Annotated in this window: 54 protein-coding genes and 1 pseudogene; 9 read left to right on the forward strand and 46 right to left on the reverse strand. The window is 51.9% G+C overall.

Features of this window, described 5'->3' with window-relative positions:
* Positions 1-226 precede the first annotated feature (226 nt).
* The 3 genes from B5E84_RS16150 to B5E84_RS16160 form a co-directional block, all read right to left on the reverse strand.
* Positions 227-1,645 (reverse strand): SNIPE associated domain-containing protein, encoded by a 1,419-nt coding sequence (locus B5E84_RS16150; protein ID WP_087224635.1) that lies wholly within the window; start codon positions 1,643-1,645, stop codon positions 227-229.
* 123 nt (positions 1,646-1,768) lie between these two features.
* Complete coding sequence (locus tag B5E84_RS16155; protein WP_087224724.1) at positions 1,769-2,227, reverse strand: hypothetical protein; 459 nt, start codon at positions 2,225-2,227, stop codon at positions 1,769-1,771.
* Positions 2,228-2,231: 4 nt separating this feature from the next.
* Positions 2,232-3,032, reverse strand: coding sequence for a helix-turn-helix domain-containing protein (locus B5E84_RS16160; RefSeq protein ID WP_087224638.1), 801 nt, complete (start codon positions 3,030-3,032; stop codon positions 2,232-2,234).
* Between the two features lie 182 nt (positions 3,033-3,214).
* Here B5E84_RS16160 and B5E84_RS16165 point away from each other — a divergent pair, with 182 nt between their 5' ends.
* From B5E84_RS16165 to B5E84_RS20660, 4 genes are all read left to right on the forward strand, one after another.
* Entirely contained in the window at positions 3,215-3,436 is a 222-nt protein-coding gene (locus B5E84_RS16165; RefSeq protein ID WP_087224641.1) for a helix-turn-helix domain-containing protein, read from the forward strand.
* Positions 3,433-4,197, forward strand: coding sequence for a phage antirepressor (locus tag B5E84_RS21125; protein WP_087224644.1), 765 nt, complete (start codon positions 3,433-3,435; stop codon positions 4,195-4,197). The genes B5E84_RS16165 and B5E84_RS21125 overlap by 4 nt, the downstream gene beginning before the upstream one ends.
* 70 nt (positions 4,198-4,267) lie before the next feature.
* Entirely contained in the window at positions 4,268-4,420 is a 153-nt protein-coding gene (locus tag B5E84_RS20895) for a hypothetical protein (RefSeq protein WP_204248605.1), read from the forward strand.
* 36 nt (positions 4,421-4,456) lie between these two features.
* Positions 4,457-4,630, forward strand: coding sequence for a hypothetical protein (locus tag B5E84_RS20660; protein WP_162612881.1), 174 nt, complete (start codon positions 4,457-4,459; stop codon positions 4,628-4,630).
* 232 nt (positions 4,631-4,862) lie between these two features.
* Here the strand turns inward: B5E84_RS20660 and B5E84_RS16180 are convergent, their stop codons facing one another.
* The 9 genes from B5E84_RS16180 to B5E84_RS16215 all read right to left on the reverse strand — a co-directional run bounded on the left by B5E84_RS16180 (position 4,863) and on the right by B5E84_RS16215 (position 11,472).
* Complete coding sequence (locus B5E84_RS16180; RefSeq protein WP_087224650.1) at positions 4,863-6,545, reverse strand: recombinase family protein; 1,683 nt, start codon at positions 6,543-6,545, stop codon at positions 4,863-4,865.
* Positions 6,546-6,660: 115 nt separating this feature from the next.
* Positions 6,661-6,927 carry a DUF6870 family protein gene (locus tag B5E84_RS16185; RefSeq protein WP_087224653.1) on the reverse strand — a complete coding sequence of 89 codons (267 nt, stop codon included), beginning with the start codon at positions 6,925-6,927 and terminating at the stop codon, positions 6,661-6,663.
* A 126-nt stretch (positions 6,928-7,053) separates the two neighbouring features.
* Positions 7,054-7,254: a hypothetical protein gene (locus B5E84_RS21130; RefSeq protein WP_242963414.1), complete on the reverse strand. Its 201-nt coding sequence runs from the start codon at positions 7,252-7,254 to the stop codon at positions 7,054-7,056.
* Entirely contained in the window at positions 7,244-7,588 is a 345-nt protein-coding gene (locus B5E84_RS21135; RefSeq protein WP_242963415.1) for a recombinase family protein, read from the reverse strand. Before B5E84_RS21135 ends, B5E84_RS21130 begins: the two co-directional genes overlap by 11 nt.
* Before the next feature lie 343 nt (positions 7,589-7,931).
* Positions 7,932-8,342: a sigma-70 family RNA polymerase sigma factor gene (locus tag B5E84_RS16195; protein WP_087224656.1), complete on the reverse strand. Its 411-nt coding sequence runs from the start codon at positions 8,340-8,342 to the stop codon at positions 7,932-7,934.
* A gap of 513 nt (positions 8,343-8,855) precedes the next feature.
* Positions 8,856-9,044, reverse strand: coding sequence for a cysteine-rich KTR domain-containing protein (locus tag B5E84_RS16200; protein ID WP_087224659.1), 189 nt, complete (start codon positions 9,042-9,044; stop codon positions 8,856-8,858).
* Between the two features lie 4 nt (positions 9,045-9,048).
* Positions 9,049-10,305: an MFS transporter gene (locus tag B5E84_RS16205; RefSeq protein WP_087224662.1), complete on the reverse strand. Its 1,257-nt coding sequence runs from the start codon at positions 10,303-10,305 to the stop codon at positions 9,049-9,051.
* A gap of 128 nt (positions 10,306-10,433) precedes the next feature.
* Positions 10,434-10,724, reverse strand: coding sequence for a hypothetical protein (locus B5E84_RS16210; RefSeq protein WP_087224665.1), 291 nt, complete (start codon positions 10,722-10,724; stop codon positions 10,434-10,436).
* 106 nt (positions 10,725-10,830) lie between these two features.
* Positions 10,831-11,472 (reverse strand): TetR/AcrR family transcriptional regulator, encoded by a 642-nt coding sequence (locus B5E84_RS16215; protein ID WP_087224668.1) that lies wholly within the window; start codon positions 11,470-11,472, stop codon positions 10,831-10,833.
* Between the two features lie 174 nt (positions 11,473-11,646).
* Between B5E84_RS16215 and B5E84_RS16220 the strand changes: the two genes are divergently transcribed.
* Positions 11,647-12,006 carry a helix-turn-helix transcriptional regulator gene (locus tag B5E84_RS16220; protein ID WP_087224671.1) on the forward strand — a complete coding sequence of 120 codons (360 nt, stop codon included), beginning with the start codon at positions 11,647-11,649 and terminating at the stop codon, positions 12,004-12,006.
* Positions 12,007-12,207: 201 nt separating this feature from the next.
* Here B5E84_RS16220 and B5E84_RS16225 read toward each other — a convergent pair whose 3' ends face one another.
* The 18 genes and pseudogenes from B5E84_RS16225 to B5E84_RS16300 form a co-directional block, all read right to left on the reverse strand.
* The gene (locus B5E84_RS16225; protein ID WP_087224675.1) at positions 12,208-13,554 is read right to left on the reverse strand and encodes a relaxase/mobilization nuclease domain-containing protein; all 1,347 of its coding nucleotides are present in this window, start codon (positions 13,552-13,554) and stop codon (positions 12,208-12,210) included.
* 140 nt (positions 13,555-13,694) lie between these two features.
* Complete coding sequence (locus B5E84_RS16230) at positions 13,695-13,988, reverse strand: CD1845 family protein (RefSeq protein WP_087224678.1); 294 nt, start codon at positions 13,986-13,988, stop codon at positions 13,695-13,697.
* Between the two features lie 161 nt (positions 13,989-14,149).
* Entirely contained in the window at positions 14,150-14,497 is a 348-nt protein-coding gene (locus B5E84_RS16235; RefSeq protein WP_087224681.1) for a plasmid mobilization protein, read from the reverse strand.
* Entirely contained in the window at positions 14,494-14,658 is a 165-nt protein-coding gene (locus B5E84_RS20900) for a hypothetical protein (protein ID WP_002595070.1), read from the reverse strand. The genes B5E84_RS16235 and B5E84_RS20900 overlap by 4 nt, the downstream gene beginning before the upstream one ends.
* 12 nt (positions 14,659-14,670) lie before the next feature.
* Positions 14,671-15,279 carry a defense against restriction DarA-related protein gene (locus tag B5E84_RS16240; protein WP_087224684.1) on the reverse strand — a complete coding sequence of 203 codons (609 nt, stop codon included), beginning with the start codon at positions 15,277-15,279 and terminating at the stop codon, positions 14,671-14,673.
* A gap of 163 nt (positions 15,280-15,442) precedes the next feature.
* The gene (locus tag B5E84_RS16245) at positions 15,443-15,811 is read right to left on the reverse strand and encodes a cysteine-rich VLP protein (RefSeq protein ID WP_087224687.1); all 369 of its coding nucleotides are present in this window, start codon (positions 15,809-15,811) and stop codon (positions 15,443-15,445) included.
* Positions 15,812-15,815: 4 nt separating this feature from the next.
* The gene (locus B5E84_RS20905; RefSeq protein ID WP_204248606.1) at positions 15,816-15,992 is read right to left on the reverse strand and encodes a hypothetical protein; all 177 of its coding nucleotides are present in this window, start codon (positions 15,990-15,992) and stop codon (positions 15,816-15,818) included.
* Positions 15,989-16,777 (reverse strand): DUF4366 domain-containing protein, encoded by a 789-nt coding sequence (locus B5E84_RS16250; protein WP_087224690.1) that lies wholly within the window; start codon positions 16,775-16,777, stop codon positions 15,989-15,991. The genes B5E84_RS20905 and B5E84_RS16250 overlap by 4 nt, the downstream gene beginning before the upstream one ends.
* A gap of 2 nt (positions 16,778-16,779) precedes the next feature.
* On the reverse strand, positions 16,780-17,034 hold the full coding sequence (locus tag B5E84_RS16255; protein WP_087224693.1) for a DUF4315 family protein: 255 nt from the start codon (positions 17,032-17,034) through the stop codon (positions 16,780-16,782).
* 13 nt (positions 17,035-17,047) lie between these two features.
* Positions 17,048-18,709: a C40 family peptidase gene (locus B5E84_RS16260; RefSeq protein ID WP_087224696.1), complete on the reverse strand. Its 1,662-nt coding sequence runs from the start codon at positions 18,707-18,709 to the stop codon at positions 17,048-17,050.
* Complete coding sequence (locus tag B5E84_RS16265; protein WP_204248607.1) at positions 18,690-21,056, reverse strand: VirB4-like conjugal transfer ATPase, CD1110 family; 2,367 nt, start codon at positions 21,054-21,056, stop codon at positions 18,690-18,692. The genes B5E84_RS16260 and B5E84_RS16265 overlap by 20 nt, the downstream gene beginning before the upstream one ends.
* Positions 21,010-21,399 carry a PrgI family protein gene (locus B5E84_RS16270; RefSeq protein ID WP_087224699.1) on the reverse strand — a complete coding sequence of 130 codons (390 nt, stop codon included), beginning with the start codon at positions 21,397-21,399 and terminating at the stop codon, positions 21,010-21,012. The genes B5E84_RS16265 and B5E84_RS16270 overlap by 47 nt, the downstream gene beginning before the upstream one ends.
* Positions 21,387-21,983, reverse strand: a complete 597-nt coding sequence (locus tag B5E84_RS16275) for an MT-A70 family methyltransferase (RefSeq protein WP_087224702.1) — start codon at positions 21,981-21,983, stop codon at positions 21,387-21,389. The genes B5E84_RS16270 and B5E84_RS16275 overlap by 13 nt, the downstream gene beginning before the upstream one ends.
* A complete protein-coding gene (locus B5E84_RS16280) occupies positions 21,980-22,774 on the reverse strand; it encodes a DNA-methyltransferase (protein WP_087224705.1) in 795 nt (264 codons plus the stop codon). The genes B5E84_RS16275 and B5E84_RS16280 overlap by 4 nt, the downstream gene beginning before the upstream one ends.
* On the reverse strand, positions 22,764-23,327 hold the full coding sequence (locus B5E84_RS16285) for a septation protein SpoVG family protein (protein WP_204248608.1): 564 nt from the start codon (positions 23,325-23,327) through the stop codon (positions 22,764-22,766). The genes B5E84_RS16280 and B5E84_RS16285 overlap by 11 nt, the downstream gene beginning before the upstream one ends.
* Before the next feature lie 17 nt (positions 23,328-23,344).
* Entirely contained in the window at positions 23,345-24,211 is an 867-nt protein-coding gene (locus B5E84_RS16290; RefSeq protein WP_002595082.1) for a VirB6/TrbL-like conjugal transfer protein, CD1112 family, read from the reverse strand.
* Positions 24,212-24,222: 11 nt separating this feature from the next.
* Positions 24,223-24,315, reverse strand: a pseudogene (locus tag B5E84_RS21330) (Maff2 family mobile element protein); the annotation flags it as partial.
* 87 nt (positions 24,316-24,402) lie between these two features.
* The gene (locus tag B5E84_RS16300) at positions 24,403-26,019 is read right to left on the reverse strand and encodes a recombinase family protein (RefSeq protein WP_002596236.1); all 1,617 of its coding nucleotides are present in this window, start codon (positions 26,017-26,019) and stop codon (positions 24,403-24,405) included.
* A 225-nt stretch (positions 26,020-26,244) separates the two neighbouring features.
* Between B5E84_RS16300 and B5E84_RS16305 the strand changes: the two genes are divergently transcribed.
* Positions 26,245-26,445 carry a hypothetical protein gene (locus B5E84_RS16305; protein WP_002596235.1) on the forward strand — a complete coding sequence of 67 codons (201 nt, stop codon included), beginning with the start codon at positions 26,245-26,247 and terminating at the stop codon, positions 26,443-26,445.
* Positions 26,446-26,509: 64 nt separating this feature from the next.
* Here the strand turns inward: B5E84_RS16305 and B5E84_RS16310 are convergent, their stop codons facing one another.
* The 16 genes from B5E84_RS16310 to B5E84_RS16400 all read right to left on the reverse strand — a co-directional run bounded on the left by B5E84_RS16310 (position 26,510) and on the right by B5E84_RS16400 (position 40,882).
* Positions 26,510-26,704, reverse strand: a complete 195-nt coding sequence (locus B5E84_RS16310; protein ID WP_002596234.1) for a transposon-encoded TnpW family protein — start codon at positions 26,702-26,704, stop codon at positions 26,510-26,512.
* Between the two features lie 14 nt (positions 26,705-26,718).
* Positions 26,719-27,561, reverse strand: a complete 843-nt coding sequence (locus B5E84_RS16315) for an ATP-binding protein (RefSeq protein ID WP_002596233.1) — start codon at positions 27,559-27,561, stop codon at positions 26,719-26,721.
* A complete protein-coding gene (locus tag B5E84_RS16320) occupies positions 27,558-28,292 on the reverse strand; it encodes a replication initiator protein A (RefSeq protein WP_087325174.1) in 735 nt (244 codons plus the stop codon). The genes B5E84_RS16315 and B5E84_RS16320 overlap by 4 nt, the downstream gene beginning before the upstream one ends.
* A 132-nt stretch (positions 28,293-28,424) precedes the next feature.
* Positions 28,425-28,811, reverse strand: coding sequence for a cysteine-rich VLP domain-containing protein (locus B5E84_RS16325; protein WP_002596231.1), 387 nt, complete (start codon positions 28,809-28,811; stop codon positions 28,425-28,427).
* The gene (locus B5E84_RS16330; protein ID WP_002596230.1) at positions 28,801-30,426 is read right to left on the reverse strand and encodes a relaxase/mobilization nuclease domain-containing protein; all 1,626 of its coding nucleotides are present in this window, start codon (positions 30,424-30,426) and stop codon (positions 28,801-28,803) included. The genes B5E84_RS16325 and B5E84_RS16330 overlap by 11 nt, the downstream gene beginning before the upstream one ends.
* A complete protein-coding gene (locus B5E84_RS16335) occupies positions 30,398-30,796 on the reverse strand; it encodes a plasmid mobilization protein (protein ID WP_002596229.1) in 399 nt (132 codons plus the stop codon). The genes B5E84_RS16330 and B5E84_RS16335 overlap by 29 nt, the downstream gene beginning before the upstream one ends.
* 497 nt (positions 30,797-31,293) lie before the next feature.
* Positions 31,294-31,506 carry a helix-turn-helix domain-containing protein gene (locus B5E84_RS16345; protein ID WP_002586615.1) on the reverse strand — a complete coding sequence of 71 codons (213 nt, stop codon included), beginning with the start codon at positions 31,504-31,506 and terminating at the stop codon, positions 31,294-31,296.
* Complete coding sequence (locus B5E84_RS16350; RefSeq protein ID WP_002586616.1) at positions 31,499-31,921, reverse strand: sigma-70 RNA polymerase sigma factor region 4 domain-containing protein; 423 nt, start codon at positions 31,919-31,921, stop codon at positions 31,499-31,501. The genes B5E84_RS16345 and B5E84_RS16350 overlap by 8 nt, the downstream gene beginning before the upstream one ends.
* Positions 31,922-32,092: 171 nt before the next feature.
* Positions 32,093-32,860: a class I SAM-dependent methyltransferase gene (locus B5E84_RS16360; protein WP_002586626.1), complete on the reverse strand. Its 768-nt coding sequence runs from the start codon at positions 32,858-32,860 to the stop codon at positions 32,093-32,095.
* Positions 32,861-32,910: 50 nt separating this feature from the next.
* On the reverse strand, positions 32,911-34,830 hold the full coding sequence (gene tet(W) / locus B5E84_RS16365) for a tetracycline resistance ribosomal protection protein Tet(W) (RefSeq protein WP_002586627.1): 1,920 nt from the start codon (positions 34,828-34,830) through the stop codon (positions 32,911-32,913).
* 640 nt (positions 34,831-35,470) lie between these two features.
* Positions 35,471-35,611 carry a Maff2 family mobile element protein gene (locus B5E84_RS16375; protein WP_006575326.1) on the reverse strand — a complete coding sequence of 47 codons (141 nt, stop codon included), beginning with the start codon at positions 35,609-35,611 and terminating at the stop codon, positions 35,471-35,473.
* Positions 35,612-35,707: 96 nt separating this feature from the next.
* On the reverse strand, positions 35,708-37,561 hold the full coding sequence (locus B5E84_RS16380) for a VirD4-like conjugal transfer protein, CD1115 family (RefSeq protein WP_087224708.1): 1,854 nt from the start codon (positions 37,559-37,561) through the stop codon (positions 35,708-35,710).
* On the reverse strand, positions 37,548-38,024 hold the full coding sequence (locus B5E84_RS16385) for a PcfB family protein (protein WP_334293420.1): 477 nt from the start codon (positions 38,022-38,024) through the stop codon (positions 37,548-37,550). The genes B5E84_RS16380 and B5E84_RS16385 overlap by 14 nt, the downstream gene beginning before the upstream one ends.
* A gap of 58 nt (positions 38,025-38,082) precedes the next feature.
* Positions 38,083-38,787 carry an antirestriction protein ArdA gene (locus B5E84_RS16390; RefSeq protein WP_087224715.1) on the reverse strand — a complete coding sequence of 235 codons (705 nt, stop codon included), beginning with the start codon at positions 38,785-38,787 and terminating at the stop codon, positions 38,083-38,085.
* On the reverse strand, positions 38,787-39,128 hold the full coding sequence (locus tag B5E84_RS16395; RefSeq protein ID WP_070088834.1) for a DUF7768 domain-containing protein: 342 nt from the start codon (positions 39,126-39,128) through the stop codon (positions 38,787-38,789). The genes B5E84_RS16390 and B5E84_RS16395 overlap by 1 nt, the downstream gene beginning before the upstream one ends.
* A gap of 293 nt (positions 39,129-39,421) precedes the next feature.
* Positions 39,422-40,882: a ParB/RepB/Spo0J family partition protein gene (locus tag B5E84_RS16400; protein ID WP_087224718.1), complete on the reverse strand. Its 1,461-nt coding sequence runs from the start codon at positions 40,880-40,882 to the stop codon at positions 39,422-39,424.
* Positions 40,883-41,084: 202 nt separating this feature from the next.
* On the opposite strand from B5E84_RS16400, the gene B5E84_RS16405 reads away from it, so the two are divergent.
* Genes B5E84_RS16405 through B5E84_RS20665 form a run of 3 tightly spaced genes read left to right on the forward strand, consistent with a single transcriptional unit; the run spans position 41,085 to position 41,972 of the window.
* Positions 41,085-41,576 carry a hypothetical protein gene (locus tag B5E84_RS16405; RefSeq protein ID WP_242963417.1) on the forward strand — a complete coding sequence of 164 codons (492 nt, stop codon included), beginning with the start codon at positions 41,085-41,087 and terminating at the stop codon, positions 41,574-41,576.
* Between the two features lie 15 nt (positions 41,577-41,591).
* Entirely contained in the window at positions 41,592-41,816 is a 225-nt protein-coding gene (locus tag B5E84_RS16410; RefSeq protein WP_087224721.1) for a hypothetical protein, read from the forward strand.
* 12 nt (positions 41,817-41,828) lie between these two features.
* Positions 41,829-41,972 carry a hypothetical protein gene (locus tag B5E84_RS20665; RefSeq protein WP_162612882.1) on the forward strand — a complete coding sequence of 48 codons (144 nt, stop codon included), beginning with the start codon at positions 41,829-41,831 and terminating at the stop codon, positions 41,970-41,972.
* Positions 41,973-42,109: the final 137 nt, after the last annotated feature.

Here is a 42,109-nt window from a genome sequence, read left to right on the forward strand (position 1 = left end):
AACACAAAGAAAGGGGAAAAAGTACTCAAAAAATCCAATATTGAAAAATGCCAGAACCCTTGATTTTTCAATGGAATCTGGCATTTTTGTTTTCTCTAACTGTCAAAGACGGGATTATAGCATATGCGAAAATCTTGTCAAGTATTCGCTGGAATAAAAATTTACTTAGAATATGTAATTATTGTCAAGGTTGTTGGGCCCCTGGCGGGGCAGGGGCCGGAATGCTTTAGGATTGGGCATTAAGTTTCATTTTTTGGCTGATTCTAAATTGTTCAGCATCTGGAACATCGACAAATTCTACGGTTTTATCAAAGTTCTTTTTGACAACATCTTTTATTTCATCAAGTGTTACATTAAAAAATTCTCGCCGGCGATTAACCATGTTAAGCTTTCTATCTTCGAAGGCTTTATGCAAAGCGGCCTCAAGAGCCGGAGCATCATCAGAAAAGATCATGGCATGAACATCAAAATTAAAGGGAACAGAGGCATCGCCAAGTTCATCGACTCGCTCCTGAGGATCAAGACGACGTGTCATTCCGATCTTGTACACATTTTCACCAAAAGCTCCGATATTTGAAATAATATATACATAGCCAGCTTTCATATTTGCTTGACGGTAGTCGATGTCAGTAAGTGCTTTATCAATATCGGAAAGCTGATCTTCCAAAGTCTGTTTTTTGCTTAAAAGATCAGGATCATCTGGGTGAAGATTTAATTGAGTACAGATTTTTTCAAAAGCTGTTTGGTAATGTGTTTGCTCTTTTTCAATCTTTTTGCGTTGTTCATCCAATTCTTTTTGGATTTTGGCTTGTTCACGCTGTTCAGCCCTTGCAGCTTTGAGCGCCTCTTTTTCTTCCTGCTTTTTCTGCTGATATTCAAACGCTAACCGGAGTTCCTTCACCTTTAGGTCGAGATATTTATTATTAATAGAGATATTCATAACGGTACCTAATTTTGAAATGGTTTCTGCGGACTTGTAGATCCGATCCAGGGAGGCATCAAAATTAGTATATTTTACTCTGGATATAATATCGTCACATTCATTATTAAACGCTCGAAGAAGAAGTTTTTCAGTATCAGAAACCATTTTTCGACCCTTGGCTTTATTTCCATTCACTTCCCAGTTGGTATTTCCAGTTACTGCCTGTTTAGCTTTAATAAGTTCTTTTTGTTCAGCGCGAATCTGTGCTAGTTTCTCCTTATAATCAAGGGCAGATGCGAAATCATATTGAGGCTGGTAAAGTCCAAACTCCTGAACAATAATTTCTTCATCAAGCTGGACGAGTTGTTTCCTCTTTTCGGAGATTTCCTGTTCTATTTTTAAAAGAGCATCTTCTTTTTTATGGATTTCCTTTTGACAATCTTGTCTCAACTTTTCAAGAGAAAGTTCAGCAGCAGATTGTTCATCCTGGAGTTTGGCAACCAGCATTTGTAAAGCGTGAGCATCCTGCATCTCCGGGGTAAGCAGTTCTTTTAAATGTGTATTCTCCGTTTCGAGCTGTGCGGTATGCTCAGTCGCAGATTTCTCAGCTTTGTTTTTTAGGATCAGTAGTACGATACCTAACAATAAAGGAATGCCATATGCAAACCAAAAAGCAAATAGCAGACAAATGAGCCAGGTATTGAGATACCATTTCTTTTTCATAAATTATTCCTTCCTGATGTATATTTTTATTAAAATGCCATAGGTTGTTTGATTGTTATCAAGGTTGTTGGGCCTTTGGCGGGGCGGGGGCCGGTTTTTGCGGTTTGAATGCAATAACCTGATTTAAAATAATTCGATTATGGCAAGGTGTGGCTCAAACTGGATACGGTAGTTATCTAAACGAGTGGAAATACCGTATATTTGTCGATAGTATTCGAGAGCCTCGACCAGCGTATCTTCCGACACATCTAAAAATTCAGCAACTTCAAATCGGTTTTGACAGCCGTGTTTAAAAGCATCAACCAAGCCGATCAATCCGATTCGTTTGTTATAAGCCCAGAGGCGGGCGGTGCGTTCTTGCTTACGGGCATTGACGGTATCCTGAGTGGTGATGTTGCCTACGGTCGTATAGTGATGCCCCAATTCTTCCGCAAGCACGTCTGCTTTTTTTGCTGTAGAATGAATATCCATTCTGATCGCAATTCGATTTCCTTTGATGCGGCCATCATTGCGAAGAAGGGGCATTTCTTTAACCGTAATATTTTGGGAATCTGCTTCGTTCAATAAATCTTCATACCCCAATAGATCACCCCCAGTTAGAATCGTCATTCATAATATCGTCATCGTGCTTTTGGTCTTCATCAGTCAATTCTATATCAGTACGTTCGTGGGCGGCGTTAGCGACAATATAGTCGGCATCAGGATCACGAGTAAGGGATGGGAAGTTCTGCTTTTTTTCGGTGTATTTCTTATCTAACGTGAGCAACCGCACTTGTTCTGTGGCAGTTTCTTGGCCGAGAGTGTTTAACTGATTATAGTAGTTTATGATTTGTGGTTTTTCTCCATCCACGCTAATACTATTTTGCGATTCACCAAAAGCTTCAACAGCTGAAACAGGAGGCGCATCGGGTAGAGGGATTTCCTGCCTTGCAAGAGCTGCTCTCAACTGGCTAGGAGGAAGGCCAAGCGTCTCAGCAACTCTGGAAATTAGTTTATAACTTGTATGATCTCCGATAACGTCATCCCAATCTAATGCCTTGTCTTCTTCAAAATTTTCTAGTTTAAATTCCATATCTCCTGGGACGAAATCATCAATATTTTGCAACCATGAGAGAGGAACCTGAGATTTTTTTGCAACCTCATCTAATGTTATTCTTAGTTCTTTTATCCTTTCTTCTATTATAGAACCGACAGAATCTCCAGTTAGTCTATCAATAGAGATATTTAGAGCCCGTGCGATCTTCATTAAAATTTCTATATCTGCCTTACGATGTCCATTTTCTAATTTACTAATTGAGGACTGTGATATTCCTGTAAGTTCAGATAACTGATATGTGGAGATTCCTTTTTCAGTCCTTATTTTTTTAATACGTTCACCTATATTCATGATATACCCCCTGAAAAGTAGATAATCCTATAAAAAATTCCATATTTGAATCAATTTAATCATAATTCAAATATAGAATAATGTCAAGTGCTCAAAATAATTCTGAAACACACTTGAAATAATTCTAAAATAGATTTATAATCAAAAACAAGTCCAAAATAGAATCAAAAAGAGGCGAAAAGATGGACATTATTCAGAAGAAAATAAAGGACAGAAGAAAATCGCTTGGACTCAGTCAATATGAATTGGCGAAACGAACACAAAAAATGAATCAATCACAGATTTCAAAAATTGAAACGGAGAATCGAAAAATAACTATAGAAGATATGGCAATGATTGCCAAAGCACTAGAAACTCCGTTGAGTTGGTTCATGGGGCAGACGGATAAGGAGGAAAAGTCATGAACGAATTAAAAATTATCAACATTGATGGGGTAGAGTGCTATGAGAAAGATGGCACAGCGTATCTGAAACTGGAGACGGTGGCGAGAGGATTGGGATTTACAACCGTTGCTACAAGTGGTAATGAGGTTGTGAGATGGAATACGGTACACAAGTATCTTACTGATTTGGGCGTTGCAACTTCCTGCAACGGAACTAATTACAGAGAAATGTGCCCCGAATTTATCCCTGAGAACATATTCTACCGCCTTGCTATGAAAGCGAAGAATGAGGCTGCAGAAAAGTTTCAGGCAAAGGTAGCGGATGAGATCATTCCTTCCATCCGCAGGACCGGTGGCTATCAGGTACATACACCGCAAGGAAAAGAACTTCTTGCATTGGCTGTTCTGGAAGCGCAGAGAACTATCGAGGCGCAGGCTGCGGAAATTGATCGCATGAAACCGAAGGAGGTCTTTGCTGATGCGGTATCAACAAGCCACACCGCAATTCTGATTGGAGATCTGGCAAAGATTCTCAAACAGAATGGGATTGAGACTGGACAGAAAAGGCTTTTTGCATGGTTGCGGGAAAATGGTTTTCTGATTAAGCGAAAAGGAACTGACTGGAATATGCCGACACAGAAATCTATGGAGATGGGGCTTTTTGAGGTAAAGGAGTCCACGGTAAATAATCCAGATGGATCTGTGAGAATCAATCGAACCACAAAAGTTACGGGGAAAGGACAAGTATATTTTGTCAATAAATTTCTGGAAGTTATGGCTTAACAGGATGAATGTCCCCAGGAAACCGGTACAACCGGTACCGCATACACTACCGTAGGAGGTGAACGGCAGAATGAGAGAACCCCCCAAAATTATCAATTACATAGAGATCGACGGAGAACAGGTTTTGTTCGATTCGCTCCCGGAGGAGAGACGCAAGGAAATTTCCCAGAAACTTCTGGACAATTTTATGGGAGCAGTTGGATTCAAGAGAAAGACCGCCTAAGGGCGGCCTGGATGGACAAGCAGGGAGGTGAGTGAGTTGGAGGCAGTGGAATGCAAAGTGGTGGAAACCCGTAAGTGGCGGGCGATGTCCCGCCACGTGGACAAGCTCCGGGGGCAGCTGGAGGAGGCCCGGCGATGGTGCATAGTCCAGACGGTTATTATAGCGCTGCTAACAGGGGCGTTGACCTATGTGCTGATGTGCGGCGCGTGAGAGGAGGTGACAAGGAAAAGTGAAAATTTTAGTGGCTTGCGAGGAAAGTCAAGCAGTCACAATCGAATTGCGGAAATTAGGACATGAGGCTTATTCCTGCGATATTGAGCCTTGTTCCGGCGGTCATCCAGAATGGCATCTACGAGTTGACGCGCTAAAGCTACTGAAAATGAAGTGGGATATGATTAAATCTTATTAGGAAAACACACTGCCAGAAAGGATGTGGCGAGCATCAGCCCGCCACGGCGGGAATTTCAGAAGTGTTGATTTCAATGTATTCTGCAATCTTACGAAATTCATCAGCGAATTTGCATTTAACGCTGATATTTCCATTTTCGTAAACCTTGATATGGTCTACAAGATCAATGAGCGCCTCCCGGGTTAGTTTGTCGATGTTCTGGTATTTCATAAAGGCCACCAGCGCCGGGTGCTCATTGTCAACACCATTTGCCAGTTCTGCCCGTTCAGCGGTCAACCGTTTCAGCACATCAGAGAGGGCCGCTACCTGCTGTTCATAGTCGGCTTTCATACTTCGATAGTCCTGCTGGGTAATTTCCCCGTCTTTCCAGTCTTGATAAAGGGACTGCTTGTAGCGGGTGATTTTCGCCAGTTCCTTTTCCTTTGCGGTAATCAGCTCGTCCAGTCTGAAAGACTGGCTTTTTTTCGTTGGAGCCGAATTGATACGAGCAATCGCCTCAGAATAAGAAACGGCTAAATGCACCTGGTACTGAATACCGAACAGAACAGCGGCCTCCAGCCGTTCATGCTTGATTGAGTGCATGGTGCAGGCTGTCCGGGAACGGTTTTTGTAAGTGGAGCAGGCATAATACACATGATTGTTTTTACTAACGCAACGAGTGACTGCCCGGCCACAATCGGCACATTTCAGAAAGCCGCTGAACAAATGGACTTTCCGGCCTTCGGGAGAAGTCCGGGTATCACGCTTTAACAAAGCCTGTACTTTATCAAAGGTTTCATAGTCGATAATGGCCTCATGTGTTCCAGCCACTTCCACCCATTCTTCACGGGGAACTACTTCAATCTGGTGTACCTTATAGCTTTTTACCCGGCTACGACCTTGTGCCAAATCCCCGGTATAGGTGGGATTGGTAAGTATTGCATGGATCATCCTGCCACCCCACATAGGCTCGTCATAACCTCTTGTAGAAACAGGCAGGCCCTTGAGTAGTTTATACGCAGAGGGACTCGGTACACCATGCTCATTCAAATACAGAGCGATGGCCCGTTTCGATGTTCCCTGCAAGAATAACGAGAAAATGAGTTTGACCGTTTCAGCTGCGTCCGGATCAATAACCAATTTGTGTTTGTCTTTTGGGTGCTTAATGTACCCATAAGGAGCAAAAGCTCCGATGTATTGACCGTTGCGCCGTTTATAGTCAAATACCTGGCGGATTTTTTTTGAAGTCTGGTAGCAATAATTATCATTCATTACATTCGTGATCGGAACGATAATATTAGAAACGCTATCCGGGTTTGTAAAACTATCCACATTTTCCGCAAGGCTGATAAACCGGACACCCATCTGTACAAACAGGTTATCAATCAGACTTCCCGCATCACTGTAATTCCGGGCGAAACGGGAAAGGTCTTTTACCACAACACAGTTGATTTTTCCGCTCATTACATCGGCCAAGAGCCGCTGGAAATTCTCGCGGTTGGCGTCCGTTCCCGTGTGGCCATCGTCCACATACTCAGAAACGCTTTCAAATTCCTCAATGTGCTTTTGGTAAAAGTCATTCAATAAGTCGCGCTGGTTTTTAACGCTGTTACTATCATCCTTACCTTTTTTCAAATCTTCTTTAGAGAGCCGGATATATTCTCCCAGCCGCCAGCGCCGGATTGTATAAGAGGGAGAGAAACTCTGTTGAACCCCTCTGTTTTTTGTTCGTGGCATTGTTCCTCCTTCCCTATCACATTACACTTATATTATAACTCTGTCCCGTAGGGACAACAAGGATGGCTCCGCCTCGGGACACTTTGTCTCGAAGTGGGGCGGGCCTCAGCCTAAGTTACAGCCCACTTTTTTGACGAATTAAAAAGTCTGTCAAAATATCCTGGAGCGATGGGCCATTTTCCGTAAACTCCATTTTCACGCCGATGCCGCCGACACAAAAGCAGTACGGATTTTTGGCAATCTGTAAAAACCTTGTTATGCGCTCTTTGCGGGAAAGGGCGTTGTCAAAGGTCATACCGCTCACATCGGGCAGAGACTCGGGGGCAACTGCGCCAATGTCAACGCTTTTCATTTGTTCCAGTTCCTGTGCGGATAATCTCACGGTAAAACCTCCTTCTTTCAGATTGCGAAACGCCTCCCGGTTGTCCTGTGGGGAAACGCAAAAAAGCGGCACCGCAAAAGTGCCGCCCTTTGGCCTGCCCTCACATCGGGACACATTGTCTCGAAGTTAATACGGCCCGTTTTCGTAATGGCGCTGGGCCTCGTCTAAAGACTTGATGTCAAACACATAATGGAGCTCCCGAACAACGCGCCGGATGTCCTCGGGGGAAAAACCGCAGTTTTCCATCGCATACATCACATATCCCCGGCAGGCGTTATTGCTCCACGGCTCGGCCAGCATAGCGGCCAATGCAGGATTAAAGGTCATGGTCTTTTCCTCCTCGCTCTCTTTTTCGATTTTGCTCCTTCAGTGAAATGATAGGGAGTTCATGCAGTTCCTTTGGAAAACGCCCACGATATAAGCGATTATAGTTTGTAACCAAAATCACATCGGCGTTGCCCTCATTCACAGCCTGCATTACAGATCGTAAACCGGGACGCTCCATTGTCCGGCCATGATAACCCACATCCAGATATATCCCCGCGATTTCCATATTGTTTTTCTTGGCGTAGTCCATGAGATATAACTGTTGTCCCTTAATTGCATCAAGAGCGAAAGCAGTTTGAGGGCCATCAACCCGGCAATATAACACGGCTTTCATGTTGTCTCCCTCCTATATGAAATTAGGGAACGCCGCGCCCATTTCCTTGACCTGTCCAAAGACAACTATACTCGGCGCGGCGCTCCCTCGCAGGCGAGAGGGCGGCCCGGAGGGGCAGGCGGCCAGCCTGTCCACTGCCGGATTGTGGCCGTGAGATGGCCCGTCCCACTTGCGGCGCTGGTGTTGTTCGCTCATTCCCGTTTAGGGGAAGTCACCGCGCACCCGCCGCCCGGCTCCCCGGATCATGCTCGGGGCCGCCCTTGTTCGTCTGCGGAGAAAAGAAAACCTCCTCTCATAAACCGAGACATTTTTTCATCATTTCCAAGTGGGGGAAACGGAAAAATTAAAAGATTTTTTTCATGCGTTCCAGCCCTCTTTTGATGGACTGGCGGACAGACTCCTCATGTACGCCTTCGGCCTCGGCAATCGCTTTTATGCTTTTGCCAAGAATGATGTGGGCGTCAATCCTCCGGCCCTGGATTTCCGGCAGAGAGTTGAGCGCGTTCCACAGACGGAGAAAGAGCTCCATCCGTTCCAAGAGCTCCTGGGGCGTGGGCTCATGCAGGCAGGCCGAGTATTCGATCCCGTCCTCACAGTCCAGGGAATACTGCGCCTTGTGCCGGGAGAGCCGCCGCTGATAGGCCATTTCATAACGGGCATCCGCAAGAAAGACCGCCGCCACTTCGTCGGAAACCTCGATGAATTGATCCTGGGTGTACCAATAATAAAAATCTTTCAGATTGATCGTAGTCATAAATAAACCTCCGTTTCGGTGTTGGGTGGACGAGTGACCGAAACGGGGCCCGGAGGGGAGCGGCACCCTGGGGATCCGCCCCGCACCTCGGGACACATTGTCTCGAAGTGGGGATAACAAAAAGCGCCTGCGCGACACAAAGCCACGCAAGCGCATGAAATTACAAATTCATTTATGTACTGCCAAATTTCGCATCCACCGCCGGACTGATCCTGTTGGGCGGGTGGGCTTTTTTTGATAGGTTAGGGGGATGGAAAAAGATAAAGGACACGACAATACCTCCCGGATACCGCCATGTCCTTAAAGATGGGCGAGTTTACTACACCCGCCGTATCTCAATTTTTCAAAAGAAAATGGCGGTTTTGATTTCTATTACAAAACCGCCGTTGATGTATTAGGTATGATACGATCAGCAAGCAACGGTTTTGAAAGATAGTTGCAATCTGTCAGCAATCGCATATACCGAATATAGTTTCCAAAAAGAAAGAGCCGATAATCACAAGACTTCTTGTGTTATCGGCTCTGCGTCTGTGCGTCTGGCTCTTTGATAACTGACATATTTAGTTGTTTTACTACAATTAAGGTTTCGCGTTTACATTTTGGACAGTATAATGGGAAATTTTCAAGAATGGTATCTTCCCGGATCTTTAGTCGTGTTTTACAGTTGCAAACAGGGCATAATAACCATTGTTCCCTTTTCAATATATCACCTCCAATTTTCAGAAGTACCTGGGTTATCAAATTCCAAAAAGACTTTTTTTGAAATAACTCCTATTAGTGCCGCTATTATTGCCGTGATGATCAGAAGAAGATAAAGACTATTTGAGAAGTAATCAAATAAAATTCCGTAAATAGCCTGCCCTAATGGTTGAGCACACATCGTCATTGTCATAATGTATGCGGTTACTTTACCAAGCAAATGATTAGGTGTTTTTCTTTGTGTTGCAGATAAAACGAAAATTGAAAACAAAGTAATGAACAGTTGAAGAACCATTATGCAAGCCGTAATAATTATGTAGCAAATCATCGGGCTAAATCCAAACAAAAATACACATCCTATTGGAATAATGGACATTCCAGAAAACACAAGTAAAAGATACAGCTTGCTTGTTTTTAGTTTATTTGCAATTAGTCCGCTTATCACACCACCAGCTATTCCAGCTCCAGCCATAAGCCCCTCGGCTGTTCCATATAATTCACTACTTAATTTTAAGATAGTTCGTATCATATACGGCATACCGATTGTGACGATTGAAACTATAAAAAAATTATATACCGCCATGATAACCGTAATTTTGTATATACTGGGTTGTTCCTTTAATATATAACGAATACTATCTTTGAAATCATTTTTTATTATGTAAAGTATATTTGATTTTTTTGCAGGGGGCTCAAAGGGTATATGAATAAAAATCTCAAGTATAGCCGATGCAAAAAAGCATATTCCACTTACCCAAACAATCGGCATAGCCCCAAAGAAACCATACAAAACTCCACCAAGAACAGGGCCGATAAGATTAGCAAGCATAGTCGCCTGATTTACAACAGCATTTGCTTTGATAAGATTTTCTTCGGTTTCCAACAAAGGAACGCTTGAATTAACTGATGGAGTATAACAAGCTTGAATGATTGAAAGCAAAATCAGCATTATAGCAATCAATGAAATAGCGTTCTTCTCTGTAAGGAATATACCAAAACCTAAAACAAGTGCCGAAGTTGTAAAATCAAGAACAACCATAATATTGCGACGATTTACTCGATCTGAAATCAGACCGCCGAATGGAGAAAGCACAATAGTAGGTATTATTGCAATAGCTGTTATTGAACCAAAAATTGTTGCAGAGCCAGTAATATCTAAAACATACAGTGAAAGGGCAAATCGCAGAATTGAGTTTCCAAACAACGAAATTAGCTGGCCTATCAGAACCATTGTAAAATTACGATTAAAAAGTCGCTGTGACATTAAGCCATACCTCCTAAGTCATGAGTAGTCCTATCGGTAGACATCGTTTTTACGAATGTAATCACCACAATAGCTGCGATAGTTATAAACCGTATCCAAAACCTTATTCTCTTCATTTTGAGTACCCCCTATTTTTTCTTGAAAATCAGTAACTCTACAATTTGTGCGCCTACAATAACGCCACCGCTTACTAAGCAAATCTTTGCTATACGCGGATGACCGTTTTCTTTAAGTGGAATGTAACTTGCCATAAGTCCAACGCCAGAACAAAATGTCAGCGTCTTTCCAATCAATCGCACAGGCCAAAAACTCCATGCTTTATTCATAGACTTATCAAGAATATTTGCCGCATTTTCTGCCGTTTTTTCAACGGCATCCCCAAAGTGCTCCATTACCTGTTCAAATCTTTCTTCTGTCATAACAATGCCTCCTTTAAATTTTGTATGTGTAAACCCCAAAATAATACCTTATGAATGAATGTAATTGATTTATATAAAAGTACCTTTTGTAAGGTACTCTTATATTTCACTTTAATAACTCAACAATGTGACTTTGAACAAGATCTTTCAATTCATCATCAAATAGAGGAATACCCATAGCATCCAAAATTGCGCTCATACATTTAAACTTACTTATTATTTCTTCGGCACACGCAGGGTAAACTGTTGGTGATAGCCATAAATCACTTAACAAAGAAATAAGTTCTGATAGTTCCTTGGCGTACTCTGTTTTGATAGAACCGTCAGCTTGACCTTCTTCAATTAGCTTTAACCACATGGGGGCAAGCAGACGCCGATCTGTGTCAATCATTCCTGCTAATATTCGTGGGTTTTTGAGTACGGGAAGTGTTCGTTTATTTAGTTCTACCCTTTCCGCATCTTCATAGTTAATTTTAATTACTTCGCGCATTTTTTGCAAACCGTTCAAATCCTTATGTTCATTAGCGAGTGTAAATGGGTTATTATCAAAAAACATTTTCTCGCCTAAAGCATCCATGATTTCCTCTTTGGATTTAAAATGATGATAGATTGCCCCCTTAGTAAGTCCCCCAAGTTCATTTACAATATCTTGAATAGTTGTATTGTCATATCCTTTTTCCAGAAAGAGCCGTTGAGCCACATCTAATATTTTTTCAACCGTGATTTCTGGATACTTATTTCGTGCCATATGTCCACCTCTTTCGATAACATACTTTTGGTATGATTATATTATAAGCATTTTCCGCGTTTCTGTCAAGATACATTCCGACGGTATTTATATGAAAATAAATAGTCAGTAGAATGAAATATACAATCGTTCAAATACTAATACCCGAAATGTAAAATGACATTGGGTGATGTTATGAAGTTTGAACGAGATGAACGACGATTTGATTTTCACGATATAGGGCTCGCCATCAAGCGGGCGCGGGAGGCCAGCGGGATGACGCAGGAACAACTGGCCTACATTGTTGACCGTTCTCCACGCACCATCATGTATAACGAGAATGACGGCCAGCACCCGAGCCTCAACACCTTTTATCAGATGGTTACAATGTTCGATATATCGGTAGATCAGTATTTCTATCCGTCCAAAAATGGAGGGAGCGAGTGCAGGAAACGAATTGACGCCATGCTGGGCTCCCTTGACGAAAAAGAATTGAAAATCGTGGAGGCCACCATCCAAGCGATGAAACAGGCCAAAGAAACGGAGGATGCGTAAGAAAAGCGCGGCCTTCGTTTTTTTGCGCCATGTTGCGGGTTGCGCGGTTTCGGCAAGCAATTCGGGTGTGGCCACACTCCGAAATTTTTGCAGGCACAAGGCCCGCAAAAATGCTTGTTGGGGAGCTCCCCAAACCCGCTGGACTTCGGGACAAATTGTCCCAAAGTCCCGGCGCGATGCGCCTGTTGCCTGCGGCCCGGGCTAACGCTCCTGGGCCTTATTTCCCCGCCCGTCCGTGTGGCCGAGCAGATAATCAATGTTCGCCTTGACCGCCACAGCCTGCCGCATATCCGCCTGGGCCTTGCGGTACTCAGCATAAAGGGCCTTTTTCTTTTCGGAGAGCTCCCGGCGCTCCTTTTTCAGCGCGTCCATTTTCGGGAGTTTTGCCCCGCCTAATATCTCATTCATCGCCGCCTTTGCCGCCCGGTAGGTAGCCAGCTCCGCCTCGTGTTCCGCCAAATACTTCTTGCTGTACCGGGCCGCCTTGTAGCCGTTAAATATGGGCCGCGTCTTTGCATAGTCCACCGTGGCCCCCATGAGCCGGGAAGTCTGCGAGAGCGCCGCCTCCGTGTCCCGCAGCTCCCCGGCCAAAGTATGAAAGCGATCCACCGCCGCCTCGGTACTTGCGGCCAGCTCGTCATAGTCCGTAAGGCCATGCTCCTGGAGATACTGGAGCGCGGCGGCCATTTGTTTCAGATTGTAAACCTTCGCCCACCGCTCATAGGCCGGGCCTTTGCCCTGGGCCATGCGCTGTTGAATATCAATCATCAGATTGACGCGCCGGGCCGGGGCCGGACTGTCCTCCGGGAGCTCCGGGATGGGCCGCTCCCCGGCGATTGCCGCCCGGATGTCCTCGGGATCAAAGCCGTCCCCCAGGGTGGATGCCCGCAGGCGGGTGTACTTATCCTGCCCCGGAGCCAGGAACGAGAGCACACCGCCGCGCCCATGCTTTACCGCAAAACCAGCCTCCTCCATGAGCCGCAGAAAGGCGGCAAAGTCGGCGGGCTTTTTTTCCAGAGCCTCCACAACGGCCAGCCGTACCCGCTGTTGCGCGGACGGCGGTTTTTCCCCGATCCACTGGCCATAGTGGAGGAAACGGCCCTTGCTGTGCTGTTTCGGATTTTGAATAACCGATAGATCATGCTCAATGCACACCCGGTCAGAGAGCCGCCGCAGAGCAAAGGACGAGCCGATGAAGTTGTGAAACTTCCGGGAGCAGTCAAAAGCCGTGGAATTAAAATAAATATGGTTATGCAGATGGCCCTTGTCGATGTGGGTACAGACGAAAAACTGATACTTGCCCTTTGTCCAGCGCATGGCCGTCTCATAGCCGATTTTGTTCGCCTCCTCCGGCGTGACCTCACCGGGCGGAAACGCCTGCCGGATCTGAAAGAACAGGGCCCCGCGCTCCACAGCCCGGCCCGTTTCCGCCTGGTACTGGCTTTTTGTCAGAAGAAACTCGGCGGGGGCCGATGCCGGATCGCAGAGATAGGCAGACACGGCTCCCAGCTTTTTCGGATTGAGCCCATAGGCAAACCGTTCCTCCATCGTCTGAACGGCGCTTTTTCCCGCCGCTACTTTGTAGGGCCGGATGTAAGTTGTAGCCGTGGCCGCACCTCCTTTTCAAGAAAAAGGGCGGCTGTTCTCCAGCCGCCGCATAGGACTTCGGGACAAATTGTCCCAAAGCGTCATCCCGTGATAAAGCTCTTTAACGAGTAATTGAGATCGTCCAGCTTGCAGACCAGCCACTCGGCTGCGGCGGGCAGGCCGAAAGGGGAAAGTAAAAAGGCAAGCACCAGCCCCGTTATCCCCCATTGTGGATTGCCCTGGATGAACAGTTCAAACAGGCCGCACAATGCGAGGAAAAAGGACAGGATGCCGAACACCCAGGACGCAAGAGACACACTAAAGTTTAATACCGCTACCAGGAGCGTAAGGGCCAGCACAAAAGGGGCCGCGATGATTTTCAGAATGATCCGCATAGCTTGATACCTCCTTGTTTTGATTGACAGGTTATCCCTACATGATAATTATACCTCTGTCCGGGAGGGACAACAAGGATGGCTCCGGCTTTCAGCACCTCGGGACAAATTGTCCCGAAGTAGTGAAAGCCGGGGAACGGCGAAACCGCTCCCCGGCAGGGCTAACACTCCACAATCACAGACAGCTTTTTCAAAAGATCGGACAAGGGCCCCCACAGCTTTTCATAGTCCCGTTGCAGCCCTTTGATTTCCTCGGGATAAATGCCGCCGTAGGTGTTGGCCTGGATTGCCACTTGATTTAGGTTGTTGGAGCACCGCCGCTGGAGCGATACCAGCTCCCGGACGGGGGACAGGTCAACATGGAGCACATAGCCGTTTAGGGCCATTTTCCGCATATAGGCCCCCATGTTGCGGATGCCTGCCTCGGCCATGCGCTCCCGTATGAGCGCCTGCTCCTCCTCCGATACCATCACATGAAGATGGACGGGACGGCGGCGTTTCTTTGTCATCGTTCCTCCCGTTCCAGGCTCCGGCTGGCCCGGGGCGGCTCCTTTACCTTGTCCAACGGCTTTTCCCGTTCTGGGGGCCTTTTCGGGATCGGGGCGTGAAATTCCCGGTACAGCCGCAGGGCCTCCTGGTCGGCAAGTTCCTGTTCCCGTTTTTTCTCCATCGCGCAGTCCTCCTATCTGTCGCCCCGGCTGGGGCTTTTCTTTTCCGGCGCATCCGGGGCCCGGTGTTCCCGGGCCTTGCGTCCGGCCTCTTTCATCTGCCGGGCAATCGGCGGTTTCTTTGCCGCACCCCGCTCTGGCACAGGCTCACGGCCCACGGGATTGTCATGGGCGGGCCTCAGCTCATAATCGGCCATCTGTTTTTCTGTCAGCGGGTGGAGATACCACAGCTCGCCCCATGCCCGGAATGACTCGCCCTCCACCGGCTGGCGGGCGTTGTAGTTGAGATGGGCCACAGGCAGGTTGTCCTTCGGGCGGGGATAGGTAGCTATATCCACGGGCCGCTGGGTAGAGTAATACTTGAAAAAATCCGGGCCGGAAGTCTCCAGCCGGGAAACGCCATACTGCTTTTCATGGCTGAACACACGGCGGTTGTAGTCCCCAATGGCCTCACATTCCTCATTGAAGTAATGGCCCCAGTAGTAGTCCCGTTTCCCGTCCTCCTGGGTAAACTGCCAGGTCACAAAGGGATTAGGGGCCTTGAAGTTTTCCCCCATCGCAAAGCCCCGGCCATTGTCAAACAGTACGGACTGCTGGATCACATAGCCTTGATTTTCTTCCAAAACAGCACCTCCTTAAAAACTGGCACTTCGGGACAAATTGTCCCAAAGTCCCACAGCGTAAATGTTGACAGCATCCGGGTCAAAACGGGGCAGGCCATAGTCTGATACGGCCCACCCTAAAACGGGCCCCGGAAAGCCTTGCTACAAGCGGGTTTTAAGGGGCCTAATTGTCAACAGACCAGCCCCGCTTTTTCCGCATATATTCCCTCTGCTGGCGGCGGTGGGCTTTCTTTGCACAGACCGCCGAGCAGTACGCCTGCCGCCGATCCGGGGGAACGGGCCCGCCACAGATGGGGCAGGGCTTGAAATCCGGCCTGGGCCCCTCGGTCAAGAGGGCCGCCTCCAGCGCCGGGGCAAGGGGCAGAACGGCCTCCCGGAAGTAGCGGCAGAACGCACCCGTCCAGCATTTCACGAACATATAGCACTCACAGTCCAGCGGCAGGCACCCGCACTCCCGGTCATAGTTGGCGCACCACTTTACCACAAGGGCGCGGATGGCCGCCTTTTCCTCCCGGGTAAGCTCGCGGGACATGGCCTCACCTCCCGCCAGCCGGGGCCTTCAGAAGTTCCCGGTAGCAGGAGACACAGCCGATGCCCCGCCAGTAGGGACACCCGGAGCACCGGGAGCCCCTGGGCGGTTGTTCGGCGGAGGGGGACTGCTGGCGCGGGGGCCGTTTCATCATTTTCTCAAAGGGATTGTTGGTAAAGTTCATTCGTCAGCCCCCTCTCCGTCATCATCCTCCTCATCCCAGGGCGGCCCGTCCTCCTCGTCACCGTAGCCTTCCGGCCCGTCATAGTCCGGGAGTTCCCCGCCGTAGTCCTCCTCGGGTTCGGCGGCCTTTTCATGTTTCGGGCGGTAAATCTTAAAGTACCAGCCAGCCCCGCCGCCGATCACCGCCACGGCCAGCACCAAAAGGAGCATCCCCGGATTGCCGCCCGTTTCCGGCTTTTCCTCCTCCGGGGCGGGCTCCCCGGTTTCCTCCGTTTCCGCAGGCTCCGGCTCCGCGCCCGCGCACTCGGTCATATTGACCGCGCAGACCGGGCAATCCGTATTGACAGCCCCCGCCGCGCATTTTTCCGCGCAGGAGCAGGCGGCCAGCTCCACCCCGGCGGCCTCCGCAGCCGCCAGCAGGTCGGCCTCGTCCACCATGTTCAGAAAGTATGTTTCGTACTGTTCGCCTTCCTCGTCCACGGGCTTGTCATAGTCAATGACGATATAAAAAGTGTTTCCGCCGCTGGTCTGCACCGTGATAAACTGCTTGTTGGTGTGCTCGTCATAGAGCAGATCGCGGGTAACAAGGTTGCCTTTCTCCGAAAAGCCCTCGCCCGGTTCGATAGTGGGCTCCGGCTCCGGGGCCGTGGTTTCCTCCGTCATAGTGGGATCGCCGTAGTCCTCGCCCTCGCCGCCGTCCGCGTAAGCAAAAGCCGGGACAGCCGAAAATCCGCATAAAAGAACGGCGGCACAAAGCGCCGCCGCCATAGACCTCCATCGTCTCATATTCAGTTTTCCTCCTTTCCTTCGGCCCCGGACTTCGGGACAAATTGTCCCAAAGCTCCATCGCCTTTCAGCTTTTCAAACAGGAGCGGGAGCTCCGCCAGGGGGATGCTCATACCCCGCACAATATCCACGATCTCGCTGTTTTCCGCCTCCAGCTTTTTCTGCTCCAGCTCCTTGAGCCGGGCCTGCTGTTCGCTGATTTTGGCCTTGACCTTATCAATCTCGGCCTGGATTTTCGCACTTTTTGCCGTTGCCATAGATAACCTCCAATCATGGTAAACGCCCGTAGGCGTAGAAATGAGACTGCCAGTAGCTCGTATTTAGGTTTGCGTAGCCGATGGGATCTCCACAGTGGAGCATCCGCCCGTCTCCCACATAAATCCCACAGTGGCTCACGCCCGGCGTGTCATAAGTGCCCTTGAAAAAGACCAGATCGCCGGGTTTCGGACTGCTGGTCGGCGTGCAGATGTTATAGAGCCCCTGGGCCCCCAGGCGGCCCACATTCCAGCCGGAGTGATTGATCACCCAGGACACATAGCCGGAGCAGTCAAAGGAAGTGGACGGGCTGGAGCCGCCCCACACATAGGGATAGCCGATGTATTTCTGCGCCTCGGAGAGCATGGCGGCAAAGGTTTCATCGTCCAGATATTCCCCGGGCACTTCGTAGCCCTCCGGCGTTTCGGTGTACTTTCCCACATACTCGGAGCCGGGGAACAAATCGGGACGGTTTCCCAGCGTTGCCATGTAGATGGCGTACCGGGACATCTGATCCTCGCTCAACACATAGACGGGCAGATGGGACAGATTTTTGTTTTCCAGCGTCACATAGCAGATGTAGTAATTGTAGGGGACTTCCACATCGTAATCGTTGCCCTCGCTGTCGGTGCGGGTTTCCGTCCGGTAGCGTACCTCCACCACCACTTCCTCGGTCAGAATGTACTGGCGGTCAAAGAGCATTTGCAGGGAGCCCTCCACCTGGTCAAGCGTCCACTGCCCTTCATGGAGCGAACACAAAAGGGACAACAGTACATAGGGATCGTGTTCAATCTCGTCCAGGTCAAAATGGTACTCATCATAATCGTGGGTGCTTTCATAGCTGTCCAGATAGCCGGAAAGCTCCGCCTCCAAGTCACAGTAGGCGGCCTCCGCCCCCAGCAGATCCCCATCCTCGCAAGGGTAAGTGCTGGCACCCACCGCGCCGATGGTGCTGTTCCCCAGTGTGACAAGGGAGGACGAGCAGGACTGCATCACCAGCACAAGCAGGACGCAGGCCAGGGCCAGCAGACAGCCCACGGGATGGCGTTTGACAAAGCCCACCGCCCGGGCCGCCAGCTTTTCCGTAGTTACAGCCGTTTTCCCGGCGGCCTGGGCTCCGTGTTTGGCGGCCTCCTTTGCCTGCTTTTGATACCGCCTGCGGAGCCGCCGTTTCTGCCAGTAGCGGGACAGGGCATTTTTAGAAAGCTCCGGGTGCTCCTGGGCGGCGGTGTGGAAATGATAGTCCGCCGTGGCCTTGATATATTTGGACTCGGCCCGCCGGACAGCCTTTGCCGGGTGCTCCCGGATTTTCCGTCTCACATACCGGGAGCCATGCCGCAGGACGGCCTCGCCCACAAGCTCGGAGCGGTGGCCCCCTTCGATGCCCACATTTTCGTGCTCGTTTTCATAAATCTTGCCATGCACAAAGCCGTGGACGGAGCCGCTGGCCACCCGGCCCACACGCTTGACCGGGCCCGGCTTTTTCGGCGGTTTCTGTTTTGCCAGCTTTTCTTTGGCGGCCTCCAGCTTTTCCCCGCGCTTTTCCATGCGGAGCTTGGACGCCGCCGCCTGTTCCTGCTGGCTTTTCTGCCGGAATTTTGATTTTGGGGACTTTGGGACACTTTGTCCCGAAGTGCCCCCGGCGTTTCCTGCGCCGTTATTCGGTTTTCGTTTCATTCTTCATATCCTCCGGGCGGGTAGTCAGCAGGTCATAGATCTCCCCGCGGGGGAACCGATCCACAAAGGGGATAGTCACATTCCCATAGAACAGCAGGCCCTCGCCGGAATTAGAGTGGGTAATGTAGGAAAGCTGATGCTCGGAAATGCCGAGCTGTTTTGCCAAAATAGTCCGGTCACTCTGGGCCTGGGACAACAGGATCATAAAGTCCGTGTTGTCCAGAATGTTCTCAATCTCCCGGCTGGCCAAAAGGTCTTTCACATTCTGCGTAAGTGCGCTGGGGACACAGCCTTTTTTGCGGAGCATCTTCCAGACCGCCACAAAGTAGCTGGCGGTCAGCGGATCGCGGAGCAGGACATGGAACTCGTCAAAGTAGCACCAGGTCGCCACGCCCTCCCGGAAGTTGGCATCCACCGCCTGGGAGACAAACTCATTTGTGATGTGCATGGCAATCTTGCGGAGGTTTTCTCCCATGTTCTTGAGCACGATGCACACCACACGCTTGTCGGTTTTCACATTGGTCGGATGGTTAAAGAGATTGAGGGAGCCGGTACAGTAGAGCTCCAGGGCCGTTGCCACACGGCGGGCCTCCGGCTCCGGCTGGCGCAAGAGCTCCTCATACAAGTCCTGCAACAGCGGCTTTTTTTCTGTGGCAATCCCCAGGGCCTGCTCCCGGTAGACCAGCCGCACACAGCGGTCAATGACGGTTTTTTCAATGGGCTGTAAGCCCTCCTTACCGCCCACCACCAGCTCGCACAGGGACAACAAAAAATCCGCCTTCATGGAAAGCGGACTCTCCCCAGCGGTCATATTGAGCTCCACATCCATCGGGTTTAAGTGATGGGGGCTGTCCGGGGAAATTTCGATCACCTGGGCCTGGTCGCCCAGTCTGCGGGCCAGCGGGACATATTCGCCCATCGGATCGACAATCACAATGCGGTCATTCGTGGCGAGAAATACATTTAAGAGCTCCCGTTTCGCCGCAAAGGATTTTCCCGAGCCCGTAGAGCCAAGATACAAGCCGTTGGCCGATTTCAGCTTTTTGCGGTCAGCCATGATGACATTGTGGGAAAGGGCGTTCATGCCGTAGTAGAGGGCCTGCCCGCCCATCCGCAGCTCCCTGGTCATAAAGGGAATGAAAATCGCCGTGGAGCTGGTTGTCATGCCGCGCTGAATTTCCACCTCGTTGTAGCCGAGGGCCAGCGAGGACACAAAGCCCTGTTCCTGTTGCCAGTCCAGCCGCTTTAAGGAGCAGTTATATTTCTGCGCGATACCGCCCACCGTGAATACATCGTTTTCCAGCCGCTGGCGGGTAGGGGCAAGGTTTACCACCGTAAAGGTCAGCAGGAACATCCGCTCGTTGCGGGACTGCAGGTCAGCCAAAAGCTCCGCCGCGTCCTTGCTGAATGTAATGAGGTCAGGCGGGAGGATGTCGGGATCGTACCCGGCCCGGACAGCTTTTCGCTGTTCCTCCACCTTCATTTTGCCAATGTCCGAGATTTTCCCCTTAATGGTCTTGATGGCCTTTAACTGATCCACCGTCTGAATATGGAGCGTGACTGTCATTTCCGCATCCAGCTCCAAAATCTCCGCAAGGAGCTTATCCGAGAGCTCGGACGCTAAAATCTGTAAGTAGGACACCGCGCCCCAATACTGGCCGATGCGGAACGAGCGGGACTGCCGAAAGTCAAAGCTGTCCGGGGCGATAAAGTCCTTCGTCCCCAGCCCCGTCTGCGGGATGTCATTCCATGAAAAGCGGAACGGCTCCCGGCTCCCCGGGTGCATCTGCCCATAGAGCAGGGCCAGCCGCGCCCGCCCGTCCATCGGCTCGGAGGGAACGCCCAGCCGCTTGAAGTTTCCCATTACATCGGCCTCCACACGCTCCAGGCGGGGGCGGGCCTCCGCGATCCCCTCGGCGGGTATGCCGAAAGTGATATATTTAGAGCGTTCAATGCCGTTGTTGCTTTTCGCAATCTGATTTTTCAGCATCCCGGTAAATTCCTCCCGGACGCTGTTAAAGGCATCGTCCGCCTGGGGGATGTTGACCTTGTAGCGGCTCCGGGAATGGGAGCGGCGGTTGATAAAGGAAAGCTGGAACGGCAGGGAGCTGTCAAAATAATTGAGGAATGAGCTCCAGCCGCCGAAAATCGCCGTCTGATCCTCGGTGCTTGCCACGGAATAATTGATGTCCTCGTATTCCACGGTTTTCGTGTAGAGCCCGCCGGGGAGCTTGCACACCCCGTCCGGGTGCATCGCCAGATAGGGGATCGTCTGCTGGACGGACAGGGCCGCCCGGCTGTTACCCCTTCCGGGGCTGTTTTTGCTTTTTGCCTTTCGCAATCGCATCCTCCTTTCTCACAGCGCCCCGCCCGGTAAACGGGGCATACAGGTTTTCCGTCTGATAGTGCCGCACCCCGGGCCGCAGGAACTTGGCCCGGAGGATATTTTTTACCACCTTTTCAAAGGGGAGCCCGTCTTTTTCATACATCGCCAGCAGGAACGCCGGGAGCATGACCGCCAGCATAAGGAACATGGCCCCGGTATTCCCCAGGGGCTCACGGGCCAGCAGATAGGACGGGATGCCGATGGCCGCCGCGCCGCCAAAGCAGATAAGCTGGCGTTTCGTGAGATTAAAGGCCATCTTCGTTTTGATTTTGGATAAGTCATTAGGGACATTCACATAGGGCATGAAAAACCTCCTTTCGGCCCTTTGACTTCGGGACAATTTGTCCCAAAGTTCGGGATTGTGCTTTCCACCTCGTTTCCCCACACATCCCAGCCGGGCGGCGTCTGCCTTGCGAACAGCTCCACCCGGGGAAGATCGCCCATAAGGGCAACGATCTTTTCCCGGGCCTCGTCCGGCTTTTTGCTGTGGGCCTCAATGGGGGAAATGATAAACTGGTGGACATTCGCCGCCTGCCGTTTCGGGTGTCCCCTGGTCGCCAGCAGGCAGACCTCCGCATTTCCCCTCGTCCAAAAGCCGAGGCCGTAAAACCAGCTATCAGCCTTCCGATTTTTCTTCAGCCAGACGAAAGCCACGGACTTATACTGAAAGCCCCACGCTTTAATGAGCCGCAGGGCCTCGGGGAGCTGGGGGAAAGTCGCCCATAAAAAAAGCGCGCTGTCCGGGGCGGCCAGTTCCGCCACCGGGAGCGCACATAACTCGTCTATTCCCATTGTGGGATAATGATGTTCCGCCGCCCCTTGCAGGCCCTTCTGCGCGTAGCGCCAGGGCGGATCGGCGTAAATGATAGAATAATCTCCGATAGTCAGACTCCTTTCTCCCCGGCCTCCACCGCCGCCCGCGCCATACGGATGCGCTCCGTAGCCGGGGCGTAAAAGGCCGGAGCCGTTTCAAAGCAGATAAAGCGGCGGCCCGCATTGAGGGCGGCAACGGCGGTTGTGCCGGAGCCCGCGCAGATGTCCGCCACCAGCTCGCCGGGCCGGGTGTAGGTCTTGATGAAATACTCGCACAGCTCCACGGGCTTTTGTGTGGGATGGATGCCGCCCGTTACCGTGGGGACAAAGAGCACATTCCCCGGATAGCGCCGCCCATCGCTGGACTGGGAGCTCTGCCGCTCAAATTTCCCATAGTTCGGGCTGGTGCCGCTGCGGGCATGGACGCGGCTGTACGGCTTGCCGTAAGTAAACTGCGGATTGTAAAGAGGGGCCTTCTGATAAAATACCAGGATATTCTCGGACTTTTTCAGCGGGGCCCGGTTTGCATTGAGAAATCCTGTCCCGCGCTCCTTGTACCAGATCCACTCATAGCGGAGCATGGAAAGGTTGGAGGCCCCCAGCACTTTGTCATAGGGGCACTGTGCAAAGAACAGCACCGCGCCCTCCGGCTTGACAGCCCATTTCACAGCCTCCCACAGCTCGGGGAGCGGCAGGGGCACATCCCAAAAGTTCCGGGTAGTGCCATAGGGCGGATCGGTAAGGAGCATATCCACCGAATGGCGGGGGAGGGAGCGCAGGCCCTCGATGCCGTCCAATAAAAACAGCCCCTCCATAGGTTCCTGCAACTTCGGGACACTTTGTCCCAAAGCCGCCTTATCGGTCATCCCGGGCCTCCTTGCCCTTTGTCGGGGCGGGCCGGGCGGCATTTTCCTTTCCGGCCTCTTTTGCGGCCTGCGCCATCTGTTCCCGGATTGATGCGGGCCGTACCGCCTCGGCCCGGGCCAGCAGCTTTTCCACCGCCTGGTTGTAGCCCTGGGCCGCCGCCCGGTCAAGTTGGGCCTGCAAGTCGCGGTTTGTTACCCGCGCCGTAGTGCGGTAGCCCGTCCTGCTGGTGGGATCGGGCTTGCTGGGAGCGCCCAGGAACACCCCGTTTTTCCCGTCCACCACCTTAAAATCATCCACCACCACGCCCCCGATGTTTACGCTGGCAAAGCCGATCAGCTTGCCCTGGGGCTCAATGGGCCGCACCGTTACCTGGGGCGTAGTGGCCTCCGCCACCGCCTGCTCTACCCGGAGCCTTACCGCCTCATCAATGCTGATGCCCTGGTTTTCTGCCAGCTCCGCAATCGGAGCCTCAAACAATAAGCGCCGGAAATCCTCCTGCGCCATATCCACAGCGGGGGCACCTCGGCCCGCCGCCTCCTGCGTTTTCGCCATAGTTCAACCTCTCTTTCTCAATGTGCGCCAAAGATACTTTTTGCAATCGTCCCGGTTTTGAACAGCATAAAGCAGAGCAAAACCGTATAGCCCACGGCTCCCCATATCGCGCCGATGGGATCGCCGCTTGTGGCGATCTCTTGAATGAGCACCGCATAGATGCCCACGCACAGCAGGATCAAAAGCCCCTGGAAACCGATAGCGAACAAGGACTTCAGATAATTCTGCCCCATGCTCCCCATTTCCCGGTTGGACAGGGTAGCCACCGGGATGGGCGCTAAACTGGTCAGCATATAGATTTCCAGCATACGGCCATAAATCAGAACAAAGATCACGATGTTTAACGCGGTCATGGTAAAGCCGATAAAGATAGACTGGAGCCACAGGCCCAAAAGGGAGCCCAGCCCCATTGTCTCCAGCGTGGCCTCCAAATCCGCCAGCATATCCGGGGATATGTCCGTGGAGCCCTGGATCACCCCCGCCGAGCTTGCAATCACGCTCTGCGACACATCAAAAATCGCATTGACGATATTGAAGGTGTTGGAGAGGATAAGGATGGCCGCCGCCGTCTTGAAAATCCACTTGAAAAACATCCAGGTGTCGATGTCATGTAAGTTGTTGCGGTCTATCAGCATTTGAATGAGCTCATAGACTGCCACATAGGTTAGGACTAACCCGGCAATCGGTAAAATTACCGTCTCGGAAATCTGGCGGATGAGGGAGAAAACTCCGGCGTTCCACGCCGCCGGAGTTGTTCCCACCTCCCCCGCAATCTCCCCGACTCGGGCATTTACCGTATCAAAAAGGCCGCTCAGATTGCCTAAAATGCCTTCAATGAGCAGGCTTTTGAGCCAGTCGGTCAGCCAGTCGGTGAGAAATCCCATAAGCCGCTACCTTAAAACAGACCGGACAGCAGAGGGATCAGCGTAGTGCCGAGCAGGATGATGCCGCCGCCCGCCATGAGCTGTTTCATGCCCTGGCTTTTTGCTTATGTGTGATAAAGAAGCAATAGAAGTGCAAAAAATTTTGCCGTTCCTATCCGACACTTGGCCATTGTGTCGGATAGGTCGGGCGGTTATTCGGGCAAGTCAATCTTGCCGACAAAGCTGTAATAAATCTCAATGTCCTGCCTGCGGGTGCCGTTCTCATCATAGCTGCACTCATGCACCACAATTTTCTCGATCATTTCCCGCAAGAGAGTGGGGGTCAGTTCTTCAAAGGCAAGGTGCTTGCGGACAATGCCCATAAATTTCTCGGCGTTGACGGTAGCTGCCTGTGACTTGTCCAGTTCGGCTTGCAGGGCGGCGGCTCTCTTTTTCAGCTCCGCTTGCTCGGCTTCGTAGTCAGCCGACAGTTCCATGAAACGCTCATCGCTGATTTTGCCGTTTACATTGTCCTCATACAGCCGCTTGATAATGCGGCTGATTTCAGAAATGCGTTCCTGCGCCTGTTCAAGCTGCTTGATGGCTGCGGCGGTCTTTCGCTTGCCGCCGATCTCGTTCTGCTGGACAAGTAGTTTCACAAACCGGCTCTCATGCTTGGCTGCGTATTCGGTCACTTGCCGGAGATTTGCCAGGACACCAGCGGTCAACAGATCGGTGCGGATAAAGTGCGCCGTACAGTTGCGGGTGCGCTTCTTGTAGCTGCCGCAGATGTAGCAGTCCTGTTTGCGGTCTTTGTTCTGATACCGCTGCTGATACAGCACATGGCCGCAGTCGGCGCAGAACAAAATCCCGGAGAACAGCCCCACTTCATCGTAGCGGTTCGGGCGTTTGCGCTGTTTGCGTAACTCCTGCACCCGTTCCCATGTTTCCTTGTCGATGATCGGCTCATGGTGGTTCTCGAAAATGGCCTGCTTCTCGACGGGGTTCTCTATGCTGTGCTTGACCTTATAAGAAGGCTTTTCCGTTTTGAAGTTCACCAGACATCCGGTGTACTCTCGGTTTTCGAGGATATGAACGACGGTGTTGGTCGCCCATTTGCACTCATAGCCTGGGTGATAACGGCGGGTGCTGCCTGTCCGCTGATATTCCAGCGTCCCCGGCGTGGGGATTTGCTGCTCCGTCAGCATACGGGCAATCTTGGTCGGGCCGTTCCCGGCAAGGCAAAGCTGGTAAATCTGCTGCACCACCGGGGCGGCTTCCTCGTCTATAATAAAATTCTCGTCCTCGTCCATCACATAGCCGTAAACCGGCTTGCTGGTAACAGGCTTGCCGCTCATGCCTTTTGACTTTTTCACTGCCTTGATTTTCTTGCTCGTATCTCTCACCAGCCATTCATTGAACAGATTTCGCAGCGGGGTAAAATCGTTGTCCATGCCCTCGCTGGCACTGTCCACATTATCGTTGACAGCGATAAAACGCACACCCTTTTGAGGGAACAGCATTTCCGTGTAAAACCCTACCTGCAAGTAGTTTCGCCCTAACCGGCTCATGTCCTTGACGATGACCGTACCCACTTTCCCGGCTTCAATGTCCGCAAGCATGGCTTGAAATCCGGGCCGCTGGAAGTTCGCGCCGGAAAAACCGTCGTCGGTGTACCAGCGCAGATTGGTAAAGCCGTTCTGTTTTGCGTAGGTTTCGAGTATCCTTTTTTGGTTCGATATGGAATTACTCTCGCCTTGCAATTCATCCTCGTGGGACAATCTCGGATAAAGGGCGGTAATGAGGTTTTGGGTGGCTTGTCTTAACATAAAATCCTCCGTTTCCGACAGCCAGCCCCACTATTCCGTGGTTTCATTGTACCACGGAACGGCGGGGGCTGTACAGCGGCAAAAGCGTTAAATTTGCTTCTTTACAGCTTTTCAATTTTCCGATTTTTATGGTATGGGTTGTCGTCCCATATTTGCAGTAGAAAAGTTCATAACTCCGTGGTATACTCTGATTTAACAAAAAAATCAGAAGTTAAAGGAGAAAACATGAAGTATACAATAGATGAATTAACCGCGGCCAAAAGGCAAATTGATTCAACTCTGCACAAGCTAAGAGAAACAGTAAAAACATTTGAATCAAAGGATAATTCCGAGCGTTATAAATCACAAATCACATTGGCAAAGAGAAGAATAAAAGCCTTTGAAATTGCAAATTATTTTATAGAGAATGAGATTAAGAATTGCTAAAGCACTTCCGATTTTCGTTCCAGCGGTCATGCTCCCTGGCATGGCCGCTTTTCCATGCCCCGGTTCACGCCGGATAAGTCGGCTCCTGTGTAGCAGCGGCTTCCGCTTCCAGTACCCGCGCCATTTTGTCGGCGGCTGTGGTTGTGGTGTCTTTCTTGAAATAGCCGGACACGACAAGGACGGAATTGCCCATGCGGATTTCCGTCACACAGTCAGGGCGGCGGGTGGTGCGGGTGTCGTGCTGCTTGTTATCTGCCATAGGCAATACTCCTTTCAGTCGGTAATCAGTTTCTTCATGCTCTCCATTTTCCGCTTGGCGGTTTCCTGCCGGAAGTTGTCGCCGGTAAAGCGTACCGGGACGCACATGGAAAGCAGGCGGTCATAAATCCGGGAATGGGCGGTGTCCTCCGGGTTGTGCAGGTCGTCCAGCGTAAGGTTGGTCGTGACGATCAGCGGCTTGCCGCTGCGGTAACGGCTGTCAATCACATTGAACACCTGTTCCAGCCCGTATTCCGTCCCGCGTTCCATGCCGAAGTCGTCAAGGATCAGCAGCGGATAACGACAAAGGCGGGAAATGTACTCGTTGCGCCCCTCAAAGCTGGCGGCAAGGTCATTGAGGATAAGAGCAAAGTTCGTCATGCGGACGGGGATTTCTTTCTCCATGAGGGCGTTTGCGATACAGCCTGCAAGGTAGCTTTTGCCGGTGCCTACGCCGCCCCAGAACAGGCAGCCGATATTGTCTGTCCGCATATCTTCCCAATGCTCCACATACCGGCGGGCAAGCCCGGTCTGCGGGTTCCTGCCGTTGTCGTTCTCGAAAGTCCAGTCCCGCATGGTGGGGTCGGTAAAGCCCCGGCGTTTCAGTTCTTCCACGGTGTCAAGGTGTCTGCGCCGCTTTTCGGCGGCTTCCCGTTCCTCGCGGGCGGTTCTCTGGCAGTCGCACTCTGCCGGGTGGCGGTCGCGCCCGAAGATAGCGGCCTTATCCGGCGCAAAATAGGCTTCTTTCGGCTTGCGGCACTTGCCGCAGTACAGTAAACCGTCCTCGCCGGTGTAGTCCTCCGGCTCCGGGATGGTGGTCGTCATATTCTCCAAAACCGCGTTGATTTCATTCTTCATAAACTCTCGCCCTCCTTGCATGAGTAGTCTGGTATGCCCTTTTTAGGGGCTTCCTTTTTGTCGTTCCCCGCCCATATCCGCAGGGCGGCGGCATAGTTCTGGTAGCTTTTCCCGTTGGCGGCAAGGTAGCGGCTCATTTCCTCGATGAACCGTTCCAGCCTGTCAGGGTACTCTGCCTGCAACTCGTCGTATTCGGTCTGTGACAGAAAAATATTTCCATATCGGCCATAGGGCGCGGACGGCCCCCCACTCACTCCCTTTGTTTGGCTCTCTGTAAGGTTGTTTATAGTAGTTTGGTTAGGGGACGGTTTTCCGACCATCATAAGGTCGGTTTTCTGACCATCAGTAGGACGGTTTTCCGGCTCTATGAGGGGCGGACTTCCGGCCATCAGTTGGTCTGAAAACTGTACCTGTGGCACTGGCGGTACTTTGACATAAAGCCGGTTCGGTGCGGAGAAGCCGCCCCGTTCCCGTTCCAACAGCCCCGCCGTGTCCAGTTCATTAAGCGCCCCCTTGATGGTGGTGCTGCCTTTATCCAGTATTTCTGCTATCTCCGCGATGGGATAGATAATATAAATCCTGCCCTCGTCGTCCAGCCACTTGTTTTTCTGGGAGAGGGTGGAACGGTCTAACAGCAGCGAATACAGCAGCTTGGCGGTCTGTGAAATCTCCATTTTCAGCAGGAAACGGGGATACGGCAGATAGGCGGGCAGCCGCGTGTCTGCCCTGATATAATCAGCGATAGGATCACCTCCCTGTGTTCGGGTTGATTTTGGCGTATTGTCACGCATTAAAACGCCGTTTCCGGGGGAAAAGGATAAATGTATCGCGTACCCTTTGACACCCACGAAAAAAGCCTTGATTTATGCGGGTTTGAAAGGCTCTAAAGCGTGACATCTCTGCCTTTGTTTCCGCTTTCTCTCGGCGGCTTTGATTTTCTTCATGCGCCCGGCGCAGTCGGGGCAGTATTTTCCCCGGTTGGATTTGGGGACAAAGGCCGCCCCGCAGACGGCACACCGTTTCCGGCTTCCCCGGCACAAGAGGGCTGCGGCCAGCTCCCCGTCAAGGGGCAGGACAGCCACACGGAACCAGTGGCACATGAGGGAAAAGGAAATGCTCTGGACGCACACGCAAGGCTCCCCGTCGTCCAATAGCAGGCAGTTCCCCTCATCGTAGTTACAGCACTCATGTACCAGCCGCCGCGCCCGCCGGTGCTGGCGGTAGTCCATGTGGGGCAGGTTATCGCTCATGGCTCTGCTCCTTTCTGCGGTGCGGCTCGTCCCGGCGCAAAATCTGGTCGATGTTCCGCTTGACGGTCTGCAACTCCTTGAACCGCTGTTTCTGTTCGTGATAGGTGTTATACAGGCCGTCTTTCTCGGAGATAAGCTGCTCGATCTCGGCCTGCAACGCTTTCCGGGCGGGCAGCTTGGTAATGCCATGCGCCTTGAAATACCGGGCTGCTGCGTCGGCTATGATAAAATCGCTCTCATGGGCCTGCCGGTATGCGGCGCGGGCTTTCTCGGATTTCTGTGCCCGCAGCCCGTCGCGGGCGGCCTTGGTCTGGGCGTAGGCCAACACCTGCCGCTGCAACTTCTTTTTCCCTTGCAGCTTCGTTTCCAGTGCTTTCAGTTCGCCGCTGGTCTGGCGCATTTTCTGATAGGCGGTGTCAACGGCGGCTTCTAACTGCTCCGGGGAAGTAAAGCCGTATTGCTGGTAGACGGACAGCGTTTTGGCGGCCTGCTTCAGATTGTGTATCTTCGCCCAGCGTTCATAGCCCCGGCCTTTGCCCTCGGCCATTTTCTGCTCAATGTCCACAAGCCGCTGCACTCCGTCCTGTTTCGGGGCGGCTATCTCGGCTCTGGCAACCTGCAAGCGGTCTTTTATGGTGCGTGGGGGATCGGGGGATCTGGCTGGCGCTTCGGCTGCTCTGGCGGCGTTTTGCTCTAAAACGGCAAAGACAGCGGCGCGGTCAAAATCGTCGCCCAGCTTCCGGGCGGTAATTGGCTTTGTCCTGTCCGGCGTGAGGTAGGAAAGCCGCCCCCGGCTCTCCTTGACGGTCACACCCTCCTGCAGCAACAGAGAGGAAAACTCGTCAAAGCTGGCGGCGGTGGCAAGGGCTTTCCGTAGGGTCTGCCGCAGCTTCTCCTTGTTCGTTTCAAACTTGGTCTGCCGGGGCGTGATACTATCGGCAATCATGGGGGCGTTCTGCTTGTCCAGCGCGGCCTGTCCCTTTTTCTGCGCCCAATACTCCCGGTCGGTGACGCGGTTCTTGCTGCCGTTCAAGAGGTCGATTTGATAAAGCCCCTCCCGGTGGCACATCTCCATGACTTCGGATTTGAAGTAGCGCAGGGCAGCGTCGGTACATCGGTGCTTGCAGCCGACTTTCGTATCGGCCGGCCTGTCCATGTAGGGCAGGAACGGCACTTCCTCAATCCGCAGGCTGTTTATGACGATATGCACATGAATGTTGCCGCTGTGGTTATGCCCGTCCGGGTGGGTGCAGACAAGGGCCTGGTGGCCGGGAAAATGCTCTTTACAGAATTGTTCCCCCAACGCCTGCGCCCGGTCTACGGTCAGGCCGTTGTCCGGCCCGTCCCGCGGGTCAAAGCTGATGATGTAGTGGTGGCTTTTCACATCTTCCCGCCGCTGGTTTTTCTGATAGCGGAGATTGGCCCGCATACACGCAACGGCAAAATCCTCCCCGTCGCAGTTCAGCGTGGACAGCCGGTAGTCCTCGCGGGGGATAAGCCTGCCGGTTTCATCAAGGACGGGCTTCATGGTAAACTCGTCATGCTCAAAGAGAAGATATTGCTCGGCGGCTCCGTAGTCGGCGTTTTTAGAGTTGATATGCTTGAGTGTTGCCAACCGCGTCACCTACTTTCTTGAGGACTTCATACTTGAGGACGGCAAGGTCGGATATGGCGGCGCGTACCTCGCCGGAAAGGGTGTTGTAGGGTACGCCGTATTCGTTCAGATACCGGGCAATCTGATTGAGGTTGCCGCCGATCCTGCCGTACTCGGCTGTCAGCTTCCCGACAGCGGAAAGCAACTCGTCATTGACCGACGACACATGGACAACCGGGCGTATGGTCGCCCGCCGTATCGCCTGCCGGAGAAATTCGGACTGGCTGATACCATAGGGCGCAAGCCGCGCTGTGAAGTCGGCATACTCATCTTCGGACAGCCGGGTTTTCACAACGCGGCTGCGGTGGGGCGTGTTGTATTTCTTTCGCATGGTGTGACCTCCTTTCTCGCCCGTAAGGGCGCATGAGCAGGGTTTGGGGAAGGCACTCCCCAACAAGTTTCCCGCGAGGGGCAAAACTGCAGAATTGCGGATTTTGGCACCGTGGTAGAAACTTGCTCTCCGTGACTGCAAACTTTCTCTCACTTCCGTCCGCCACTTTTTTGGAAAACTGCAACCACAAAAGTTTGTTTCTCTTTTTCTGCTACTACTAATCCTGTAAAGGGCATTCCTGCCCGCTTTCGCTAAAATGACACCGGACGCAGTGGTTTCTACCCGGTGTTGGAGAAATCCTTTCTCTTTGCCCTCTACTACGGGTAAATGCTCCAAATGCCAAACACCAGGGCAGAAAAATTCCCTCCTCGCTTACTACTACAACCGGCAGGGGGCAAAATGGCCGGGAGCGGAGCCGGACAACAAAAAAAGCAGTAAATCTTTTTCAAGACTTACTGCTTTCGCTGGCCGCGTCGGTGGCGGCTGGTATTCAGTTTTTATGACTTGTCCGGTGGTTCGTCAAGCCGGAACTTGAATTGACAGTCAATTAACCGCTGCTTTACATAGTCCTCCACCTCGGCGTTGACCTGCCCGTTCACTTTTGAGAAATAGCGGATATATCCGGCGTAGTGGAGCAGGACAGCGTTCACGGCTTCTGGGTCGCCCTCACGGGCTTTGAGGATTGTTTCATAGGGGAGAAGTCTACTCATACCGGCTCACCCCCATTTCTTCGCGTAGCCGCTGCAAGGCAAGCTGGATATGCCGCCCCGCTGTGCTGCGTGACCGGCCAATACACGCGCCGATCACGCGCTGCGGCTGGCGCAGAAAGTAATAGCGCAGGATTTCTTCCCGCGTCTGCTCCGGCAAAACAGAGATCGCGTCGGCAAGGGCGGCGTTGCAGAGCAGGACGGTCTGACCGCAGACGGTAAATGGGTATTCCTCGTCCGGCTCCGACGCGGCAAACTGGACAAACTTCTCGTTCATCAGATAGTCAAGGGAAACTTGCCGTTCCCATTGCCGTTTAAGCTTCAAAATCTTGTCCAAGGCGGCACAGCGGATAACAGTCTTGCAAAAGGCGTTGTACCTGCGCTGGATATATTCTTGATAGGCTATCTGGTCGGTCATGGAAATTCCCCTTTCTGAATAATAGTGCGGGGCGGTGGCACTTCTTGCTGTCGCCCCTTGATTGCCTACCAGCAAAGGCGGGCGGGGCTGTCAACGGCTGCGCATATGCGCCGTTCATCTTGACCGTTGACTGGCTCGGCTGGGTTTGCTATTTACCCGACAAACTTGAATTTATTTTAAGCTATCACGTTTTACCTTCTTAAGCCTTACTATCATTACCATAGGAATTTCTTTGTTGGTTTTAAAACATTCTTCATAAAATCCATCAATGACAAATCCAGCTCTAAAACAAAGGTTAAAAATATCTTGTATGGAACGATGATAATAAATCTGCTCTTTCGGTTGCCCTTCAATCGCTATATCATAGTAACTGTGCGGTGTCATATATTTTTCAGTCAACGTGACAAAACAAGGGTGTTGCGTTGCAAAGACAAAAATTCCGCTTTCCTGCAACAGTTCATAAACAGCCATAAGAAGTGGTTCAATATCCGTAATATCCATAATTGCCATATTAGAAACTGCTTTCGTAAAGGCTCGATTTCTTTTTAATTCTAATATACTTTTTCTATCGGTCGCATCCGCCACACAAAATTCAATTTGTTTTGCATATTGTGATTGCCGTCTTTTAGCCAATTCTATCATTTTTTTGCTGTAATCAAAAGCGACAACCGAAGCGCCTCTTTGTGCAAGATACGAAGAATAATTTCCATTGCCACACGCAATATCCAAAATGTAATCCGCAGGATTAGGAGATAGAAGTTCCGTTACTTTGGGACGCACTACCTCTCTGTGAAATTCATTAGATTCGTCACCCATTGCATTATCCCAAAATTGTGCGTTCTCCTCCCAGATTTTTTTACTTTCCTCTGTTCCCATGTTCTCTCCCACTCCCCAAATTTGCTTTTTTGCTTCCATTAAATCTTCCTTACTATATTCCATTGTTACCCTCCATAACTTCTGATTGTTGCCGTCTTGACGATTATGTATCTTTACATTACCTTCTGAAACATATGGCGCACCTTGTCCAGGCGGCTGTTTGGACGGCGGGGCTGGATGACCGGCTGACCGACAGCGGCCTGATATCCTTTCAGCTCTGTAAGGCATACGCTCCGCCCGTTGGTGTAAAAGGCCAGATCAGTACGGTATGCCTGTATACAGCGGGCGGGAATCTCGCCAGTAAAGACAACTTCATCCTTTTTTACCTGGGCCGTTTCGATGGTGGCACAGTATTTCGGTGCATCATGATAAGCCCTGGAAAGGTATTCCTGGGGCGCATAGAGGATGAAGGAGAGATAAGGTTCCAGCAGCTGCGTCCCCGATTCCTTCAATGCCTGTTCCAATACAATCGGGGCCAATGAGCGGAAGTCCGCCGGCGTGCTGACCGGACTGTAATAAAGCCCGTATTCAAAGCAAATCTTACAGTCCGTTACGTTCCAGCCGAACAAGCCCTGCTCCAGCCCGTAACGGATACCATCCCTGACAGCGTTTTGAAAACTCTGGTTCAAGTATCCCAGCGAAACCCGGCTCTCGTATTGTACACCGGAGCCAAGCGAGAGTGGTGTAACAGACAGTCCTATGGATGCCCAAAACGGGTTGGGCGGCACCTCGATATGGATGGTGTGGCTGGCTGCTTTGAGCGGCCGCTCCATATAAATGACGGAGGGTTCCTTTACCACTGTTTCAAGCTTGTATTTTTCCGACAGCAAAGCGGAAACAACCTCCAACTGCACCCGGCCCAAAAAAGAAAGAATGATCTCATGGGTGATGGAATCCACTTCGCAACGCAAAAGCGGGTCAGTATCCGCAAGTTGCGTAAGAGCGTCCAGCAGCCGTTCTCTTTGCGCTGCCGTTTTCGGCGCAATCGTCGTCCGCAGCATGGGGAGGGGGTCCTCGCGCCACCTTTTACGAGGGAGCCGGGTTTGGTCCCCTAATACATCGTTTAACCTCACGCTGTCGCTGGGAAGGATAACAATTTCACCCTGATAAGCGGTGTCTGTCCGAACAATTTCCCCTTTGGATGGAATACGCATCTCTGTGATTTTCAGCTTTTCTCTCCCGGCCAGGGCCACCGTATCCCGCAGGCGCAGCGTTCCGCTGTATAACCGTAGATAGACACGCCGCTGGCCGCAATCGGTGTACTCAACCTTGAAAACGCTGCCGCATAGGGCGGCGCCCCCCTGTTCCCCAATCGGTTGGAACAGCCCTGTCACCGCATCCATCAACGGTTGAATGCCAAGGCCATTTTTGGCGCTGCCATGATAGACTGGGAACAGGGAGGCGTCTTGAACCCGCTGCTGTTCCTCCCGCGCAAGTTTTTCCCGGCTGATTGGTTCTCCTGCGATATACTTTTCCAATAATTCATCGTTATTTTCGATGACCGCATCCCATGCTTCTATGTCGGTATTTTCCTCCAGGACTATTTCCGGGGACAGCGACACCGTCTGCTTGATGATAATATCGGCGGAGAGCTTATCCCGAACAGACTGAACCACGCTCTGCAAATCAACGCCAGCCTGGTCGATCTTGTTGATAAAGATAACGGTGGGAATGTTCATTTTCCGCAGGGCATGGAACAGAATACGGGTCTGGGCCTGCACGCCATCTTTAGCGGAGATCACCAAGATGGCCCCATCTAAAACAGCCAAAGAGCGGTACACCTCCGCCAAAAAATCCATGTGGCCGGGCGTATCCACAATGTTAACTTTACATCTGTGCCACTGGAAGGAAGTGACTGCCGCTTGAATGGTAATCCCACGCTGCCGCTCCAAAAACATGGTGTCCGTCCTCGTTGTCCCTTTTTCGACGCTCCCCGGTTCTGAAATGGCTCCGCTGGCATATAGCAGGCTCTCCGTCAAGGTCGTCTTTCCAGCGTCTACATGGGCAAGAATTCCAATATTGATTATTTTCATGTGATTGTCCTCCCTTTACAGCCCCAAAGGGCATAAAAATCCCCAGCAGTAAAATACTTTTACCACTGGGGATTATAAGTTGCGGACATACACATATACAGCATACACCTGTTTGTGATTGCTGTTTTTGGGGATATGTCAAAATTGATAAGGCAAAAGTATTCTTAAATTGGGTACAAAAAACTAAGCCCCTACAAAAGGAGCTATCATAATCCTTTGTTCCCACTATTTGATTATAGTTTTATTTAAGAATACCTTGCCGCATATTTTTTACTCCTTTTCTGGATTAAATCATTGTATCACATCAGTTTTAGGAAAGCAAGTACCTAAAAGAAATTTTTCTTCCCCTTATATGTAACAATCATACCGGCTTCCTAGCGTTCAGAATGTTTTCTGCTGTCTGCTGTGGTGTTTGGTTGGAATTGTCCAACCAAAAGCCGATCCGTGGTGTTGTCTGCATTTTACTAAATACAAATTCAATGTATACAGAAAGATATAAGGAGTGGGAGGGATTCCGCCGTAGTTGGCATTGTAGGAAAATCCAAAAGTTTAGATTTTCCCACAATGCTTATCTTTTGGTCTTTGGTTCGGAATAGTGTAGTGCTGGCGGTCTATCTCTTGTTTTCGGTTGCTTGCTTCCTTACCGTACATGAGCATTGGAGCCAGGGTTGTCCGATCCGTAGCCCTCCAGAAGATTGACTACGCCCCACACGCCCAGGCCAGCGCCGAGAGCCACAACAAGGGTCTGTAAAGTATCAATAGCGGAAGAAAAGAACTGCATAGAGCCTCCATTTCTCCGGGTGTTCCCCGGCCATGAAAAAAGCCGCCATCACTGGCGGCAGGTTACAACTTCGGGACACTTTGTCCCAAAGTCTCTTTATGCAAAGGCGTCTGGATCGTCGATGTCGTCATAGTTGAGGATGTCCTCGTCCTCTTCCGTGAGCGCATCGTCCGGCACAGCCACCTCATACATCTCACACGCCTCGTTAAGCCCGGGACGCCTGCGGCGGTTGATGAGCTTATCAAGGTCAAAAGCGTTTTTGATTTTGTCGGCCTCAGCCGTGTGTTTATAATTCGGGTGCTTTTTTAGGTCATACTTCGGGGAGTAGAACGGGGGCAGGCCCCTAAGCTGTAAAATGCACTTGTCCCCGGGCATGGTTGCCAGCTCGCTGGGCGTCATCAGCTCCCGGCCCAGCCGCTGGGTATTCAGATTGTAGCTTTCCGACTGCCCCTTTGAGCGGCCATCGGTCTGCATATAGATGGTTGCCTTCCCGAGCCAATTTTCCGATATTTCCTTGATGGTACTGGCCTCACGGCCTCCCAGGAATACCACGCTGTCCATATTTCCGAGGATTGTCTCCGCGTGTTTATCGTAAATGGCCTTACACTGCGCCAACTGCTGGTAAAAGAGCGTCAGCGACACCTCGCGGGAGCGGATCACGGCGCAAATTTTTTCGAGCTGGGGCACCTGTCCCGTGTTGGCCGCCTCGTCCCACAGCACCCGTACATGGTGGGGCAGGCGGCCCCCGTGAACATTGTCGGCCCTTTCGCAGAGCAGATTGAACATCTGCGAAAAGGCCAGGGCCACAAGGAAGTTATAGGTCTGCGTGGTGTCCGAAATGATAAAGAACACCGCCGTTTTCCGATCCCCGATGCGGTCAAGCTCCATCTCGTCATAGCTCATAATCTCCCGAAGTTGGGGGATGTCAAAGGGGGCCAGACGCGCACCGCAGGAAATCAAGATCGACTTGGCAGTTTTGCCGCTACTTAACTTATATTTGCGGTATTGCTTGACGGCAAAGCAGTCTGGCTTGCGTTTTTCCAGCCCCTTGAACATATAGTCCACGGCATTTAGGAAATTTTCATCGTCCTCCTTTACCTCCATGCCGGAAATCATATCAACCAGCGTGTTCATGTTCCGATCCTCGGCGGGCCCCTCAAAAATGATATAGGCAATCAGAGCGCAGTATAAGAGCGTCTCCGCCTTCGTCCAGAACGGATCGCCCTCCTTGCCCTCGCCTTTGGTGTTGGAAATCAGCGCATCCACAAATTTGAGGATGTCCGCCTCATTCTTGATATAGGCCAGCGGATTGTAGTGCATGGATTTTGAGAAATCAATGGAATTGAAAACCTTAATCCGATACCCCCGCCGTTGCAGGAAAGCCCCCACCTGGGAGAGCACCCCGCCTTTCGGATCGACACAGACAAAGCTGCACCCGCCCTTTTTGTCCGCGCTGGCCTGGAGTAGCTGGGGAGTGAGCCAAAAGCGGGTTTTCCCCGAGCCGGACGAGCCGATGACACAGGCGTTTAGGTTGCGGGCGTTGGCTGGATTTTTGGGGCGGGTGTTCATGGTAAGGAACTCCGTCCCGGTCAGAATGATGTTGTTTTCAAACTTCGGATCGACGAAAGGGGCGATGTCTTTAGGCCCGCCCCACCGGGCCGATCCGTATTCTTCATCCCGTCTGTATTTTTTGGCGTTCTTGCTTTTGAAGTAAATCAAGAGCCGAAAGCCCACCGCGCCCACAATGCCGATGAGCCAGTCAAGGGGATTGAGCCCCGGCGCGAAGTCGGCAAAGGCCGGGCCGATGGTCTGGCCCAGGCCCATGAGTTTATGGGGCAAATCCGCGCCCCCGGCCAGCCGGTAGGCCGTCCCCAGCTTTAGGCAGGCCCACAGCACGAACAGATAGGGGATGTTGGGTAGTACATATTTCTTGATCTTATCTGTCCTCACGAACCGCCTCCTTTACCCGTTCCCGCTTGTGCGGTTTCTCCTTCGCAAGCTGATCCGCCGCTTGTTTAAGCTGTTCCCGGATGGGAACACGGCGGGACTTGGATTTATTCAGCACCTTCCGCGAGTATTCAGAAAAGCAGGCGGTAATCGCATCCGCCTGCCCAGCCTTGAAAAACAACAGATATTTGTCCGGCCCGGTTTTGTAAAAGGCATAGTCCACATTCCACTTCCGGGCCACCCGGTCAAACGCCTTCGTGTCCCCGGAAAGCTCAATACTGTTTGTGGCCGCGCCGTGGGCCATGAGCTTTTTCACGCTCTGCCTGCCGTGGGGCGTCTGGTGCTCCCGGTGGGCCTTTCGGATCTTCCGGCCCACAGCCCCCACCACATAGGCAAGGCCCCGGGCCGTCAGCTTGCTGGCGCGGACAGATACGGCAATCGTGCGCCGGGAAACATCTTCATCAATCAGTTACACCGCCTCCTTTCCGGCGGGCACCTCGGGACAAAGTGTCTCGAAGTGCCGCCTATCGTTCCTCACGCTCCTTATTAGAAAGTTTCCGATAGCCCTCCAGGGAGGAGCCGTCAATAATCTCTTTGTAGGCCGCCATCTGCTCCCGGATGGAAAGTTTCGGATAGGAGAAAACCCGGTGCTCGGCGGGAATGTCTTTCGTATCGCGGTAAAACTCCTTGAAGTCCCCGCTGGTCTGGACAATATAGCCGCCGGGAGCAAAGTGGCCGCCCTCGTTGATGGAAACATCCCGCCCGTATGCCTCATAATCGAAGTAATCTTTCAGCTCGTCCGGGATCGGCAAGTCCTCCGAAAAATAGCGGCCCAAATCCTCCTCGTTTTCAATATCGGGATAAAACTCGTAGCAGTCCAGATTTTGCGTAAGGTTGATCAGGTCTGCCACGCTGGAAGTATGACTGCCACAGTCAATCACGGCCTCGAATTTCTCCAAGTCGCTCTGATCCAGTTCGGAGAGCAGGCAGGCCAGATGGTTGAGCTCGTCCAGATTTTCATATTCCGTCAGATAGTCATAGAGCCCCAGCACATCGCCGTCAAAGCTGGTAATGAAAAACTCCTCATACCGCACCCCGTCCACGCCGATGCGCTTTAGGAGCGCCTGCACTTCCTCCGTGGTAGTGGGGAATTTCAGCGTTTCTCCTACCACTTCGCCCTCATTGTATTTCCCTAGGTTTGTGATGTAGGCTTCAAAAAGGGCCGCCATCAGCGGCGGCCCTGGCCCTTGACGGTCAAAATGCCCTCAAGAGTAGTGGCCGTAATCCCCAGGCGCTGGGCAACGGCGATGTCGTTTTTCATGGCCTCGGTCATGGTATGGCCGCAGACCACCAGCACATGGGAACGGCGGAGCAGGTCGCGGCTCATGTCAATCCCGCTTTTATGCTCCTCGGGAACGGCATCATTAAGGAACAAAGGTAGATACAGGGTAGGGCAGATGGGAGAAAACCCCGCCTCGTACACCGCCCGGCAATACCGGGCCGCCTGTTCCGCGTTTTCACTGTCCCCGCCAAGCCATGCGGCGGTAATATAAGCAAGTGGGCGTTTCATTGTCAAAACCTCCGATCTTTTATTAAGGATACTTCAGCCCAATCCCCCCGCCCTTTCCCATTCATGGGAAAGGGGGCGGCTCTGGAGGATATATGCCCCCGCCGCGCCGTTTTAAGTAGCACAGCCGGGGCAGACCGTCAAGGGCAGGCCGCCGCAAGCGGCGGTGCGTTGCACCCTTGACGGCCCACTCCCGGCTGTGCAGGAATATAGGCGGCGACGGGGGATATATCACCACAGAGCCCTCTGCAAGAGGGGCGGGGCCTCTCGGGACAATTTGTCTCGAAGTGGATAAGTTACTTGTCTTTTTCCATCTTTCTCGGGGCCTTTGCCAGCTCGGGCGGCTGTTTCTCTTTCCACTCGTCCAGCAAGGTCATAATCTGCTCCTTCATTTTGGCGGGAGTAGCCTCCTTGCCAAAGTATTTCTCCAGTTCAGCCATCGAAATAATCACGCCGCGATCCTCCTTTTTCTTTTCTGATAAGATGCCGTCAATCACATCGCCGTTGAGCTTGCCCTCCTTATCCAGCTCCCGGAGCTGTTTGGCCTGGGCCAGCGAGGGGGACGCCTGCTCCCCGTCAATGGAAACGGCAATCAGACGCTGGTTTTTCGGCTTGATGTAAGAGAGCTCCACCGCAGGCATAAAGCCCATTTTTTTATCGTCCACCTTGTTTATGAGCTCCGGGACAAGATGGTTAAGGCGCAGATAGCGCATGACCTTCTTATAATTCATGCCATGCGCATTACCCACGATCTCAACGGAGCGTTTTCCTACATCCCCCTCGGCCACGCCTTTCAGCCGCCCGCCCTGGTGCTTAATGTCCTCCACTTCCAGATCCAAAAGGGCGGCCAGCTCGCTGGGGAGCGTCTGATCCCTCTGCTTGTTGCTGTCCTTCATGGCCTCAACCGCCTCATGGTCGGTCATATCCCGCACAATAAAGGGCATTTCCTCCAGGCCCGCCAGCTCACTGCCGCGACAGCGCCGATGGCCCGCCACAATCTCATAGCCGTTTCCGTCCTTTTCGGGACGGGCAAGGCCGGGAACCATAACGCCGTTGAGTTTGATGGACTCCACCGTTTCCTGCATTTTGGCATCGTCCCGCACCTTGAACGGGTGGGGCCGGAATGTGTGGAACGGATGGAGCTCGGAAAGTTTCAGATAAACCAGCTTGCCCTCCTCAACGGGACGGGGCGGCACAGCAGGCTCCTGCGGGGCCTGCTCCGGGGGAGCAGCCTCCTTTGTGGGAGTACCTTTCCCGGCATCCGGGGGAGCCGGAGCCTCGGGCGCTTTCCCGCCACTTCGGGACAATTTGTCTCGTTTGGACGGCTGGGCCTCGCCGGGGGCCGCCTTGTCAGCCTTAGACGGGCGGCCCTTGCGGGGCCCTGCCTTCTTCGGCGCTTTTTCAGACTCCGCCTCGGTGTGCTCCGCCTTTTCCGATTTCGGGGGACGGCCACGGCGCGGCTTTTCGGGCTCCCCCTTTTCAGCGACAGGATGCTCCGTCGCGGGAGCCCCGGCCTCCTGTTCCGGGGGCGTTTCCGCTTTTTCCACCTCAGCCCGGGCCGCCCGGCGCTTATCTGCCATGAGCGCGTCAATCTGATCCGCAGAGATGACCACATCGCCGGGCTCGGCAGGCCCGGTCTGTTCCGGCTGGTGTTCGGGAGCCGGGGCCTCACTGCGGGCTGGATCAGCCGCAACGGGCGCGGGAGCCTCCTCGGTTTTTGCCGCCTCGGGCCCTGTGTTCAGTTTTTCATCTGCCATTCACTAACCTCCTTTTCGTGAAAGTTGCACAATTTTCGGACTTAAATTTCTGTAATTATTTTTTGGCCTCCTTCCGGTCTATCCACGCAAAAAAGCCGCCCAAGATAGCACCTGGACGGCCTTTCGCGTAATGTGATAGATCAATTTTTATTTTTTTCGGATTGCAGGCTCCGAAAAGCCTTGTATTTACAGTGTTCCTAATATGAAACAATCATATGATTATCGCATTTCCACCTTGCACGTATTTGAGCAACGCTGGGGCTGCCGATTATATCCGAAAAAAGGGCAGATTGATAAAGCGCGTTATCAAAAGGGACTGGCGGCAAAAAAATTTTTTATGCGTTTTTTGAATGCAGATTGCCCCAGAATTGCGGTGGAAAACCCTGTTTCCAGCAAAATATTTGAAATGCCTCCGCACACGCAGGAAATCCAGCCATATGAATACGGACATCCCTGTACGAAAAAAACAAGACTTTGGCTGCGCGGATTGCCGGAATTACGTCCAACAAATGTTGTGGAACCTATCGGCCCTTATGTACCGGCGGGAACCAGCAGAAAGGACAGGAGCAAATACGGTTCTGCAAAACGAGGAGAGGACGCAAAGAACCGAGCAAAAACATTTCCCGGAGTCGCAAAGGCTATGGCTGAACAATGGGCCGGCCGTGTGGAAAATCGAGGGGGAGGAAAATTATGAACGAGGAGGTAGATTATGAACAAGGTACGGAGAAAGCGCCTTCAGGAGGCCTTCGATCTGGTGGCCAAAGTCCAGGAAATTCTGGCAGAGGTACGAGAGGAAGAACGAGAGTCCATCGAAAACCTTCCGGATAATTTCCGGTATGGTGAGCGGGGCGAGGAGATGGAGGCATACATCGAGATGATTGACGAAGCAGACGGGTATCTCGATGACGCCAAGTCGGTCATCGAGCAGATCTGAGGAGGCGAAACCATGAGCAAGCGCAAAAACGGTACCCTGCGAGCAGCCAAGCAGCTGGGGCTTAACCCCTACGGCTGGGGCAACGGCAGGGGACAGACTATGCAGGCAATGAAAAAGGCCCGCCGGCGGCGACCGGACAGGGCCATGAATCAATAAACACAAGCCTATTGTAAAGCATAAGAGGAGGAAAAGTCAAGATGACCATGAAAATCAATCAGCTGGAAATCGAAAACGTCAAGCGGATCAAGGCGGTGAAGTTAAAGCCGGCGGCAAACGGCCTCACCATTATCGGC

The organism is Lachnoclostridium sp. An14 (assembly GCF_002160755.1).
Taxonomy (GTDB): Bacteria; Bacillota; Clostridia; order Lachnospirales; family Lachnospiraceae; genus Lachnoclostridium_A.

What these genes read in the sequence shown, in the direction of transcription:
- B5E84_RS16150 (WP_087224635.1), bottom strand. Translation starts at nt 1,645, where the DNA reads ATGAAAAAGAAATGGTATCTCAATACCTGGCTCATTTGTCTGCTATTT.
- B5E84_RS16160 (WP_087224638.1), bottom strand. Translation starts at nt 3,032, where the DNA reads ATGAATATAGGTGAACGTATTAAAAAAATAAGGACTGAAAAAGGAATC.
- B5E84_RS16165 (WP_087224641.1), top strand. Translation starts at nt 3,215, where the DNA reads ATGGACATTATTCAGAAGAAAATAAAGGACAGAAGAAAATCGCTTGGA.
- B5E84_RS21125 (WP_087224644.1), top strand. Translation starts at nt 3,433, where the DNA reads ATGAACGAATTAAAAATTATCAACATTGATGGGGTAGAGTGCTATGAG.
- B5E84_RS20895 (WP_204248605.1), top strand. Translation starts at nt 4,268, where the DNA reads ATGAGAGAACCCCCCAAAATTATCAATTACATAGAGATCGACGGAGAA.
- B5E84_RS16180 (WP_087224650.1), bottom strand. Translation starts at nt 6,545, where the DNA reads ATGCCACGAACAAAAAACAGAGGGGTTCAACAGAGTTTCTCTCCCTCT.
- B5E84_RS21130 (WP_242963414.1), bottom strand. Translation starts at nt 7,254, where the DNA reads ATGACCTTTAATCCTGCATTGGCCGCTATGCTGGCCGAGCCGTGGAGC.
- B5E84_RS21135 (WP_242963415.1), bottom strand. Translation starts at nt 7,588, where the DNA reads ATGAAAGCCGTGTTATATTGCCGGGTTGATGGCCCTCAAACTGCTTTC.
- B5E84_RS16195 (WP_087224656.1), bottom strand. Translation starts at nt 8,342, where the DNA reads ATGACTACGATCAATCTGAAAGATTTTTATTATTGGTACACCCAGGAT.
- B5E84_RS16205 (WP_087224662.1), bottom strand. Translation starts at nt 10,305, where the DNA reads ATGTCACAGCGACTTTTTAATCGTAATTTTACAATGGTTCTGATAGGC.
- B5E84_RS16210 (WP_087224665.1), bottom strand. Translation starts at nt 10,724, where the DNA reads ATGACAGAAGAAAGATTTGAACAGGTAATGGAGCACTTTGGGGATGCC.
- B5E84_RS16215 (WP_087224668.1), bottom strand. Translation starts at nt 11,472, where the DNA reads ATGGCACGAAATAAGTATCCAGAAATCACGGTTGAAAAAATATTAGAT.
- B5E84_RS16220 (WP_087224671.1), top strand. Translation starts at nt 11,647, where the DNA reads ATGAAGTTTGAACGAGATGAACGACGATTTGATTTTCACGATATAGGG.
- B5E84_RS16225 (WP_087224675.1), bottom strand. Translation starts at nt 13,554, where the DNA reads ATGGAGGAACGGTTTGCCTATGGGCTCAATCCGAAAAAGCTGGGAGCC.
- B5E84_RS16230 (WP_087224678.1), bottom strand. Translation starts at nt 13,988, where the DNA reads ATGCGGATCATTCTGAAAATCATCGCGGCCCCTTTTGTGCTGGCCCTT.
- B5E84_RS16235 (WP_087224681.1), bottom strand. Translation starts at nt 14,497, where the DNA reads ATGACAAAGAAACGCCGCCGTCCCGTCCATCTTCATGTGATGGTATCG.
- B5E84_RS20900 (WP_002595070.1), bottom strand. Translation starts at nt 14,658, where the DNA reads ATGGAGAAAAAACGGGAACAGGAACTTGCCGACCAGGAGGCCCTGCGG.
- B5E84_RS16245 (WP_087224687.1), bottom strand. Translation starts at nt 15,811, where the DNA reads ATGTCCCGCGAGCTTACCCGGGAGGAAAAGGCGGCCATCCGCGCCCTT.
- B5E84_RS20905 (WP_204248606.1), bottom strand. Translation starts at nt 15,992, where the DNA reads ATGAACTTTACCAACAATCCCTTTGAGAAAATGATGAAACGGCCCCCG.
- B5E84_RS16250 (WP_087224690.1), bottom strand. Translation starts at nt 16,777, where the DNA reads ATGAGACGATGGAGGTCTATGGCGGCGGCGCTTTGTGCCGCCGTTCTT.
- B5E84_RS16255 (WP_087224693.1), bottom strand. Translation starts at nt 17,034, where the DNA reads ATGGCAACGGCAAAAAGTGCGAAAATCCAGGCCGAGATTGATAAGGTC.
- B5E84_RS16260 (WP_087224696.1), bottom strand. Translation starts at nt 18,709, where the DNA reads ATGAAACGAAAACCGAATAACGGCGCAGGAAACGCCGGGGGCACTTCG.
- B5E84_RS16265 (WP_204248607.1), bottom strand. Translation starts at nt 21,056, where the DNA reads ATGCGATTGCGAAAGGCAAAAAGCAAAAACAGCCCCGGAAGGGGTAAC.
- B5E84_RS16270 (WP_087224699.1), bottom strand. Translation starts at nt 21,399, where the DNA reads ATGCCCTATGTGAATGTCCCTAATGACTTATCCAAAATCAAAACGAAG.
- B5E84_RS16280 (WP_087224705.1), bottom strand. Translation starts at nt 22,774, where the DNA reads ATGACCGATAAGGCGGCTTTGGGACAAAGTGTCCCGAAGTTGCAGGAA.
- B5E84_RS16285 (WP_204248608.1), bottom strand. Translation starts at nt 23,327, where the DNA reads ATGGCGAAAACGCAGGAGGCGGCGGGCCGAGGTGCCCCCGCTGTGGAT.
- B5E84_RS16290 (WP_002595082.1), bottom strand. Translation starts at nt 24,211, where the DNA reads ATGGGATTTCTCACCGACTGGCTGACCGACTGGCTCAAAAGCCTGCTC.
- B5E84_RS16300 (WP_002596236.1), bottom strand. Translation starts at nt 26,019, where the DNA reads ATGTTAAGACAAGCCACCCAAAACCTCATTACCGCCCTTTATCCGAGA.
- B5E84_RS16305 (WP_002596235.1), top strand. Translation starts at nt 26,245, where the DNA reads ATGAAGTATACAATAGATGAATTAACCGCGGCCAAAAGGCAAATTGAT.
- B5E84_RS16310 (WP_002596234.1), bottom strand. Translation starts at nt 26,704, where the DNA reads ATGGCAGATAACAAGCAGCACGACACCCGCACCACCCGCCGCCCTGAC.
- B5E84_RS16315 (WP_002596233.1), bottom strand. Translation starts at nt 27,561, where the DNA reads ATGAAGAATGAAATCAACGCGGTTTTGGAGAATATGACGACCACCATC.
- B5E84_RS16325 (WP_002596231.1), bottom strand. Translation starts at nt 28,811, where the DNA reads ATGAGCGATAACCTGCCCCACATGGACTACCGCCAGCACCGGCGGGCG.
- B5E84_RS16335 (WP_002596229.1), bottom strand. Translation starts at nt 30,796, where the DNA reads ATGCGAAAGAAATACAACACGCCCCACCGCAGCCGCGTTGTGAAAACC.
- B5E84_RS16345 (WP_002586615.1), bottom strand. Translation starts at nt 31,506, where the DNA reads ATGAGTAGACTTCTCCCCTATGAAACAATCCTCAAAGCCCGTGAGGGC.
- B5E84_RS16350 (WP_002586616.1), bottom strand. Translation starts at nt 31,921, where the DNA reads ATGACCGACCAGATAGCCTATCAAGAATATATCCAGCGCAGGTACAAC.
- B5E84_RS16360 (WP_002586626.1), bottom strand. Translation starts at nt 32,860, where the DNA reads ATGGAATATAGTAAGGAAGATTTAATGGAAGCAAAAAAGCAAATTTGG.
- B5E84_RS16375 (WP_006575326.1), bottom strand. Translation starts at nt 35,611, where the DNA reads ATGCAGTTCTTTTCTTCCGCTATTGATACTTTACAGACCCTTGTTGTG.
- B5E84_RS16390 (WP_087224715.1), bottom strand. Translation starts at nt 38,787, where the DNA reads ATGGCGGCCCTTTTTGAAGCCTACATCACAAACCTAGGGAAATACAAT.
- B5E84_RS16395 (WP_070088834.1), bottom strand. Translation starts at nt 39,128, where the DNA reads ATGAAACGCCCACTTGCTTATATTACCGCCGCATGGCTTGGCGGGGAC.
- B5E84_RS16400 (WP_087224718.1), bottom strand. Translation starts at nt 40,882, where the DNA reads ATGGCAGATGAAAAACTGAACACAGGGCCCGAGGCGGCAAAAACCGAG.
- B5E84_RS16405 (WP_242963417.1), top strand. Translation starts at nt 41,085, where the DNA reads ATGAAACAATCATATGATTATCGCATTTCCACCTTGCACGTATTTGAG.
- B5E84_RS16410 (WP_087224721.1), top strand. Translation starts at nt 41,592, where the DNA reads ATGAACAAGGTACGGAGAAAGCGCCTTCAGGAGGCCTTCGATCTGGTG.
- B5E84_RS20665 (WP_162612882.1), top strand. Translation starts at nt 41,829, where the DNA reads ATGAGCAAGCGCAAAAACGGTACCCTGCGAGCAGCCAAGCAGCTGGGG.